This is a genomic window from Enterobacter sp. CFEC122 (assembly GCF_052983755.1).
In genome coordinates, this window is sequence record NZ_JBRIQR010000015.1 from 1 (window position 1) to 57127 (window position 57127).

Consider the following 57127-nt stretch of genomic DNA (forward strand, 5'->3'; position numbering starts at 1 on the left):
CTAGGTGTTGACTGAGACCGGGAATTATTCGGTGAAGGTAGATATGCTGGAAAGATATCCCTGAACTGACATGATACACGTTGACCTGCTCCCCGTTGATTAACACACTGATGCCCGTAATGTCTTCATCATCGGTATGAGACCCTCATTAAGATGCTTTTTTCCGGCAAATAAATCATCAGTATCCTCTTCGAGGCTGGAACAGGGATTCTAAGCCATGTGCTTTGGCGTAAGAAGATCATTTCCGACGTCACCTAATGTGGCTTGGTGAATGGATTTTGTCATGGCTGCACTCTTCATCGGTCGTCGGATTAAGTGCCGTACGATCCACGTCGCTTTTGGAATTTCAAGCGTTCAGATATAAGCATTCTGTACAGCATTGCGTTGTTTCGTGGCTATCTGGCGACGATAAGAACCACTCAGGAACCTGAATTTACCTGTCGAGTACTGGGCCTTTGAACATGGTTTGGATATTACTGAGTGCATCTTGGTTTTGAGAAGTTAAGGTTATCATTAATAAAAAGGCATAATATTGAGTGGTCAACCAACCTTAAAAAAGTGGCTAAATTATGAACGAAAATTTACGTAATGCTCTTCCTCACAAAAACACACCATTTCTACGTGTGCTGCATATCATCGTAGCTGTATTGATTTTATTGCAGATTATTAATTCAAACCTTACCGAAAGCGATGCGCTTAGTGACTATACTCTCACTGGGTTCGTAACATGGTTCCATGTTATCACTGGGTTATCACTGATTGTCCTTGGGTTTGTCATGCTTGCATGGATGCTGACACAACGAGGATTTCGTTACTATTTTGCCTGGGTGGTCCTTGATTTTCGAGGTGTGGTTGAAGATATCAAAATGCTGATATCATTCCGTCTTCCTGAAGCTCATGCTGGTGGGATTGCTGCTCTGGTTCAGGGGCTTGGTGTACTTGCACTATTGGGCGTTGCATTATGTGGTGGATTCTGGTTTGCTCTCAATACTGCTCTTGGCACGTCACCTGTGCTGACAGAAACCGTCCTGCATGTGCATAAGTTTCTGACTGTATTTATTGAAACCTATTTCTGGGCACATGGTGCGATGGGGTTGCTGCATATCTTCCTCACCGTTCGTAGCCAAAGGAAAAATCCCGTTACCGAATAGTGCTGTAGGTTTATGATGGATAAGATGCCCTGTAATGGTTGGCTAAAACAGACTATAACCGCGCATTTATCCGTCAATGCATTTTCTATTTATCCGTAATTCCGATGAGTATGCGTATTTGAAGGAAAAAATATATGCATCTTGAACGACATAGTATCGAAAAAGTGGGATGGCTGAGGGCAGCTGTACTGGGGGCAAATGACGGAATTGTTTCGACAGCGAGCCTTGTTCTTGGGGTTGCATCTGCAAATAGCAGTCCTTCCGGTGTTTTACTTGCAGGTGTTGCAGGACTGGTTGCCGGAGCTATGTCAATGGCTACAGGGGAATATGTTTCCGTCTCATCTCAGGCGGATACCGAAAACGCAGCACTTGCCCAGGAAAAAAGGGAGCTGGAAACTGATTATCAGGGAGAGGTGCGGGAACTGACTTCACTTTATATGCAACGTGGACTGGAGCCAGAGCTTGCCCGGCAGGTTGCGGAGCAACTTATGGTCAAAGATGCCCTGGATGCTCATGCCCGTGAAGAACTGGGGTTGACGGATATAAATTCTGCACAGCCCCTACAGGCAGCTGTCTTTTCTGCCCTGAGTTTTTCCGCTGGTGCGGTGTTACCCTTAATCGTGGCATGGCTCTCCCCTCTGAAACTGGCTTTTTTGTTGATAATCCTTTCCACCCTTTTTTCACTGGCGGTCCTTGGCTATATATCTTCGGTTTTGAGTAAAGCCTCTCCTGTCAGGGCGATCATAAGAATTACGTTCTGGAGTACCATGGCTATGCTTTTGTCTATGGGGATTGGTCATTTTGCAGGGCAGGCCCTGCTTTAATGTTATGAAGCACAATTCGTGTACCATCTTACTGGCGATGCTTCGCAAAACAATTTGCAATGCAGCTCCCTTCAAACTCGATTCCTGCTTGCGCCAATACCTGTTGAAGGGGTGATGGAGGGGATTCTCCCCCTCCATTTCAAGGGCAAGGACAACGCTACTTCTGGCAAATTTCCCGGTCGTAAACGCCACCATTGACAACCAAAATTTGTCGTTTCTTCTTTGAAATCATATCAGTCATTATCTTCGAGTCATCAAGAAAGATACCACCAAAGGTTCCAGGTCGTGCATTCTTCCCGGCGATTATAATCAGATCCCCAATATTCAATGCAGCAACTTTATCGTTATTGTAATTCGTATCTTCAAATATGAACTTCAGGCCTTCATCTGAACCGGGAATACCCAATGTTACTACAGGATTTTTTCTGAAAGTAACAGTACCGATACCAGTTATTTTTCCTGTTACCATTAACTGACATTTTTTGAAGTCATTTGTTGCCCTGAATTCATGTTGTTCAAACCGCGCATAAACTTCCCCTGTTGTATACATTCGCGGAAGTATATCGATTATCGATGGTTTGGATGGTTGCTCAGGTTGTTGCTGAGTTACGGTATCAGCATTTACCTTGGCCTTCACTTCGGGGGTTTTAGGCTGATATGGGGGGGGCGTCAGCCCGTAAAGGAGATTGATGCCGTAGGCTATTGCGACGGTTATGACTGCTATTTTAATATAACGTTCATAGGGTGATTTCATTTCGTTCTTCCATAACTTCTATCTTAACAATACGCTCTCCATTACGATATATTTTCAGCTTGTCAGGCGGGGACTTCACTGCATTACGGATTTCGTTCATTGTATCTTTCGATAACATATCACAGCCTTCCATATACATAACCCTACGGGTATCGGTATCTGGTATGTTAGTGAAACTGCTACTGACCCATAAATCGGGTATTTCAATTCCATGTATCAGCTTCATATACACAACGATGAACGCATCTGTCAGGTGAAACCGTCCAACTGTGTATTTTCCGGTATAGGTATTACCAGAAGACGATGCTACCCAATCGTTTTTTAAAACCAAAGTCAGTGCATTATTTTCCATATTCAGACTCCAGTTCACGAATGCGATTGTTCGTCATGTCGGTAAGACATTTCTGTTCATTATTGCAGCCGGATTTGTGCTTTATCCATTCTCTTTGAGAAGGAAGCAATCGTTTTCGGGTTTCAGGGCTAAGGCTTTTCCAGACCGAATTAAGTTTCTCATCGCTTGCTTTATAACTGTGTGTATCGACGTTTGAGGTTACTGCATTGTTTTTGGGAGCTTCGCTACCGCTGCTATAGAAAACGGGTGCACGTACTCCCTGAGCGTAGTCTTTAGCTGCTTTTTCCCCCACGGCTTGCCCATTCGCAGTCAATACCTTTCCGAACTCTGTAGTGTCGAAACTGTAATTGCGGATCTCGCCATTGAAGTCCAGCTTCACGTTAACGGTTGTTGACTTCGAAATGGCAGTCAAGAAATCACCAGCTTCGGACCCGAAGGAACAAGCGACTTCTTTAGAATCACTGACATTAGGGCGTAACCCGTGCATCGTGAATCTGCCGTTATCAGTTGTAGCAGTGATATCTACCAGCGGAACGATTGATGATGATTGCTTTGTCATCGCGAAGCATATTCCCTTCAGATTTACATCCCTGTCCATCCCGAGAAACATCAGTGCGTTTTTGTCGCTGCTGGCGACACCCATTGATTTTGCCTCTGGCAAGAAATACACGGTACTGGAGGCGGTGGTTATACCTGAAACGAAAACAACACCTGACGCCATGATTTTTAACGTTTTAATAAGAATTGTCATTCTGGATACCTTCTTTCTTTCGCACTCCATCGTGGACAGAGTATTCATTCCGTGAGTCTTGTTTACGAGAAACACTAACCGAAGAATCATGATCTTACATTGATCTATGAAATCTATCAATATCGTATAATTGATCTGTAAAAACGATCGATTAACATGGGGAGAAGAGGGGGAAGATGCGAAGGGTATTGTTTTTAAAGGGTTTTAAAATGGTTCATATGCTTGGTGTTAACGTCGGGCGGCGGGCAGCGGTTAGTCTTGAATACTGCGATTGAAAGACATAACAATCTACTTTGTGCGGGGTTTCCGGCAACCATAGAGGTGTTTCGATAAGGAGCGGTGCAATAAGTACAGTTCGTAGACAGAATGAATACGATGTAATTTTGAACCCTTGCTCTACAACGCTCTGTATCAAGTTTTACGGGGGTTTTATATTGAACGATGCCTGAAGTCTGCTTTAATCGCTCTGACAAGATACAGAGCGATTCATGGCTATATAGCGATGGATTACGCTAACATTTCTGTGGGGCAATTTTACAATGGCACTAACACTTACCTTTATTCCGTCAGTTCATCGATCAGTGTTCGGGGATGATCTAGTCGTTTTTTCGCTTCCGTCATGAACTTGTCTCGGTTGATCAATATGTCAATATGGTCATGCAGTATCAAACCTTCAGATTCAAGAATTTGAATATCGTTGATAGTCTGCGCTTCAACATAAATCTTACCCTTCTTCCAGCCTGAGTTGTTTTCGATAACGATACGCTGTTTATGCTGATCGCGGTATGTATGGTAAACAAGTTGTGTTTCTTATCTATTCTGGAGCAATCTACGCGCATAATAACGGTCTTAATGTTTGCTCTTATTTTTGTGCGTAAAGGGTTAAGTGCGTCATCAATGTCAAACTTCCTGAACTTGTCCCAACCTTCAGTGTTCATTTGCACGATTGATTCATCGTATAGTCTTTTTTCCACTATCAGACTTTGTTTTTCTTGTTCTAGTTGATCAATTTGCGAAGTGAGGCTATTAATGATCTCAGGGCTTTTAGCTGAACCTATAGCCAATACATAGTTCTCAATTTGCGATTGTATGTCCGCTATTTTCCCTTCTAAACCAGATGGTTGATATTTCGTCTGTAAGAATATTCTATCGGCTATTAGTTGTAAAATCGTCCTTTCAAGGGTGCTTGCCCTGAATCCCCACTTATTACAATCTTGATGTAAATCTCTGGATGCACATTGGTAACGGTAAGCATGTGGATGGTTTTTAAGGGTTGATTTAGCCTTAACCATGTAACATGAGCAGTGCGCACAGTGCAAAATACCAATACCGGAAAGTAATGGTATTTCTGGATTACTCTCGCGATTCGGGGCAAATCCTTTGTTTCCAACTTGGAGCTTTAACGCTTCATATTCATCTTTGCTGATGATCGCAGGGTAATAATCATCCAGAACGTATTCTGCATTGTTTACAGTGATTACTTTTCGTCCATAAATGGCAGGTTCAAGGATTCTGGAACAATGCTGCATATTCCATATACCTTTTGATTTTTTGTTGCCAATAACCGGTCCATCGTAGTTGTTTTTCAGATGTTGAAGGATCATCCGATTTGACCAACCGTCTTGTTTTAACTGGATAATTTTTTTTGCTATGGGGAACAGGACTGGATGCGGATTGACATATCCAGTACTTGAATCTGTCCACCATTTATCCGAGCCTAACTCTTTAATTGCGACTACAGGATCACCTGGTTTCCGTTCCTGGTGACGTCTGATCTTGGACAGAGCACTTGCAATGGTGCGGTGTGATTTGGTTGAACTTTCTTCGTTTGCACGGCTGAACAACATCACGCTAAACATCAGTTGCTGCAATGTCTCGGTGTTTACTTCAGTCTGTCTGTAAACCTGTTTATCAATCCCGGTAATTACCGTGATGCCATTAAGTAATAAGCTGGTGAAAAGGTTAACCGCTTGCATGGCGTTCTGGCGTGAGAAGCGATCAAGGGATTCAATCAAGAGGAAAGACCCCTTTGGGATCAAACCGGATTCAACTTGGTCTATGAAATCCGATAAAGCTCCTTCCTGAACGTTTTTACCCTTGTACGCGGATACCCCTAAATCTTGGTATTCCTCGAAAATCTCCAGATCGTACTCAGTAGCAATCTGTTTTGCCATTTCAGCAATGTAGCTCTTCTGACGCTCAATCGAACTACCTTTACCTTGTCGTTCGCTGGAGTAACGGATATATGAATATAAGCGTGGACGATTCATGGTATTGAATTTCACTGGAAGTACTGTATTTCTTAAGATTGTAACATGTGCAGACATTGGTCATCACCTCCTTGGTAATCCATTGGGGCGACAGGTATAGCTGTTTTTACGCCTCAATTCTTAATGAGGTGTATTTTACTTTAGTGTTGCCGATGGTGACGCCCAGCACCGCCATCACGGTGAAGCCCAGACCGGTCAGCACCGCGTGAATCAGATACAGCACCGGTGCGACGAACAGGAACAGGAACTCGATAGGCTCGGTGGTACCGCCCACGACGCAGGCGATCACGCCGGAAATCAGCAGACCTTTAATTTTATGGCGGTTTTCCGGGCGCGCGCAGTGGTACATTGCCAGCGCAGCACCCGGCAGGCCGCCGAGGAAGGCAGGCATTTTACCCTGAGACAGGAAGCGGGTTGCGCTTTCGGAGAAGCCGTGTGTCGTCGGGCAGCTCAGCTGCGCCTGGAAGATAGTCAGCGCGCCGCTCACGTCGTGACCGCACACCTCCATGGTGCCGCCCGCTTCGGTGAAGCGAATCAGGGCCACCAGGATATGCTGCAGGCCAAACGGCAGCAGCAGACGCTCGCCGGTGCCGAAGATCATCGGACCAAAATCTCCCGCGCCGTTAATGATGCGGCCAATGCCGTTGATGCCCATAGCGAAAACTGGCCAAATCAGCGGAATAATCAGACCAAACAGACCCATAACGACCAGGGTCACGATCGGGACAAAGCGGGTGCCGCCGAAGAAAGCCAGGGCATCCGGCAGGCGGATATTGTGGAAGCGCTCGTGCAGCATCCAGATAATGACCCCGGCGATCACCGCCCCGAGGATCCCGGTGTCGATGGACTGAATACCAATCACGCTCTGAATGTTGTTGGCCTTCAGAACGGCGGCGTCGGTGGTCGGCAGTATGCCTTTTGCGGTCAGCCAGAAGTTAACCGCCAGGTTCATCACCGCGTAGCCCACAAAACCGGCAAACGCCGCGACGCCTTTGTTCTCGCGGGCCAGGCCCAGCGGGATTGCAATACAGAACATCACGGGCAGGAAACTGAAGGCAAAGGAGCCGACTTTACTCATCCAGATAAAGATCGCCTGCAGCACGGGCGCGCCGAGGAAGGGAATCAGCGTGATGACGTCTTTACTGCTGAGCGAACTGCCGATCCCGAGCATGATCCCGCAGAACGAGAGAAGCGCCACGGGCAGCATAAAGGTTTTACCCAGTTGCTGGAAAAATTCCCACAGCGATATTTTTTGTGCTGCTTTCGCCGTCATAAAACGACTCCTTTATTGTTAAAATCAGTTTGTCTGCTTCAATGCTGCGAGAAGATAAAACGTTTTATCAAAGTTTAGTGCGCGCTAAATCACATTCTCAGGCTTTGACTGGTAGTATAAAGATAACGTATTGATAAAACGTTTTACCGATCTCATTTTTCAGGGAGTCACGCCAACACATGGCTGTAGCGAAAAAAGTCACCATCAACGACGTCGCGCTGGCGGCGGGGGTTTCCGTCAGCACCGTTTCTCTGGTACTGAGCGGAAAAGGACGCATCTCTCCCGCGACCGGTCAGCGGGTGAACGAGGCGGTTGAGCAGTTGGGCTTTGTGCGAAACCGTCAGGCGTCGGCGCTGCGCGGCGGGCAAAGCGGGGTGATTGGCCTGATTGTCCGTGACCTGACGTCACCGTTCTATGCGGAGCTGACCGCCGGCTTAACCGAAGCGCTTGAAGCGCAGGGGCGGATGGTCTTTCTGCTTCACGGCGGTCGCGAGGCCGATCAGCTGCTTTCCCGGCTCGATATGCTGCTGAATCAGGGGGTGGACGGGGTGATCGTCGCCGGGGCGTCGGGCGTGGGCAGCGAGCTGTGCGAGCGTGCCGCTGAAAAAGGCGTGCCGCTGGTGTTTGCTTCACGCGCCAGCTACCTCGATGAAGCCGATACGCTGCGCCCGGATAACATGCAGGCTGCGCAAATGCTGACCGAGCATCTTATTCGTCGGGGCCATCAGCGCATTGCCTGGCTGGGCGGCAAAAGCTCGTCCCTGACCCGCGCCGAACGGGTCGGCGGCTACTGCGCGACGCTGATTAAATACGGCCTGCCGTTCCACAGCGAGTGGGTTGTTGAGTGTGAGTCCAGCCAGAAGATGGCGGCAGAAGCGATAGGCGCGCTGCTGCGCAGCAGTCCGACCATCAGCGCCGTCATTTGCTATAACGATGTGATCGCCATGGGCGCCTGGTTTGGCCTGATCCGCGCCGGGCGTCAGAGCGGCGAGGGCGGGGTGGAAACCTTCTTCGGCCACCAGGTGGCGCTGGGGGCGTTCGCCGACGTCGGTGAAAACGCGCTCGACGATCTGCCGATCGTCTGGGCCACTACCCCAGCGCGGGAGATGGGCTACACCCTGGCGGACAGGATCATGCAGCGCATCGACAATACGGACGTTCAGGCCAGGCACCAGATTGTGGCGGCGCGACTGGTGACGGTGAAATAATATCGCCCGGCGGCACTGCGCTTGCGCGGGCCTACAACGGCCCGGAATCGTAGGCCGGGTAAGCGTCAGCGCCACCCGGCAATAAAAAACCCCTCATGCGAGGGGTTTTGACGTTTACTGCTGCGGTGCCGCCGGTTCGGCTGGCGCTGACGGTTCAGCCGGTTCCGGCATCCCCAGAGCAGGCATGCCAAACATGCCGACAAAATCCTCCAGCGGCATTTTGTCGCCGTTGAGCGTGACCTGGCCGTTGGCGTACTGCAGGCTGGTGGAAATCGTGTTGTTGTCCACCTTCGTGATGCGGAACATCTGGCCCATGGCCGCCAGACCTTTCACCTGCTGGTTCGCCAGCTTGCCGGCATCTTCATCGCCGTAGCCTTCCAGCTTCGCAATCTGGGTCATAAACTCGGTCGCCATATCCATCGGGATGGTCAGCTTGCTGTCGAGCGACTTCACGCTGCGATCCACTTCCTGCGCCAGCGTCTGCGGTTCACCCGTGGCGGTGGCCGGATCTTTCAGGAACAGCGACAGGTTAAAGCTGGTTTCGCCTTTGCTGTTTTTCCAGCTCAGCGGCGCAACGGTGACCACCGGCTCGCCTTTCAGCAGGATCGGCAGGTTGTTGAACAGCACTGCCATCGCTTGCTGCTGGTAGACTTCCGGGTTCTGTTGCAGCGCGGCATCGGTCAGCAGCGCCTGGCTCTCTTTGCTGTATTTCTGGCTAAATTCGTGCCACGCCTGGCCGTCGATATTGCCGATCTTCAGCGACAGTTTGCCGGTGCCCAGATCCTGATTCTGCACTTTCAGGCTCTTCAGCGTGTAATCCAGCTGGGTATTGATGCTCTTACCGTCTTTGGACACGTCGGATTTGCCGTTGACGTCCATGCCTTCCAGCACGGCCATCTCTTTGCCTTCAACCGCAATGGCGACTTTATCGAGAGACAGTTTCTGATCGCCGATACGCTCTTTAAAATCGGTCATGCGGCTGTTGCCGTCGGCCTTCAGGTTGTTGAAGGTGAGCTGAACTTTTTGATTGTATTCGTTCACGGCGTTGACCAGGCCACTTTCCGCTTCACCCGTCAGGGAGAACACGTTCCCGTCGCGGTCCGCGTCAAGTTTGAAGTGACCACCGCTAAAGGCGACTTTCTCATTCTCTTTCTCGTAGTTCAGCGCTTTCAGCGCGATATCGGAACTGGTGTCACCGGCATAGCTGATGCGGGTGTCGATTTCGAAAGGTGAGGTATTTTTTGCCAGGTCGAACAGCGGTTTGGTGACGTCGTTATTCACCAGGACCGTGTGAACGGACGCCATTGACGGGATCAGGTTAAACGACTTTAGCTGCGCCAGCGGGAATGGACCGTGGCTGACCACTTCATCCAGCACCACGCTCTGACCCGGTTTCAGCCAGCCGTTTTCCGTACCGGCAACCGGCTTCACCACTACCTGCATACGGCTGGTAAACACGCCGCGCTCATAATTTTGGTAGCTCAGCTCAAGGCCCGCTTCCGGCGCGCTGCGCTTAATCTCTCCGTTAGCCTGCGCCACCATTTCAGCCAGGCGTCCTTCCAGCTGTTTCCCGGTAAACCAGGAGGCACCCGTCCAGACTACGCCTAACGCTACAATCACTCCTACCGCTACGACCGATTTTTTCATTGCGACTATCCCTAAAATGAAACCAGGCGGTAAAAACCGCCTGGAGATATTAAGCCTGCAACTAGCTTAGCAAGAGTTGTTAAAAAATTCAGTAAGTGCTTAAAGCTTATTGAAAACGCGCGCCAGTCGACCGGTGCCGCTTACGCTAACCGGAGACTCATTGGCTGCAACGAATGCTGACTCACCGGGCTTAAGCACCAGATGCTGTTCGCCTTTGTGCAGCGTCGCTTCGCCTTCCACGCAGAACAGGATCGCCGCACTTTCCTGTGCGATGGTCGTTTCTGTCTGGCTCAGGTCGTGCAGGGAGAAAGCAAAATCCTCAACCGGAATCGGGAAGTCCAGCTCTGCGCCGTTTTTCACCGGCTGAGTCAGCAGCTCCGCGGCAGGTTTCGCCACGAACTTGACGTTGGCAACCAGCTCGGGGATGTCGATGTATTTCGGCGTCAGGCCCGCGCGCAGCACGTTGTCAGAGTTGGCCATCACCTCCAGCGCCACGCCCTGCAGGTAGGCGTGCGGGGTTTCCGCGAACAGGAACATTGCTTCACCCGGATTCAGCTTCACCACGTTCAGCAGCAGAGGGGAGAACAGGCCGCTGTCGTCCGGATAGAACTGCGCAATAAGACGGATGGTCTCCCACGGTTCACCTTGCTGGCTCTCCAGGGCGGCTTTCAGTACCGCCAGGGCGTGGGATTTCTCTTCACCCTGCATGTTCAGCAGGCTGGCAAACAGCTGGCTTAGCGCCTCAGCGTTCGGGTTTTCAAGGAAATGCGCGATAGCGTTATTGGCACCCGCGACCGGCTGCAGCAGGGAGATAATCTCTGAAAACTCGCGGAACGCGTTCATCGCCAGGAACGGCGTCAGCGCGAACACCAGCTCCGGCTTGTGGTTAGGATCTTTGTAGTTACGCTCGGCGGCGTCTAACGGAATACCCGCCGCGTTCTCTTTCGCAAAGCCGATTTCAGACGCTTGCTTGTTCGGATGGACCTGGATGGAGAGCGGCTGGTCAGCGCACAGCACTTTAAACAGGAACGGCAGTTCGCCAAAGCGCTGAGCCACCTTGTTGCCCAGCAGCGCGGCTTTATCGGCGTCAATTACGTCACGCAGGCTGCGTGCCTGGCCGCTGGCGTCTTCAATTTTTGAGCTGCTCTTCGGGTGCGCCCCCATCCACAGTTCTGCCATCGGCAGGTTGTTTGGGTTCGCGATACCGTAGAGATCCGTTAACGCAGTTTTACTTCCCCAGGCGTAGTTTTGCACTGAGTTGATGAGTTTTTGCATTATCAAGCCCTGATTCAAATGTGGAATAAACTCCGGGTATTAAAGCAATAAACCACATGGAAGTAACCTGTGGATGTAAAAAGTCGTACTAGTCTCAGTTTTTGTTAAAAAATTGTGTAGGATAAGCTGACTCGCTTTTAAGCCGGGCAGCGGAACATCTGCCCTGAATAAACAGACCGAAGCAGTAAGTGAGAGACCAATGTCGAATAAACCCTTCCATTATCAGGATCCTTTCCCCCTCAGTCAGGATCAGACCGAGTATTACCTGTTAACCCGCGATCACGTCTCCGTCTCTGAGTTTGAAGGACAAGAGATCCTCAAGGTGGATCCGCAGGCGTTGACGCTGCTGGCGCAGCACGCTTTCCACGACGCCTCGTTTATGCTCCGCCCAGCGCACCAGCAGCAGGTTGCAGATATCCTGAGCGACCCTGAGGCCAGCGAAAACGACAAGTACGTAGCCCTGCAGTTCCTGCGTAACTCCGATATCGCGGCGAAAGGCATTCTGCCTACCTGCCAGGATACCGGCACGGCGATCATCGTCGGTAAAAAAGGCCAGCGCGTCTGGACCGGCGGCGGCGATGAAGCGGCGCTGGCGCACGGCGTTTATAACACCTACACCGAAGACAACCTGCGCTATTCGCAAAACGCGGCGCTGGACATGTACAAAGAGGTCAACACCGGTACCAATCTGCCTGCACAGATTGACATCTACAGCGTCGACGGGGATGAGTACAAATTCCTCTGCATCGCCAAAGGCGGCGGTTCGGCCAACAAAACCTATCTCTATCAGGAGACCAAAGCGCTGCTCACCCCGGGCAAGCTGAAGAACTACCTGGTTGAGAAGATGCGCACCCTCGGCACCGCGGCGTGCCCGCCGTACCATATCGCGTTTGTGATTGGCGGTACCTCGGCGGAAAGCACGCTGAAGACCGTGAAGCTGGCCTCAACCAAATACTACGACGGCCTGCCAACCGAAGGTAACGAGCACGGCCAGGCGTTCCGCGACGTGCAGCTTGAGCAGGAGCTGCTGGAAGAAGCGCGCAATCTGGGCCTCGGCGCGCAGTTTGGCGGCAAATACTTTGCCCACGACGTGCGCGTGATCCGTCTGCCGCGTCACGGTGCATCCTGTCCGGTCGGGATGGGTGTGTCCTGCTCTGCGGATCGCAACATCAAGGCGAAGATCAACCGCGAAGGCGTGTGGATCGAAAAACTGGAAAACAACCCGGGTAAATACATTCCGGAAGCGCTGCGCAAAGCGGGCGAGGGGGAAGCGGTTCGCGTTGACCTGAACCGTCCGATGAAAGAGATCCTGGCGCAGCTGTCTCAGTATCCGGTTTCGACCCGTCTCTCCCTCAACGGCACGATTATCGTGGGCCGCGACATCGCGCACGCGAAGCTGAAAGAGCGCCTGGACAACGGCGAAGGGCTGCCGCAGTACATTAAAGATCACCCGATCTACTACGCGGGCCCGGCGAAAACGCCTGAAGGCTATGCCTCTGGTTCATTAGGCCCAACCACGGCGGGCCGTATGGACTCGTACGTCGACCAGCTGCAGGCTAACGGCGGCAGCATGATCATGCTGGCGAAAGGCAACCGCAGCCAGCAGGTAACGGACGCCTGCCACAAGCACGGTGGCTTCTACCTCGGCAGCATCGGCGGCCCGGCTGCGGTTCTGGCGCAGGGCAGCATCAAGAGCCTGGAGTGCGTGGAATACCCGGAACTGGGCATGGAAGCGATCTGGAAAATTGAGGTGGAAGACTTCCCGGCGTTTATCCTCGTGGATGACAAAGGCAACGACTTCTTCAAGCAGATCCAGTCTTCTCAGTGTTCGGCGTGTGTGAAGTAGTCTGAAGAAAATGCCGGGTGGCGCTGACGCTTACCCGGCCTACATTCTCGTAGGTCGGGTAAGGCGAAGCCGCCACCCGACACCAAAAAGAGCGCACAAAGCGCCATACCGTTTCTCAGAAGTCATCAATACTTATCCCTTAAGCATGTGAGCAATCCCGACAGTGTTATCAAGGAGAAAGTAATGACCACGGTACGCCATGAGAAAGACTCGATGGGCGCCATCGACGTCCCGGCCGACAAGCTATGGGGCGCGCAAACCCAGCGTTCGCTGGAGCATTTCCGTATCTCGACTGAAAAAATGCCCGTTTCGCTGATTCAGGCGCTGGCGCTCACCAAACGCGCAGCCGCGAAAGTGAACCAGGATTTAGGCCTGCTGGCGGCAGACAAGGCCACCGCCATCATAAATGCCGCCGACGAAGTGCTGGCGGGCAAGCATCCCGACGAATTTCCGCTCGCCATCTGGCAGACCGGTTCCGGCACCCAGAGCAACATGAACATGAACGAAGTGCTGGCGAACCGGGCCAGCGAACTGCTGGGCGGCGTGCGCGGCATGGAGCGCAAGGTTCACCCGAACGATGACGTCAACAAGAGCCAGAGTTCTAACGACGTCTTCCCCACGGCCATGCACGTGGCGGCGGTGATTGCTATCCGCGAACAGCTCATCCCCCAGCTCAACGTCCTCAAATCCACGCTCAACGAGAAAGCGCAGGCCTTCCGCGACATCGTCAAAATTGGCCGTACGCACCTGCAGGACGCCACGCCGCTGACGCTCGGCCAGGAGATTTCCGGCTGGGTGGCGATGCTGGAACACAACCTGAAGCATATTGAAAACAGCCTGCCGCACCTGGCGGAGCTGGCGCTCGGCGGCACGGCGGTCGGCACCGGGTTAAACACGCATCCGGAGTATGCGGCGCGCGTGGCGGAGGAACTTGCGGCCATAACCGGACAGCCGTTCGTCACGGCGCCCAACAAGTTCGAAGCGCTGGCGACCTGCGATGCGCTGGTCCACACCCACGGCGCGCTGAAAGGGCTGGCGGCGTCGCTAATGAAAATCGCCAACGACGTGCGCTGGCTGGCCTCGGGCCCGCGCTGCGGCATCGGTGAAATCAGCATTCCGGAAAACGAGCCGGGCAGCTCCATCATGCCGGGTAAAGTCAACCCGACCCAGTGCGAAGCCATGACCATGCTCTGCTGTCAGGTACTGGGCAACGACGTGGCCGTCAACCTGGGCGGTGCATCCGGCAACTTCGAACTCAACGTCTATCGCCCGATGGTGATCCACAACGTTCTGCAATCAATTCGTCTGCTGGCGGATGGGATGGAGAGCTTTAACGAGCACTGCGCGGTGGGGATCGAGCCAAACCGCGAGCGCATCAGCCAGCTGTTAAATGAGTCGCTGATGCTGGTCACCGCGCTCAATACCCATATCGGCTACGACAAAGCCGCCGAAATCGCCAAAAAAGCGCATAAGGAGGGGCTGACGCTGAAAGCCTCCGCCCTGGCGCTGGGCTATCTGACGGAGGCGGAGTTTGATGCCTGGGTGCGCCCTGAGGCGATGGTTGGCAGTCTGAAATAATCAACTCGCCACGTACAGGTGCAGCCGCGGAATAATGAGCTGAAGCGGCTGCGCCTGAGGTCGGTAACGGTGCTGGACATTTTCAGCATCGTAATTCAGTAACTCACCAATATCCGGCACGATAGCCCCCTGATCGGCATCATAAAGCGCAATCAGCGGCGTCGGACAGGCGTACTGCACCTGTTTTTGCTGACCGGAGTACCAGACGCGGGCAATAGGCTGAACCTTCACCGGGCGCTTAATTTTGAGGCGCGTATCCGCTGGCAGCGAGGCGATGCTGTGGTACTCCTGCTCCAGGCGCTCGATCCACTGCTCACGCGACCACGGCGCGACGGTGCGCGGCGTCTTCAGGCTCTTTTCCAGCTGCGCCAGAATTTCATCCCGGGTGAAGTTTTTAATGATGTGCTTATTCGCCCAGCCGAAGCGCAGCGTGGCGGGATGGCGCAGAACCGTCAGCGTGCGATAGGCATTCAGGGTAATTAACCCCGGAAGCTGACGGTGCACCCACTCAAACCGGGCGGCGGGGGCCAGGCCCGACTCTTCGGTAACGATCTTCTCAAATGCCGCTTTCAGACTGTTGATATGGGCAATCTGGCTTTCCAGCGCCTCGCGCGCTACTGCATCGGTTTGCAGACAGATCACGCCCGGCAGCCGTACGGCCGCCTTGCTGCTGCGCTGTTCAGACTGCTGCTGGATAAAAAGATGGCGATAGTGCTTCATCGCCAGTTCCAGTGCGGCCTTGCCGATGTGCTGCTTCACGTCGATGGTGTCCAGCGGATCGTGCTCGGCCCCTTTGACTACCTCTGGCAGGGTAAAGACGCGCGCGGCCAGCAGGCGGCAGGTCTGCAAACGTTCTGTCAGGGTCAGCAGCTCGTGTTCTATTTCCCGAAACGTGCTGTTCAGCCGTTCGATAAGATCGTAGGTCGCCATAAGCCCCTCATTAGTTACAACATACTTATCATATAGCACAGCACGCCGGGTCAGGCCAGCGTGCGGTTGAAGTCAGGCAGGGACGGGAAGGGCGATGTTATGGTACACCGGCCAGCTAAAGCAGAAGCGCGCGCCGCCGAGCTCGCTCTCTTCGCAATGCACCGTGCCGCCCATGGCCTGCGCGATTGAGTAGACAATCGCCAGCCCCAGACCGCATCCGCCTGTGGCGCGATCGCGGCTGGGATCGAGGCGGACAAACGGTTCAAACACGGTTTCGCGTGCTTCCGGGGCAATCCCCGGTCCGTCATCCTCTACCGTCAGGCGGGCCTGATTGCCCTGCAGATCCAGCCCAATCTGCAGCGTACTTTCGCTGTAGCGCATGGCGTTGTTCATCAGATTGTCCAGCACGCGCTCCATCAGGCGCATATCGAGCGCGCCGTAGTCACCCGGCGTGACGCGCGTTAACAGCGTGCGCTGCGGGTTCACGCTCTGAACGTCGTCAATGTGGGTTTGCAGCCAGGCGGGCAGATCCGGCGTGCTGAGGTTCAGCTCGTTTTGCGGGCGATCGAGGCGCGCGTAGGTCAGCAGCTCCTCAATCAGCGCCTCAAGCTGGCCAATGTCGCGGTTAAGCGCCTGAGACTCTGCTTCCGTCAGATTCTCGCTCATCTCCAGACGATAGCGCAGGCGTACCAGCGGCGTGCGCAGCTCGTGCGCAATTCCGTCGATCAGCTGCTTCTTGCTGGCGATAAGGGCATTGATGTTATCGGCCATCTGGTTAAAGGCCACGCCCAGACGTTCAAAGCTGGAACCGCTGTCGAAGTGAATACGCTCTGTAAAATGCCCCTCGCCAAAACGCTGCGCGGCGGATTCGAGTTTCAGCATGTCCTGCCAGTGCGGGCGCATCCAGATAAAAACCGGAAACGCGAGTGAAATGGCGATAAAGGCCATCAGCGCCATGTCCAGCAGGCGCATCTGATGCAGATAATAGAGATAGGGCACCGGCCCGACGGCCAGCACGTAATGGCTGCGCGGAATTCGCTGGATAAAGGTGTATTTCTCATCCAGCGCGACGATATCCCCGTCGCGCAGACGCTGCATGGCGGGCGGGTCCAGATCGAAATCTTTCAACGGCTCGATGCGTAAATCGAATGACAGATTGAGATCCAGCTCTTTCAGGGTTTTCGCCCAGTCGTGTGGCGGGATCTCTCTCAGCTCGCTGCGCATCAGATAGAGCGAGCTTTTCATCAGGTCATCCAGAGACTGCCTGCCCGCGCGTTCGGCGGTAAATTTATAGACCAGGCCGACCAGCATGGTCATCACCAGGAAGCAGACAAACAGTAAAAGATAAAACTGCACAAACAGCTTTTTCATTGGATCTCACCGCAAAAACGCTATGTGCAGAATATACATGAAAACCCTTCGAGTTTTTCACGTCTGTCGAGCGTGTTAGACGGCTTTCGCGCTGTTTTTTACCTTGGCGATGAATTTTTCCGTCACGGCCAGGCCTTCTGCAATGTGCGTATCAATCACATCCGTTCCGTATTCGCTGATGAGATCCAGCAGTATTTCGTAAGACTGGATGAGTTCCAGCAGGTCAAAGAGCGCTTTTTGATCGGTGCGTGAGGGGGAGGCGTGATTCAGGGTTGCCTGATTAACAATCCACTCAAGATTGGTTTTTATCGCTTCTACCTGACCGTAGCTATACATAATTCATGGGCTTAAATCCTCATTTCAAGATTTATTGGAGAGATGTCGTGAAAGCTTCACGGCGAAAATGAGTAAAACAATCGCAAGAGCGGGGCGAGCTGAAGAAAGGAGAGTCGAGAAGGTAATTATGGAATAGTTTGCGTGCTTAGCAAGTTAATTGTTGCGCAAACGTAAAAATAAACGCGCGAAAGAAGGGCATTCTCGCGTAATGCCTTTATTTCGCGCAGGTTATCCTGTCCGGCGATCAGGTTTCCCACGCATGTGGGGCAAACAGATAGCCCTTGTTACGCACGGTTTTAATGCGGTAGGGCTCGGTGGCGTTATCCTGCAGTTTTTTGCGCAGACGCGAAATCGCCACGTCCACGCTGCGGTCCATTCCGTCATAGCTTACGCCACGCAGGTTTTTCAGCAGCGCGTCACGATCCATGATCTGCCCGGCATGCGTTGCCAGCTCCCACAGCAGGTCAAAATCTGCGGTGGAAAGGGCGATAAGCTCGCCAGAGAGCAGCACCTGACGGTTAATCGGATCAATAGACAGCGTACCGAAGCGCATCGCTTTGTGCGGCGTCAGAGACGGCGCCGGTGCTTCGCGTTCGATGCTGGCGTGCTGGCGTAAATGGAGGCGCAGGCGAGCGAGCAGGACGGCAGGCGGTGTGGTTTTCAGAATGTAATCATTGGCACCCATCTCCAGCGACAAAATATGGTTCATATCGCTGTCCAGTGAGGTGAGCAGGACGATAGGGCCCTCCCACCGGGCGCGCAGGTCGCGGCAGAGCGTCATGCCGTCTTTGCCCGGCAACATGATATCCAGCAGCACCAGATCCGGGTTTTCACGGACGACCACCTCTTCGGCACGATCGCCACGAGGTTCAACAATGACGTCCATATCATGTTTACCCAGATAGGCGGCGATCAGCTGCCCGACTTCGGGTTCGTCTTCAACATAAACAATCTTATTCATACAGCGTCTGTTTTCGTGAAAAAAGCCAACATACACCGCGAAACCTTAACCTTCCATTAATCTTTCAAAATTAACGCCGGTTCCGTTATTCTGGCCCATAGGGTGAGTTGATTATTATAAGGAAAACGATGGCTCTGGTGATCAAAGCCGCGCTGGGTGCGCTGGTGGTGTTGCTGATTGGCATTCTGGCAAAAACGAAAAACTACTATATTGCCGGGCTGATCCCTCTCTTCCCGACTTTTGCACTCATTGCCCACTATATTGTGGCGTCTGAACGCGGCACGGAAGCGTTACGCACGACCATCGTGTTTGGCATGTGGTCAATCATCCCGTATTTTCTCTACCTGCTTTCGCTGTGGTATTTCACCGGTTTTCTGCGTCTTCCCCTGGCGCTGGGCGGGGCGGTGGTCTGCTGGGGGCTCAGCGCCTGGGTGTTAATTTTCTTCTGGAGCCGCTTTCACTAGCGCAGCGGTCGGCCGCCGTCCACGGCAAAGGTTCTGCCGGTGACGTAGCAACTGGTGAGCAGGTAATCCACGAGGTCGATGACCTCTTTCTCGCCCGGGGCAATTTTCATCAGCGATTTATTCAGCGCCTGCTGGCGATACTCCGCATCATCGTTTTCGTTGAATAAGATCATTGCCGGGGCGATGGCGTTCACCTTCACCTCGGGGGCGAGCTTGCGGGCAAACGAGCGGGTCATATTATCCAGCGCGGCTTTACTGGCCGCATAGGCAATGTGCTTGTCGCTGCCGCGCTCCACCACATAATCCGTGAAGTGAATGATGTCGCCCGCAGCATGCCCGTCGCCGCGGAGCAGATCCTGCAGAGCGTGGTTAAGCAGATAAGGGGCATTGACGTGGATCTGCAGCATGGCGGAGAGCGTTTCGCTGAGTGACGTACCCGGCTTTTCGGCCTGCCATGCGCTGGCGTTATGGAGCACGGCGCGCAGACCCGTTGTGGTGGATTTCACCTTTTCCGCAAAGGCCAGAATGCCTTCATCGGTTGAAAAATCAGCCTGAATGCAAACCGCCCCGGCTTTGCGCAGCCCTTCAATCGACGGGTATTCCGTGCGGTAGCTGACAATGACCGGATGGCGAAGGTTGAGAAAATGATGGGCGAGGGCGAGGCCGATACGGCGGCCTCCGCCGGTGATCAGTATGGGGCGAAGCGGTGCATTTCCCATCGTATTCTCCTTTACAGTTCAACAATGGGAAAGGCGATGCTATCCCACTAACATCCAGGTTGCCGGCACGGCAGCAACCAGTAACAGTCCAATTAAGGCCATCTCACGGCGTTTCAGCGCGTTCTCCAGCTGATGCGTGCGGCGGGCGTAGATGAACACCAGCAGACCCGGTGCGTACAGCACCACCGACAGCAGCAGATGCATAGGTCCGGAAGCATACAACAACCACAGGCCGTAAATACAGGCTCCGACACCCACGACATAATGCGCCGGGCGTGTGGCAATTTTTAACAGATACGCACCCACTAAGAAATAGGGTACCAGAATCATCTCCGAGGCGATGGTCAGCAGCGTGTTATAGTCTGAACCTGTGAGCCAGATCAGCACCAGACAGATCTGAACGCTGATGTTGGTCAGCCAGAGTGAGGCAGACGGCGCGCTGTTTTGGTTTTGACGCGCAAACAGGCGTGGAAACGCCTTGTGCGTCGCGGCCAGGAAAGGCACTTCAGCCGCCATGATGGTCCAGCTCAGGTAGGCTCCGCAGACGGAGATGATAAGGCCAGCGGCAATCACCACGTCGCCCCAGGAGCCGAGCATTTTCACCATCAGGCCCGCCATTGACGGATTACGCATTTCAGCCAGTTCAGGACGCGCCACCACGCCCAGCGACAGCAGCGTCACCAGCAGATAGACCCCGAGCGCGGCCAGTACCGCCAGCAGCGTGGCGCGGCCCACATCGCGTTTATTTCGGGCCCGGGCGGAAACCACAACCGCGCCTTCAACACCGATGAACACCCACAGGGTAATCAGCATCGTGTTTTTCACCTGCTCCCAGACGGGGACGCCCAGCGCAACGCCGCTGAAATCGAGCGTGAACACGTCCATGCGGAATGCAATGAAGGCCAGAACGATAAACAGGCCGAGCGGAACCAGTTTCGCGAGCGTCGCCACCAGGTTAATGCTGGCGGCCGTTTGTACGCCACGCAGCACCAGCCAGTGGACGAACCACAGTAACACCGAGGCGCCCACAATAGACTGCCAGGTATTCCCGTCGCCAAACAGGCGCAGCTCAGGCGTATCGGTAAAGAAACTGAGGGCCGAGAAAACGATCACCAGATAGGAGACGTTGGCGATCACCGCACACAGCCAGTATCCCCAGGCCGAACAGAAGCCAATCAGCTCGCCGAAACCTTCCCGGGCATAGGTGAAAATGCCGCCGTCCAGATCCGGGCGAATGCGCGTCAGCAGCAGCATGGCGAAGGCCAGCAGCAATATTCCGACACCCGTAATGCCCCAGCCAATGATGAGGGCAGACGGGCTGGCGACGGCCGCCATATTTTGCGGCAAACTGAATACGCCCGCACCCAGCATTGAGCTTAAAACGAGTGCAGTCAGAGCACTCAGGCCAAGTTTCTTTTCCATTGGCTTCCTGTTATGAAAGGTCAAAATCCAGAATAATTATTTCGCTCAGGCGCATAAAAATGGTGGATCACACTAAGGCGCGGGATTTTACGGAGTGTAACGAAAGCATGCAATGACGTGTGGCAGAAATTCAAAAAAAGTAACAAAAAAGGCGGCATTGCGCCGCCTTTTTTAAACGATTTTGTTACTTGTACAGATCGGCGCTGATGGTCACGTTGTTACCACGTTCCTGCCACTGGCGGGTGATGTGGTAGAACTTCGCCCCTTTCTTCGCCGCACGCTTCGCGACCTGGTAAGAGACTTCCGTCATGTTGCCGTAGTTGCCGGTAAATTTGATGCTGTCGAACGGCACCATCTGCGCGGCAGTGGCGTTGTTCAGCTCTTCAACTTTGGTACCGTCTGGCAGCGTAACCGAATAACGGCCACCTTTCGTGGACTGTGTTTCAAAGAAACGGCCCACTTCAGCGCTTGGCGTAGCCGTCGTTGCGACGCCTGGGATTTCCACTTTCTTCGCTTCTTCGCCGCCTTTCGCTATCGCCGCGCGACCGGCTTCTGAGTTTGCCGGAATCGCATCCGGGCTCTGCAGAACACGTTTCTTCGCATCTTCTTTATAGATGAACGCGGTAATACGCTGGTTGCCGCCCTGGTTAGCATCGACCTGACGCACGATGTAGAAAGCGTAGGCCCCTTTCTCTTTCGCGGCTTTGGTGATGGCATCGTTCACTTCAGGCTGGCTGCGGTAAAAGCCCTGAACGGTGACGGTGTCGTACGGTTCCAGCGCAATTGCCTGATCTTTCGGCAGTTCAACAACACCGTTAATCACGCGGTTTTTCGGTGCGTCAGCTTTTGGCGCGTTGTCCTTATACAGCGCAATGGTCACGCGCTGGTTACCGCTGTTGCCGTTATCAGACTGGTCAACAACATAAAACGAGGCTGCCCCGTTTTTATCAGCGGCCTTTGATGCAGCGGCGACGGCGTCGCCAATAGAATTATAACGACCCACAATGACCTTATGGTCAAAAGGTTTTAACGCTGCCGCTTGCTCCGGCGTTAACTCTGTTGCGGCATTCGCAGACAGGGCGGTCGCGGAGAGAAGTGCGGACGCCAGGAGTGTGTTCTTAAGCTTCATAAAAATGATCCTTCGCCTTGCGCAAACCATGTACTGGTATTGTTGTTAATTTGAGACGGTCCCGATTATGGCATTTAAAACCCGTCGCTGTCTGCGCCATTTTTCACTGCCTGTGCTCACTGAATCACCTTATTCGATAACATTTAGTGATATGTTGAAAAAACACGCGTTTGACAAGTAAAACTGATAAAGCTTATGACTTTTACAAGTTAATTTAATGTTAATAAGTTGTTCTCTTATGGCGCTATATCATGTTTTTACCGCTTCGCTTGCGCGAATTATCGGTTCTGGCGATGAATTTAAGGTAAATATCACTGTCAGTGACGCCGATCGCTTATTTTTCACAGATAAAGTAAGAAATAGTGTTTTCTGGCGGTAGATCACGGCCGCTATTTTCAGTAGGTTATAGACAGTTTGTTACTGTTTTATTTTCCGGGGTGAATTGTGTCTCATTGCTTGCGTGATGGCGAAAAATGATACAAACCGCGGGCACTTATCGTTAAACCATCATCAAAAACCGATGGAAGGGAAAACTATGCGTATTGGGGTACCAAAAGAACGGTTAGCCAATGAAACCCGCGTAGCGGCAACACCGAAAACGGTGGAGCAACTGCTTAAGCTGGGTTTTACCGTCGCAGTTGAAAGCGGCGCGGGCAAACTGGCGAGTTTCGATGACGAGGCCTTTATTCAGGCTGGCGCGGAAGTGGTGGACAGTGCCGACGTGTGGCAGTCGCCGGTTATTCTGAAGGTCAACGCACCGGAAGAGAGGGAGATTGCGCTGCTGAATCCGGGCACCACGCTGGTGAGCTTTATCTGGCCTGCGCAAAATCCTGAGCTGATGGAAAAACTGGCCGCGCGCGGCGTCACCGTGATGGCGATGGACTCCGTGCCGCGTATTTCGCGAGCCCAGTCGCTGGACGCCTTAAGTTCGATGGCAAACATTGCGGGCTACCGCGCCATCGTTGAAGCGGCCCACGAATTTGGTCGCTTCTTTACCGGTCAGATCACCGCGGCGGGTAAAGTCCCTCCGGCGAAGGTGATGGTGATTGGCGCGGGCGTGGCGGGACTTGCTGCCATCGGTGCGGCAAACAGCCTGGGCGCTATCGTTCGCGCGTTTGATACCCGTCCTGAAGTGAAGGAACAGGTCCAGAGTATGGGTGCCGAATTCCTTGAGCTGGACTTCAAGGAAGAAGCGGGTAGCGGTGATGGTTATGCGAAGGTGATGTCCGAAGCCTTTATCAAAGCCGAAATGGAACTCTTCGCCGCGCAGGCTAAAGATGTCGACATCATTGTGACCACCGCGCTTATCCCTGGTAAACCGGCGCCGAAGCTGATTACCCGTGAGATGGTGGACTCCATGAAGCCGGGCAGCGTGATTGTCGACCTGGCCGCGCAAAACGGCGGCAACTGCGAATATACCGTAGCGAATCAGGTGACCACGACCGCAAACGGCGTGAAGGTGATCGGCTATACCGATCTGCCGGGTCGCCTGCCGACGCAATCGTCTCAGCTGTACGGCACCAACCTCGTCAACCTGCTGAAGCTGCTTTGCAAAGAGAAAGACGGCAACATCACCGTCGATTTTGACGACGTGGTGGTGCGCGGTGTGACCGTGGTGCGTGAAGGTGAAATTACCTGGCCTGCGCCACCGATTCAGGTTTCGGCCCAGCCTCAGGCAGCGCCTAAAGCGGCGCCAGAACCAAAAGAACCTGCCAAACCGGCTTCCCCGTGGCGCAAATACGCGATCATGGCGCTGGTGATTATTCTGTTCGGCTGGCTGGCTGACGTCGCGCCGAAAGAGTTCCTCGGCCACTTTACCGTCTTCGCGCTCTCCTGCGTCGTGGGCTACTACGTGGTGTGGAACGTCTCCCATGCGCTGCATACGCCGCTGATGTCGGTGACCAACGCCATCTCCGGGATCATCGTGGTGGGGGCGTTACTGCAGATTGGCCACGGCGGCTGGATCAGCTTCCTGAGCTTTATCGCGGTGCTGATCGCCAGTATCAATATTTTCGGTGGTTTCACCGTGACTCAGCGCATGCTGAAAATGTTTCGTAAAGGCTAAGGGGTAGCATATGTCTGGAGGATTAGTGACAGCCGCATACATTGTTGCTGCAATCCTGTTTATTTTCAGTCTGGCGGGGCTTTCCAAACACGAAACGTCTCAGCAGGGGAATAACTTTGGTATCGCCGGGATGGCGATTGCGCTGATTGCCACCATCTTCGGGCCGGACACCGGCAACGTGGCGTGGATCCTGGTGGCGATGATCATCGGCGGTGCGATTGGTATTCGCCTGGCGAAACGCGTTGAAATGACCGAGATGCCGGAGCTGGTGGCGATTCTGCACAGCTTTGTGGGTCTGGCCGCAGTGCTGGTGGGCTTCAACAGCTACCTGTACCACACGCCAGGTCTGGAACCGATTCTGGTGAATATTCACCTGACGGAAGTGTTCCTCGGTATCTTCATCGGTGCGGTCACCTTCACCGGTTCCATTGTCGCGTTCGGCAAGCTGCGCGGGAAGATTTCCTCTAAGCCGCTGATGCTGCCAAACCGTCATAAGCTGAACCTGGCGGCGCTGGTGGTATCGTTTGTGCTGCTGGTGGTCTTCGTGCGTACCGAAAGCGTCGGTCTGCAGGTGCTGGCGTTGCTGGTGATGACTATCATCGCGCTGGCCTTCGGCTGGCATCTGGTGGCGTCCATCGGTGGTGCGGATATGCCAGTGGTGGTCTCCATGCTGAACTCCTACTCCGGTTGGGCGGCGGCGGCGGCGGGCTTTATGCTGAGCAACGACCTGCTGATCGTCACCGGTGCGCTGGTGGGTTCTTCGGGTGCGATCCTGTCTTACATCATGTGTAAGGCGATGAACCGCTCGTTCATCAGCGTCATCGCCGGTGGCTTTGGTTCTGACGGCTCGTCTACCGGCTCCGATGAGGAAGTGGGTGAGCACCGTGAGATCAGCGCGGAAGATACCGCCGAGATGCTCAAAAACTCGCACTCGGTTATTATCACCCCGGGCTACGGCATGGCGGTGGCACAGGCGCAGTATCCGGTCGCGGAAATCACCGAGAAGCTACGCGCGCGCGGCATCAAGGTGCGTTTTGGTATTCACCCGGTGGCGGGGCGTCTGCCAGGCCACATGAACGTGCTGCTGGCGGAAGCGAAAGTGCCTTACGACATCGTGCTGGAGATGGACGAGATCAACGATGATTTCGCCGACACCGACACCGTGCTGGTCATTGGGGCTAACGACACCGTTAACCCGGCGGCGCAGGACGATCCGCGTAGCCCAATCGCCGGGATGCCGGTTCTGGAAGTGTGGAAGGCGGAGAACGTGATCGTGTTTAAGCGCTCAATGAATACCGGCTATGCCGGGGTGCAGAACCCGCTGTTCTTCAAAGAGAACACCCACATGCTCTTTGGCGATGCCAAAGCCAGCGTGGATGCGATTCTGAAAGCGCTCTGACAGGGTAAAGCCCGGTGGCGCAAGCTTACCGGGCCTACCAAACCCGTAGGCCGGGTAAGGCGTAGCCGCCACCCGGCAAAAAAAACCGCCGGTTCGCCGACGGTTTTTTTTTATCTTGCGGGTCAATCGTCTTCCGGATCGTCAAGCTCAACCGGCGTCTGGTACTCATCCGGCTTGATAACCAGCAGGTCGCAGCGCAGATGGTCGATCACCTGCTCGGCGGTGTTGCCGAGGAAGGCGGCAGAAATACCGGTACGGCCAATGGTACCCAGCACGACAATCCCCGCCTGCAGGTGTTCAGCCAGGTCCGGGATTACCTCTTCAGGCAGCCCTTTTTCCACGTGGGTCATTTTCTCATCGATGCTGAATTTCTGGCGCAGCGCTTTCATGGCCAGCAGGTGCTGACCGCGGATGGCGTCGTTATACACGCTCGGGTCAAATTCCGGCAGCTCAATGGCGATGTTAATCGGGGTAACCGGATAGGCACCTACCAGATGCACTTCGGTGTGGTTGACCTGGTCGGCAAGCTGGAGGGTCTCCTTCACCAGCTTCTCGTTCAGCGAGTTATGGTAATCCTCTTCGCTGGCGAGGTTTACCGCCACAACGGCTTTCCCGCCTTCAGGCCACGGCTGGTCTTTCACCATCCAGACCGGGCAAGGGCATTTACGCAGCAGGTGCCAGTCGGTCGGGGTGAAGATCACGGATTCCAGCTTGTCGTGCTGGTGCGCCATCTTCAGCAGCAGATCGTGCCCACCGGCAACGACTTCCTGAATGATGGCTTCGAAAGGTCGGTTGTGCCAGACCACTTTGATATCAATGGGCACGCCCGCTTCCAGGTAATACTTCGCCTGTTCGCGGATCCACGCGGTACGCTGGCTGATGACGCCCTGACGCATAGCGGTGCGCTCGTCAGGCGACAGAAGGGTGGTCATCTCATACGAGAAGTCATAGATCGGCAAAAACGCTTTGATTTTGCCACCAATCCGTTGATGCAAATACACAGCACGTCGTAATGCCGGCTGATCGTCCTGATTCGGATCGATTGCTACCAGCATGTTTTGATACTTGGCCATACAGGTCTCCTTACTACTGTCACCACAGTCTGTAATTAAAAGAGTAACCTATATATCCTGAATGAAACAGAGGAGAGCTTTTGCCAGATCAATAATTCATGAAAATTTATCAGAGGAAAAGCACCGTGGTCGTTACCGCGATAAACGCAATAAACAGCAGCACCATCACCGCTATCGCAAAGGTCGTGGAGTCCTGAACGTAGGTTTTTTCCTCCCCCTTCATTGGGCCGACAAGCATGATCCAGATGAAGATAAAGGTCACTGAGGCAATCACGACTGAAACGAAAAACAAACTTTCTCTCAATTCATAACCTCAACGAGACCCTTTTGGGTGCTGTGTGGGGACGTGCTACGGTGAAAAGGGCAGATATAAGACGGGGTAACAGGCCAGACCCATAAATCAGGAGAATTTATCGGTCTGGCAGTATACGTATGGCGTTTACGCCACGTTGCGGGCGTGCCCGGCAAGAACGGCCAGCGCTTCACCGTTTTCGATAGTGATGTATTTACCCTTAACGGCCAGCATCCCGCTTTTCTGGAAACGACCCAGCAGACGGCTGATGGTTTCCACGGTCAGACCCAGGTAGTTACCGATATCGCCACGCGTCATCGTCAGACGGAATTCACGCGGCGAGAAGCCACGCTCGGCGAAGCGGCGGGAGAGGTTGTAGATAAACGCGGCCAGACGCTCTTCTGCATTCTTTTTGGAAAGCAGCAGAATCATGTCCTGATCGCCTTTGATCTCACCGCTCATCAGACGCATCATCTGCTGACGCAGGTTAGGCATCTTGCCGGACAGATCGTCCAGGGTTTCAAACGGAATTTCGCAAACCATCGAGGTTTCGAGTGCCTGAGCAAAGCTCGGGTGGTGGCCCGTACCGATGGCATCAAAGCCTACCAGGTCACCCGCCAGATGGAAGCCGGTGATCTGCTCATCGCCCTGTTCGGTGATGGTGTAGCTCTTGATGGTGCCAGAACGGATAGCATAGAGCGATTTCAGTTCGTCTCCCGCTTTAAACAGCGTCTGCCCTTTCTGAATAGGCTTTTTACGCTCGATAATATTATCAAGCTGATCGAGTTCATGCTCATTCAGGGTAAACGGGATACAGAGCTGGCTGATGCTGCAATCCTGGCAATGGATAGCACAACCGCCAGACTGAATGCGTCGTATAATTCGCTTTTCCGGGATCATAGGTTTGCTCAAGCCTTAATTGATATTGGTCAATTTTAACATCTTTTTGGTAAGTACGTAAGCCTGACAAACCCTCAATAAGGACAAGAGACGGCAATGTGTCGCCATCTTCTTGAAATTCCACAGCTTGATTATGGATTTTTAGCCTAACCGGAAGAAAATTAAGCACAAAAAGCCTGGGAACTAGAGTAAGAGATACCCTTCGTGACGCAGCAACCACTCTTTTCGCTGCACGCCACCGGCATAGCCGGTCAGGGTGCCGTTGCGGCCAATAACGCGATGGCAGGGCACCACGATGCTGACCGGATTAGAGCCGTTCGCGGCACCTACGGCGCGTGCGGCCCCAGCGCGACCTAACTGCGCCGCGAGCTGGCCGTAATGCATCACCTGCCCGCAGGGAATGGCCCGCAGCGCCTGCCACACTTCGCGCTGAAAAGGCGTGCCCGCCGTGGCGGTGGGCAGCGTGTCGATGATGCTGAGATCGCCTTCGAAGTACGCCGCAAGCTTGTCGCTCAGTCCACCCGGATTGGTGGCGCGGATACGTTCATACCCCTGGGCGCGGTAGTGAATCGCAAGCAGTTCTTCCATGCGGTCGCTGTGCTCTTCCCACTCAACGGCGCGCAGGCAAAACTGCTCGTCCGCGATCACCCACAGCGGCCCAAGCGGCGTCGCAATCTTGTCTTCGAGTAATCTCAGCATCCTCATTCCCTTAGTTCAGCCTCGGGTAGATCCCCGGCCCAATCGGCAGGCCGACAAGATACCACGCCACCAGCATCACCAGCCATACCCCTAAAAAGATAAGCGGGTAGGGTAAAACCAGCGAATAGTAGGTACCCAGTTTGGCCTCGGGTTTATAGCGCTGCAGGAAGCCTAAAAACAGCGGAACAAACGGCGAAACTGGCGCCAGCGGGATAACCGAAGAGTCCGCGATGCGGAACAGGATCTGCGCGAAAGCCGGGTGGAACCCCAGCATCATAAACATCGGCACGAAGATCGGGGCCAGAATCGACCAGATGGCGGAGCCGCTGGCGATAAACATGCACAGCAGGGATGACAGCAGCGCCAGACCGACAAACGCCGGTACGCCGCTTAGCCCGGCAGCCTCCAGCGCGTCGGTGAGGCCCACGGCCATAAACTTGCCCATGTTGCTCCAGTTAAACATCGCCACAAACTGGGCCAGCGGGAACACCATCACGATAAAGCCCGCCATCTCTTTCATCGGCTCGATCATCAGCTGCGGCAGGTCACCCTGGCGGCGGATTTTGCCGGTGGCGATACCGTAGGCGAGCGAAACAACAAAGAAGAAGAGGATAATCAGCGGCACGATGCCCTGAATAAACGGCGAGGGCAGGACCGTATGTTTAACCGGATCGCGCAATATGCCGTTTTCCGGCACCACCATCAGCGCCACCGCGGCGATAAACGCCAGCGAGACCAGGCCAGCTACGCGCAGGCCGAAGCGCTGCTCTTTGCTCAGGGTTTCCAGCTTTTCATCGCTACGGCCTTCCCATTTGCCCAGGCGCGGCTCGACGATCTTATCGGTAATCAGCCCGCCGACAATCGTCAGGACAATCACCGAGCTGGCCATAAAGTACCAGTTGTCGATCACGCTGACGTGCATGGCCGCATCAATGGTTTTCGCCGCCTCCGTACTGATGCCCGAGAGCAGCACGTCGGTGGTGACGATCAGCAGGTTAGCGGTAAAACCGCAGCCCACCCCCGCAATCGCGGACAGCAGACCCGCCACGGGATGGCGCCCGACGGCGAGGAAGATCAGCGCCCCCATCGGCGGCATGATCACCAGCGCGGCGTCGGAGGAGATATGGCTGAAGAAGGCGATAAACAGCACCATGTAGCTCGCGTAGCGCGCGCTGACGTGAGAAGCCATCTTCACCATCAATGCGGGCAACAGGCCCACGCGTTCGGCCAGCCCGGCGCCCAGCACCAGCGCCAGAATGGCGCCGAGCGGGGCGAAGCCGCTGAAGTTTTTAATCACGTTGGGTAAAAACCAGTGCAGCCCTTCAATGCTCAGCAGATTTTTCACCGCCACCAGGCTGCCGTCGGCCGGGCTGCGCACGCTGACGTCAAAGGCGGAGAGCACGGCGGTGGCGACCATCAAAATCACAATCAGATAGATAAAAAGCAGGAAAGGGTGCGGCACTTTATTGCCGATCCTTTCAACCCAGCCATAGAGCTTACCGGATGGGGAATGCGAAGGTATGGATGACATACTCATGGGCGTTCCTCGGGAGTGTTGTGTTGTTGTGTTGTGTTTTTTTATTTTAAAGGTGACGGTGTCACGCCCGGTGGGATCGGACACGCGTACGGTTTTTCTTCTAGTTGTTGTTCGAACTCTTCACGGCATTCTTTCAGCAGCGCCGCGTCCTGCAGCAGATTGAGCGCGGTCGCGCCCATCACTTTCCCGGCCAGCAGCATGCCCTTGTGGGCAATAGAGGTTCGCCCCTGAGATACCAGCTGCCAGGTGTGCAGCGGCGTGCCGACGGTAAAGCAGGGGCTGAAGCACTGGGCGACCGGCATTTTCCAGCTGACGTCACCCACGTCGGTTGAACCCGCCAGCACGTTGTCGGTGACGGCATAGGGCGCGACTTCATCCACCAGCAGCGTCGCCTGATGACGACGGGCAAAGGCTTTACCCGCTTCGCCACCCGTGGCGGCAATATTTTTCAGGCTATTTTGCAGATCGTTGGGCGTCAGCGTGGCGCGGATCTCGCGGGCAAACTCTCGCTCTTCGTCGGTCCACTCCGGCGTGCCGTAGTGCTGCAGGGCGCGATACATCGCCGCCTCAAGCGTGCGGTTCGGCAGGTAGCTGGAGCAGGCTTTATCAAAGCGGCACTCGACGGTCGTTTCGGTCATCATCGCCGCGCCCTGGGCGATTTTCTCGATGCGCTCGTAGATCTGCTGCGCATCCGCCATCTCCGGGGCGCGGATCAGGTACAGCACCTCGGCCTGCGCCTGCACCACGTTGGGCGAAATCCCGCCGGTGTCGATAATGGCGTAATGGACGCGCGCTTTCTCGATGATGTGTTCGTTAAGGAAGTTGGTGCCGGTGGTCATCAGCGTCACGGCGTCCAGGGCGCTGCGTCCCAGGTGAGGAGAGTTGGCCGCGTGCGCCGCCACGCCGTGAAAACGCCAGGCGGCCTGAATATTCGCCAGCGTGCTGACGTTAAACATCCCGGCAAAGGCTTCCGGGTGCCAGGTGACGGCGGCATCGACGTCATCAAACAGCCCTTCGCGCACCATAAAGGTTTTCCCGGAGCCGCCTTCTTCACCGGGACAGCCGTAAAAACGCACCGTTCCGCTGCCGCCGTTCTGCTCCAGCCAGCTTTTCACCGCCACCGCGCCCGCAAGCGCTGCGGTGCCTAAGAGGTTATGTCCGCAGCCGTGGCCGTTAGCCCCCGGCGTGGCGGTTTGCGCCGTCGCGCAGTGTGCCTGCTGGCTTAACCCGGCCAGCGCGTCGTACTCGCCCAGCAGGGCGATAACCGGTTTTCCGCTGCCGAAGCTGGCGATAAAGGCATTGGGAATACCGCCTGCCTCGCGGGTCAGCGTGAAGCCTTCTGCTTCCAGCTCGCTGGCCAGCCGTTCGGCGGACCAGAACTCTTCAAAGCGGGTTTCGGGACGATCCCAGATCGCGTCGGCAATATCGGTTAACGTCCGACATCGCGTGTCGATCGCATCGGCAATAAAAGCGTAGTTCTCCTGCATCACACACCTCGCGTCCACGGGAAATTGAGCGCTGTTCGCGCCAGCGTTTCGATGGCGATAGTCATGACCTGCTCATCGAAGTCGAATTTTTCGTTGTGATGTCCGGCGCTCAAATCCGTGCCAAACACCATATAGGACGCCATGCCGCCGTTCTGCTGCACGCGGGCCATCATCAGCGTGGCGTCTTCGGAACCCGCTGGCGCTTTCACCTTATCGATGGCATGAACAACCCCGGAAACCTGGCTCGCCTGTTCGCGCAGATAATCCACCCACGCCGGTGTCGGCGCGCTGGAGGTGGCAGCCCCCATCAGGCGCATCTCCGCGCTCACGCCATAGAGCGCCGCCGCGCCGGTAATGACGGCCTGCGCGCGTTCAAAGACATACTGATTAATCGCTTCGCTTTCGCCGCGGGTTTCAACTTTGATCAGGGCATTCGCGGGCACCACGTTGCGCCCGCTGCCCGCCTGCATCACGCCGACGTTCACCCGGGATGCGCCGTCGCTGTGCGGAGCGATGCTGTGCAGGGCGAGGGCGGCCTGCGCGGCGGCGAGCAGGGCGTTACGCCCGTCCTCCGGCTTACCGCCCGCGTGTGCGGCCACGCCGGTGAAGCTCACGTCGAACTTGGTGGTGGCCATAAAGTTATCGCTGCCGCAGATCACCGTACCGGCAGGGACGCCGGTACCAATATGAATGGCCGTGAAATAGTCCACGTCATCCAGCGCCCCGGCGGCAACCATGGCGCGCGCGCCGCGCGTGCCTTCTTCAGCAGGCTGGAAGATCAGCTTAATGGTGCCGTTGAGCCGGGCTGCATTCTGCTTAAGCACCTGTGCCAGTCCCAGACCAATGGTGGTGTGGCCGTCGTGCGCGCAGGCGTGCATCATACCCGGATTGCAGGAGGCAAACCCGTCGCGGAACGGGCGATGGCTGTCGTCGAGCGCTTCGCTTAAATCAAGGGCGTCCATGTCCACGCGAAACGCCAGGGTTGGGCCAGGGCGGCCGGTATTCAGGGTGGCGACAATGCCGGTAAAGCCGCCTTCAAACGGCGCCAGCCATTTCTCAGGCGCGCCTTGCGCCCGCGCGCGGGCAAACTCTCGCGCCAGGGTTGCCTCGTCGGGCAGCCCCATCCGGCTTTCGGCATCGACCACGTCGCGCCCCATCGCCAGCGCGTAACCCAGCGAATCCAGGGTCTCCGCGACTTTCGCGGCGGTACGAAACTCTACCCAGCCGGATTCCGCAAAATGGTGAAAATCGCGACGCCACGCGCTCAGCTGCGGGGTTAACGTCTGGATGTACTGCGCCAGTGTGTCCATATCTGTTCCTGTCATCATGAAAATATGTGAACTGCTTCACGCTGTGATAGTTTTTACTTATCACTAACCGATTTTTCACAGTTTTAACCGTTCAGGAATTACCCTCGCACATCCCTTTCCAGTAAAGTAGATGACAGTTTCTTTACTCTGATAAACAACGGTTATCGGTCGGGCTATGTCATTTCAGGTTAAATTCCATCATCTCCGGGCGTTTGTTGAAGTCGCTCGTCAGGGCAGCATTCGCGGTGCCAGCAGGACGCTGAATCTTTCGCAGCCGGCGCTGACCAAATCCATCAAAGAGCTGGAGGAGGGCATGGCGGCGCAGCTTTTCGTGCGCAGGAGTAAGGGCGTGGCGTTGACCGAATGCGGCGAGGGTTTTTACCAGCGCGCCCGGTTAATTCTGGAAGAGCTGCGCGCGGCGCAGGATGACATTCGTCAGCGGCAGGGGGAACAGGCCGGGCAGATCAACATCGGGATGGGGGCCAGCGTTTCGCGCAGCCTGATGCCCGCCGTTATTACCCGCTTTCATGCCCAACATCCGCAGGTCAAAGTGCGGATAATGGAAGGGCAGCTGGTGTCGATGATCAACGAATTACGGCAGGGAGAGCTGGATTTCACCATCAATACTTATTATCAGGGACCTTACGACCAGGAATTTACGTTTGAAAAACTCTTTGAGAAGCCATTTGCGGTATTTTGTCGCGAAGGGCATCCGGCAACGGGGGCAACGTCGATTAACGAACTCCTGCATTATAACTGGACAATGCCGACGCCGCGGGGAAGTTATTATAAGCAGTTAGAAGAGGTATTTAGCCATCGCTCGCAAATACCGCGAATTGGTGTGGTCTGCGAAACCTTTTCTTCCTGCATAAGCCTGGTTGCACAAAGTGATTTTCTAAGCATATTGCCGCAGGAGTTAGGCTGTGACCCGCTGCTGGCGCACCGTCTGGTCATGCTGCCGGTTGTCGAATCGCTTCCAAAAGCAGCATATTATTTAATTCAGCGCCGTGATTCACGTCAGACGCCCCTGGCTGAATCATTAATTACGCAGTTCAGACGGGAAGTGAGAAAAATAATCGTGGCGTGAAAATGAGATAATAAAAAACAGGATCTGCCCGACATCAGACAGATCCTCCAGTACACACAGCAGTGCGTCCTTTCGCCAATCCTGAATATTATATCCATGAAGCAGGTATATTTAGGTATAACACCTTTTCCGCAAAAAGAAAGGATGTCGAGTGTTTGATTTTGCGAAAATTTAACACAAATCACTTATTTCATCTTTGCTGAAGTTTTAGTTAACTCGTATTTAAATCCATTTTATAAATACTATATATATTCATCAGGTTAATATTTGTTGCGCACGACGGCCTGTAACGGTGATTGAGGCCTGTCTCGGGCACAGGTATAGTACCGTCCTCAGTTGTAGCCGGAGGATATCCATGAACCCTGACGACAAATCCTTTTTTCTTGACGCCATGGAAGATGTCCAGCCGCTGAAGCGTGGCCCGGATATTCACTGGCAGCCCAGCCGCAATACGCGGGCGCGCCAGGAGGTGGATAGTGAACAGCTGGATAACTTCCTGACGCTGGATTTTCTTGACCTTCTTCCCCTGGAAGAACCGCTGGCGTTCCAGCGCGAAGGGGTGCAGCAGGGCGTTATCGAGAAGCTGCGCTCGGGTAAATATGCCCGCCAGGCCAGCTTAAACCTCCTGCGTCAGCCCGCCGAACGCTGCCGTCAGATGCTCTATTCTTTTATTCGCCAGGCCGGGCGTGACGGGTTACGCAATCTGATTATCATTCACGGAAAAGGGCGCGAGCAGAACTCGCATCCTAATGTGGTGCGCAGCTATCTGGCGCGCTGGTTAACCGAGTTCGAGGAAGTGCAGGCCTTCTGCGTGGCGCTGCCGCATCACGGCGGCAGCGGGGCATGCTACGTTTCACTGCGTAAATCCGATGAAGCAAAACAGGAGAACTGGGAGCGGCACGCCAAGCGCAGCCGCTAGCGGGCGATTTCCTCGCCCGCCGGTGATTCAGAAGGTTTCCCAGTTACTGTCGGTGGCGGCGTTTGCGGTTGCCGGGCGCAACAGCTGAGGCGTTTTCACGCTGGCCGGACGTGGAGCTACCGCTTTTTCTTTGCCGTTCAGACGAAACGCGGCCACCGCCTGGCGCAGCTGTTCGGACTGATCTTCCAGCGCCGCTGCCGCCGTGGCGGACTCCTGCACCAGCGCGGCGTTTTGCTGCGTCACGCTGTCCATCTGCGAAACGGCCAGGCTCACCTGTTCAATGCCGCGGCTCTGCTCGTCAGAGGCAGAGGAAATCTCGCCCATGATATCGGTCACGCGGGTCACGGCGGCGACGATCTCCTTCATGGTGGTGCCTGCCTCGCTAACCTGCTCAGAACCGGTATTCACCCGGCTGACGGAGTTCTCGATAAGCCCTTTGATCTCTTTCGCCGCCTGCGCGCTGCGGCTCGCCAGGGTCCGGACCTCGCCTGCGACAACCGCAAAACCACGCCCCTGTTCCCCGGCGCGTGCCGCTTCCACCGCGGCGTTAAGCGCCAGAATGTTCGTCTGGAACGCGATGCTGTCAATTACGCCGGTAATATGCGCAATTTGCTGCGAACTGTCGGCGATCTCGTTCATGGTGCGAACCACGTTATCCACGACGTGACCGCCGCGCGCGGCCGTTTCAGAGGCGTTTTTCGCCAGCAGCGTGGCCTGACGGGCGTTATCGGAGTTCTGTTTAACCGTCGCGGTCAGCTCTTCCATGCTGGCGGCGGTCTCTTCGAGCGAGGCGGCCTGCTGCTCGGTGCGGGCGGAAAGATCGTTGCTTCCTGCGGCAATTTCGCCTGCGCCGGTGTAGATGGAATCGGTACTTCCGCGTACGGCGCTGACGGTGGTCACCAGCGACTGCTGCATCTCATGCAGGCCTGCGGCCAGCTGACCCATCTCATTGCGGCCCGAGATAGCGATCTCCTGCGTCAGGTCGCCCCCTGCAATGGCGCGAATATGGTCCATAATGGAGTGGAGTGGTTTTAACAGCAGGTGCTGTAAACCCTGCCAGATGACCACCAGAACCGCGATAACGGCCAGCAGAATTGCCGCCAGCGTCCACTGCATCTGCGTGAAGCTGCTCTGGTTCTCTTCGGTTGCGGCCTTCAGCAGGGTGTTGTTTTCGGCGCGCCAGCGGTTATAGACCGCTTCCATATCGTCCTGCGCCTGCTGGGCGTCCAGATCGCCATAGGCCTGATAGTTGTCGGCGCGCAGATACTCAATCGATAAACGCATGACTTCGTGCATCTGGTTCCAGGATTTCTGCATCTCGTCGGTCAATGCCGCCTCCTGGCCCTTAACCTGCGGCAGTTTCTGCCACTCTTTGTTATAGGCTTCGGCTTTTGCCAGCGAGTCGCCTGCGGTGCCCAGCAGTTTATTGATCGCCGCAAGGGAAGCCGGGTCACGCTGGTTTTTCAGGTAGCGGATCGCCACGCGGGTGACGGTGACGCGCGTTTTCACCAGCGTGTTCACGCTGTCGCTCAGGCTTTCCTGCTGGGCATTGAGCACGCCGGAGTTCTGGAAGTTATGGCGATCGTTACTGACGGCAGAGTAGAACAACCCTCCCGTGACAACTTGCAGCAGGCAGAATATGGTGAGGGCAAAGATAATACCGGTAATCACGTGCAGATTTTTCAGCATAGCGGTCGTCCGTTAGAGAAGATGCAGGGTTACTTCATTACTATCGTCGTAGAGAATGTAAACTTTAATTAACTCGCGCTTAACTAAGGGGCCCTTTTGGGAACCTGTTGTAAATCCGGATCATTTTTATGAGGAAGGTCAACATGAGCAGCATTGATAAAAGCGGGACATACGCGCTCGGGACGCGGACGGTGAAACGGCTGGGCTACGGCGCGATGCAGCTGGCCGGGCCGGGCGTCTTTGGGCCGCCGAAGGATAAGCAGGCCGCGCTGGACGTGTTACGCGAGGCCGTGGCGGCGGGAGTGAACCACATTGATACCAGTGATTTTTATGGTCCTCATATCACGAACCAGCTGATCCGCGAGGCGCTTCATCCTTACCAGGACGATCTGACGATCGTCACCAAGATTGGCGCCCGTCGCAACGATAAAGGCGCGTGGCTACCGGCCTTTTCCGCGCAGGAACTGACGCAGGCGGTGCATGACAACCTGCGTAATCTGCAGCTGGACGTGCTGGACGTGGTGAATCTGCGGATTATGTTTAGCGCGCACGGGCCAGCGGAAGGGTCGATTGCTGAACCGCTCTCCACCCTGGCAGAATTACAGCAGCAGGGGCTGGTGCGGCATATTGGTTTGAGCAACGTCACGGCCACCCAGGTCGCGGAAGCGCAGAAGATGGTGCAGGTGGTGTGCGTGCAGAACATGTACAACATTGTGAACCGGGGTGACGATGCGCTGGTGGATCTGCTTGCGCAGCAGGGGATTGCGTATGTGCCGTTCTTCCCACTGGGCGGCTTTACGCCGCTGCAATCGTCCGGGCTGAAGGCTGTCGCGGATTCACTGGGCGTCACGGCAATGCAGGTTGCGCTGGCATGGCTGCTGCAGCGTTCTCCGAATATCCTGCTGATCCCGGGCACCTCTTCCGTGGCGCATCTGCGGCAAAACCTCGCGGCGGGGGAACTGCAGCTGCCGCCTGACGCGCTGGAAACATTGAATACGCTGATGGACTGATCGTCACAGGCGCAAAGCCCGACATGTGCTTCCGGGCTTTGCGCGTTTTAAATCTTCTGACACTTCAACGCGTTTGGGTTCGCTTCCGGAAATGACCTTGATCCCTGACCATAATCCGTAATACTGTATTTATATACAGTATATGGCGAGAAAGGCATCATGGACACTCTCTTTTCTTATCAACCAAAACAAATCATTGAACTACCTTTGTTTTTAGAACGTGTTGCCTGTGGGTTTCCCAGCCCGGCGCAGGATTATGTGGAGGATCGTCTCGATCTTAACCGGCTGGCAGTGAGGCACCCCAGTGCGACCTATTTTATCAAGGTGAGTGGAGACTCCATGATTGGCGCGGGGATTGGCGACGGCGATCTGCTGGTGGTTGACCGCTCGTTAAATGCCGAACATGGGGATATCGTCGTGGCGTCGGTCGCCGGTGAGTTTACGGTGAAAGAGCTACAGACGCGCCCGGTTCTGAGGCTGTTGCCACATAACGCCCGCTATCAGCCGATTACCTTTCAGTCCGAAGAGGAGCTGCAGATCTTCGGCGTCGTCACCCACACGCTTAAAACGCATAAACATGTTCGCGCTGGTTGATGTGAACAGCTTCTATGCCTCCTGCGAGAAGGTATTCCGCCCCGATCTGGAGGGGAAGCCCATCGTGGTGGTGTCCAACAACGACGGCTGCATCATTTCACTCTCGCGGGAGGCAAAGCAGTTCGGCATAAAAATGGGTGAGCCCTATTTTAAATTCAAAGAGAAGCTTTTTCCGGCGAGGGTTTACGTCTTCAGTTCGAACTATGCGCTGTATGCCGACCTCAGCAGTCGGGTGATGCAGACGCTGACGGATCTGGCTCCGGCCATAGAAATTTACTCGATTGACGAGGCGTTCGTGAACGTTTCAGGGATCGGTAACTGCATGTCGCTGGACGCGTTCGGACACCAGATGCGCACGCAGGTCTTTAAAAACACGGGTTTAACCGTTGGCGTCGGCATTGCCCCGACAAAAACGCTGCCGAAGCTGGCCAACTATGCGGCGAAACGGTGGGCCAGTACCGGCGGCGTGGTCGATCTGTCAGGCCGCGAGCGGCAGCGTAAACTGCTGGCAAAGGTTCCGGTAGAGGAGGTATGGGGCGTAGGGCGGCGCATCACGAAAAAACTGAACGCGATGGGGATTACCACGGCGCTGGAGCTGGCGGAGGCCTCCTCGTGGGTCATTCGCAAACATTTTAACGTGGTGCTGGAGCGTACGGCGCGCGAGCTTCGCGGCGAGCCCTGTCTTGACCTTGAAGAGTACACCCCCACGAAGCAGCAAATCATCTGTAGCCGTTCGTTTGGTCATCGCATTACGCAATATGAAGAGATGCACCAGGCGATTTGCGCCTACGCGGAACGCGCCGCAGAGAAACTGCGCGGCGAGCATCAATACTGTCGTTTTATCAGCGTGTTTGTGCGCACCAGCCCGCATGCGGACAACGAAATTTATTACGGTAATCAGGCTTCGGTCACCCTGATGACGCCCACCAATGACTCGCGGGATATCATCCGTGCCGCCACGGAGGCGCTGGGTCGGATATGGCTCGACGGGTATCGCTATATGAAGGCCGGGGTCATGCTGGCGGACTTTTTCAGCAGCGGTGTCGCTCAGCTTAATCTGTTTGACGACAATCGCCTGCGCGCCAACAGCGCGGCGCTGATGGAGATGATCGACAGCGTCAATCACTCCGGCAAAGGGAAGATATGGTTCGCCGGGCAGGGGATTGAGAAACCGTGGGCCATGAAGCGAGAGATGTTGTCACCGGCCTATACGACGCGATACGCGGATTTACCGGTGGCGAGGTAAAAGGCGGTTATTTTGTGGCGTTGTGGGTCGCGATCTCAGGCAGTAATTGCTCAATCACGCTGACGACCTTTCTGACGCGCTGCGGAATAAAGCGGGCATCAGGATAAACGGCATAGAGGAAGCGATCGGGTAACCGCCAGTCGGGCAGCACCGGTACCAGCGTGCCCGCCTGCAGAGCCCTGGCCACGAGCGGTCGCTGCATGCCGCCGATACCCATGCCGGATTCCAGCGCCTGCAGCAGCGCCTCACTGGTGTTGGCACGGAAAACGGTATTCACGTTGACCTCGACCGTCTCCGCGTCAGACATCAGGCGCAGGGGAGCATCCAGCGGAATGCCGCTGAACCGCACGTGTGGCAGCGTCACCAGCTCGCTGACGGCGCGTACCGCCTGAAAGCCGGGGGCGGCAAACAGTGCAGCTTCAATACGCCCCAGTACGCGCGCCGCATGCGCCTGCGGGGGCTCACTGCTCAGCCGTATCGCGACATCCACGCCCTCCGTCACCAGATCGGCAAGGCGATCATCAAGGGAAAGCATCAGATGCAGTTCGGGATGCAGACGCTGTAGCGCCAGCAGGTGCGGTAAAAAGATCTGCCCCAGGCCGCTCGGCAACTGGACATGGACGCGTCCCTGAACGCTATGATCGACAGGATGTAAACGCCTCTCCGCTTCCCCCATGGCGTCCAGCACGAGCTGCATATCATGCCGGTAGCGCTCCCCTTGTTCGGTCAGCTTCATCGTACGCGTCGTACGGTGCAGCAGTACCACGCCAAGCTCTTCCTCAAGCGCCGCGATCTGTTGACTGACGGCGGACTGCTTAATACCGGTCTGACGGGCAGCCGCTGAAAACGAGCCCGCTTCAGCGACGCGCAGAAAGGTAGAAATGGCATTGAGCTTATTATTCATTTAATGATTTTGCTTATAAGTGCCATCGGTTTCATGGGATATCTCCAGAAAAAATAATATATCACACTGCGTCTGTCACCCTTTCCGGAGAAATACCATGAATAATAGGCAGCAACACAACGTCGCCCTGGTCGCGGGCGCCAGCGGCATTGTCGGCAGACAGATGGTCAACACGCTCCTGCACCATCAGTGGCAGGTGATCGGCCTTAGCCGCTATGCCGGGTCGCATCCTGACGGCATTCCGATGGTCAAGATCGATTTACTGGATGAAAAGGACAGCGCCCGGGCGCTGCGCTCCCTGGACGGTGCCACCCATCTCTTTTACAGCGCCTGGGCGAACGCGGCGAACTGGGAAGACATGGTTGAGCCGAACGTCACCATGCTGCGTAAACTGGTCAGCATCCTCGAAAAAACGGCACCTTTGCAGACGGTAAGCCTGATGCAGGGGTACAAGGTCTACGGCGCGCATCTGGGGCCGTTTAAAACCCCGGCGCGCGAAAGCGATCCCGTCGTACCGGGTGCCGAATTTAACGCCGCGCAGCTTGCGTGGCTCAGCCAGTTTCAGCGGGGAAAGCGCTGGCACTGGAATGCCATCAGGCCGGGCGTGGTAGGGAGTGCGGTACCGGGCAATGCCATGAACCTTGCGCTGAGCATTGCCCTGTACGCCTCCCTGTGCAAGGCGCTGGGTTTACCGTTGCGTTTTCCCGGTTCGGAACAGACCTGGCACAGTATCGTTGACCATACCGACGCCGGGCTGCTGGCCGAGGCAACGCTGTGGGCCGCCGCGTCACCTGCGGCACAGAATCAGGCGTTCAACGTGAATAATGGTGATATCTGGCGCTGGAGCGAGCTCTGGCCGCGCATCGCACGCTGGTTTGACCTGGACTCTGCACCGCCGGTGAGGCTTTCATTTCAACATCTGTTTACGGACTATCGCGGCGTATGGCGCGAGCTTGCCGGAGAGCGGCTGGTGGAAGCGGATATTCTGCAGCTGAGCGACGGGCGGTTTGCCGATTTTGTCTTTAGCTGGGACTACGACATGTTTGGTGACGGGAGCAAGCTGCGCAGGGAGGGCTTTACGCAAATGCAGGCGACGGATGAGATGTTTTTCCACCTGTTCGCGCAGTTGAGAGCCGCGCGGATTATTCCCTGACCGTAAGGGTTGTTGTCATCAACGATCGGCGCGTTATACTCACGCGTTAAAATGAATGTATTGTGGGGCAGGGATATGCACGAAAGTCTAAAAATGATATCAGTCGCTCTGCCCCTCATTGCGCTTCTCATTCTGTTAAGCTTTTTGGTCAGACGCATTCGCCAGGCAAAACGTATCATTTCAGACCGTAACGGGATGAAAAAGATATCTGCCAATCCCTCCATATTTGGCGGAAATGCAGGTAAAACCTGGTTTTATGATGACCAGTTTTTATATGAAGTTAAAAACAACGCCACCCGTAAAATTGCGCTGGCTAACATCATTAAAATCAGACCGGGGAATACAGAGATAAACAGCAGACGGGTCTGGATTGTTATTTACCGCGACGGTGTTAATGAAAAGCAGGTGCAGTTTTATAACAATCTTACCTTCTGGAATCATAACTTCACGGCTTTTCTGGTAGCGGTAAAACGTGCCAATCCTGACGCTGTGGTTAAAGAACGCGCAATCCTCAATGTGTGAAAAAGAACCGCAGACGGTTTGCGGACGCCGCTCCTGTGCAGCGTCCATAGCATCAGGGTTAAGGGCTTACTCAACCGTTAACGCATCGACAACCTCGGCCACGCTTCTCACGCTGCGGATATTCCCAATCCCCGTGCCGAGCGCGATATACCCTTCATCGGTGTTATTTTCCAGCATGCCCAGGCGCAGGCCCCGTAATCCGCCCATCGCCTTGCCCAGCGCTTCGTTGCTTGCGCCCGCTTTATCCATCGCCGCCAGTTTTTCCGCCAGCTTGCCGGGGAGAGAACGATAGTAGTGGGGGACGGTGCGGAAAAGCAGCAGGTCCAGACCGTTGGCGGCAACAATTTTCTCTTTGACCCCCTGCGGCACGCGGCTTTCTTCGGTACTGATAAAGACCGAACCGGCAAACACGCCTTCCGCCCCCAATGCATGCGCCGCTCTGGCGGTGCGATTATCGGTAATACCGCCCGCGGCCATCACCGGGACGTGCTTCACGGCGTCGGCAATCAGCGGCACGATGGAAAAGGTACCCAGCGCCGTCGCGGGTAACGTCCCACCCTCATCAAAACCGGTGGCGACGATGATGTCTGCCCCCATTTCTTCAGCCAGAAGGGTGTTTTCCGGCGTGGGATTGATGTCGCGGTAGATAATGGCGATACCTGCCTCTTTTAACTCATTGAACAGCGCGGGAATAATGCTGCCTTCCCCATAGCCCGTATACACCACGGCCCTGACGCCTTCCTCTTTTACCACCTTAAGAATTGGCCCGGTCCAGACGTCATTAACGGCGGTGGGGATCAGGTTCACGCCAAAGGGTTTCTCGGTCAGCCGTTTGGTTTTCCGAATTTCTTCCCGCATTTTTTCGGCGGTCTCTTCCGGCGTGGAGACCGCGGTATCGGCGGTTAAACCGGCGTTGGGGCCCAGCTCGCCGAGTCCTCCGGCATTGCTGACCGCGGCCACTAAACGGGCATCAGTAAGCCAGGATAACGGTCCCTGAATAACGGGCTTTTCGATACCCAGGATCTGACAGATACGGTTATTTTTCATAGCAGACTCTCCCTTACGTTTGAATGAGGGAGAGTGTAGAGAGGAAGATTGTTAGGAAAAATAGCCAAAAACATTCATCACTGTTATAAAATTAATAACAATCATTTTCTCCCGCTCGCGGCAAGACATCCCTTATGCAAATAAACCTCTTTGAATCTATTCGGATTTTTATTGAAATTGTCGACTCGGGGAGCCTTACCCAGGCGGCGGAAAATCTGCAGGTCCATCGCCCGGCAGTGACCAAAGCGCTGCAGCTTCTGGAACAACACAGCGGCACGCGGCTCCTGCAGCGCACCACGCGTCGGATTAGCCTGACGCCGGATGGGGAAGCCTTTTATCGCCGCAGTAAACCTCTGCTGGCGCAGGCGGACGAATTACTGGAGTCGTTTGGCGCCGATCGACCTATACACGGCCAGCTGCGTGTGGATATGCCCATCTCTTTTGCGGCGCTGCGGGTGATACCCAACCTGCCTGATTTTTATCGTCAGCATCCTGAGATCGACATCATCCTGAGTAGCTCTGACCGCCGTCGGGATATGCTGCGGGACGGCCTGGACTGCGTGCTGCGGGTGGGCGAGCTGGACGACGGCGACTATATCGCGCGTAAAATCGGGAACATTAAAATCACGACCTGCGCCAGCCCGGCCTGGCTGGCTGAACACGGTACGCCAGAAACGCTGGAGGATTTACGCAAGCATCAGGCGATTAACTGGATTAACAACAGCAGCAGGCACGTTCAGCCGTGGACGTTTACCACGCCAGAGGGCGTCGCGGAGATCGCGCTACCCGGTAAGCTCGTGGTGGATAACTCCGAGGCCTACATCGCGGCAGGCCTGGCCGGGCTGGGGGTAATGCAGGGAATGAATCTCTTTCTCCAGCCTTACATTGACCGCGGCATGCTGGTTGAGGTCCTGCCTGAATATCGTTCGCCGGACCGCAAACTGTCACTGCTCTACCCACATCGTCATCTCTCCCGCAAGGTACGGGTATTTACCGAATGGCTGGAGAGTCTGGTGTGAAAGCGGCCAGCTCATGGCATAGCGCACCAATCTGCTCCACGGCATTGAGCAGGCGGGGCGTCGGTTCGTTTGCACAGTTTAGCCGCAGAAAGTGCGTGAGTTCTGCGCCAGGGGAAAACAGGGGGCCGGGGCTGACGCCAATACCCCGCGCCAGCGCGCGGCGATGCACCTCCAGCGCGTTGACCTGCGGAGGAAGTTCGACCCACAGCAGAAAGCCAGCTGCGGGGACGTTTACGCGGGTACCGGGGGGAAAACTGGCCCCGACCTGCGCCACGACGGCGTCTATTCCCTCTGCGATCCGCCGCTTTAGCCGCCGCAGGTGACGGTCGTAGTCGCCGCTTGCCAGCATCTCGCTCGTCGCGGCTTCCAGCAGCGGCGCGCCGGCCCACTCTCCGGCCATGCGGGCCTGCAAGACCTGCGGGTAATAGCGTCCGGCGGCAATCCAGCCTATTCGCCACCCCGGTGCAAGCGTTTTAGACAGGGAGCTGCAGTAAATCACATTCCCGTTCTGGTCGAAGGCTTTGCAGGCCGGAGGACGTTGCCCGTCACCGACCAGGTCACCGTAAACGTCGTCCTCAATCAGAGGAATACCGGCTTCTTCAAGCAGAGCAACCAGTTCCTGCTTGCGCGCGACGGGCATGCTGGCACCCAATGGGTTTTGCACGGTGGGCGAGGCCAGGACGGCCGCGGGACGGTGGCAGCGGATGGCGTCAGCCAGCGGTTCCAGTAACAGACCTTCAGCAGGATCGGTGGGGATTTCTAACGCCTTCAGGCCTAAATCCTCCAGCAGCAGGAGCGTGCCAAAGTAGGCGGGCTGCTCCACCGCCACCACATCACCTGGCTGACACACGGCCCGCAGGGCCAGGCGCAGCGCCTGCGTCGCGCCTGCGGTAATAATCAGATCGTCCGCGCCGAAGCGGGCTCCCCACTGCGCAGCACGCGCCGCAATCTTGCTTCGTAAATCACGCCTTCCCGGCGGCAGGCTGTAGCTCTGCCCATGCGCGTCCAGACGACGGCCCACGGAGTGTAACGCCCGCTGTAGCGCCTCCCCGGGCAGCCACGCGGGATCGGGCAGGGCGGCGCCCAGCGGGATCAGCCGGGCTTCTGCACTGCTGAACAGCGACCGGGCCACGGCGGACATAGTCACGGGCACCGGGCCCGGCGTGGAACGCGCGGGCTCCGCGCGCGGAGGGAGGCTGATCTGGCGGATGTAATAACCTGAACGCGGTCGCGCAACGATCAGCCCTTCAGCCTCAAGGCAGCGAAGGGCCTCCAGCGCCGTCGGAAGGCTCACGTGCTCGCGTTCGGCCAGTTTACGCGCGGAGATCATCCGGTCACCGACTCGCAATGCGCCTGAAGAGAGCGTGAGGCGCAGACGCTCAGCAATCCGGCGATAGTGTGGGGAGGGGGCAGACATGGGTATCTGTTCAGGCTAATTTTCGATAAAACTGACTATACAGCCAATGATGTGCGCCATCTATAGTGTCCGGCATGTTCAGGACAAGGAGGCATTATGCACAGCGATAATTTCGACATTTCCTCGTATTTCAAACGCATAAACTACACCGGACCGGCGGCGGCCGATACGTCCACCCTGCATGCGCTGATGCGTCATCAGCTCTTTTCCGTTCCCTTTGAAAATCTGGACGTGCAGGCGGGGAAAATTGTCTCGCTGGCGCCAGACGACATTGCCGAGAAGGTGTTAAAGAAAGGGCGCGGTGGCTACTGCTATGAGGTGAACGGGCTTTTTGCCATGGCGCTGGAAGCACTCGGCATTCCTTACCGTTTCGTGGCGGCGCGCCCGATGTTCTACCCCGCGCGGCGTCCGAAAACCCATATGGCGCTCATCGCCGAGGTGGAGAGCCGTCAGTGGCTTTGCGATCTCGGCTTCGGCAGCTACGGCATCCGCGCGCCAATGGCGCTGGACACGCTTGACGTGGAAATCACCCAGGATTTCGACACGTTTCGCCTGAGCCGCAGCGCGGAGGGCGAGTATCTGCTCGAGGCGAAGGTGGAAGGCGAATGGGCCCGACAATACGGCTTCGATCTCACGCCCCAGGAGTGGATTGATTTCGTTCCGGCCAACTACCTTAACTCCACGCATCCTGAGGCTATTTTTGTGCAGAAGCGGGTGGTGGTGCAGCACAGCCCGGAAGGGCGCCAGATTTTGCTGGGCGATATGCTGAAAACCATCACGGCGAACGGCACTGAAACGCGGCAGCTGGTGGAGGAGGACATCCGCCATGTCCTGAAAGACCGTTTTGCGCTGACCGCCGCGTAATCGGAGAAAGATGGGGACTCAGCCCGGCCCGTCGGCTGCGGCTTTGCGCTGAGCCCCCCACTGTAACAGCAGGCTAAACGACGCGGGTAACACGGTCAGCGTCACCAGCGTCGCAGCCAGCAGCCCGCCAATAATGGCATAGGCCATTGGGCCCCAGAAGACCTGGTGAGAGATGGGGATCATCCCCAGAATGGCGGCACAGGCGGTCAGACAGATGGGTCTGGCCCGGTGCTCCGCCGCTGCCATAATCGCGGCATCGTTTGCCATCCCCTGAGCAAGATTGCTGTCAACCTCGCTAATCAATATCACCGCGTTACGCACGATCATCCCCGCCAGGGCGATGACGCCCAGCAGCGCAACAAACCCCATCGGCGTGCCGCCAGGCAGCATAGCCAGCACGATCCCCGGTAAACCAAACGGGGCCATCAGGAGCGCCAGCAGCATCCGGGAATATCGCCGCAGCTGAAGCATCAGCAGCATCAGCATGATGACCAGCGTCACCGGAAGAACGGTAAAGACGGAGCTGTTCCCCTTATCCGATTCGGCAACCGCGCCGCCTTCTTCAATGCTGTAACCTGCGGGCAGGCTCTCGCGCAGTTTATCGACCGCCGGACGCAGCGCGGCGGATACCGCTTCAGCCCTCAGCCCCGGGGCGAGGTCGGTTTGCACCGTGATAAAGGGCACGCGCTGGCGGCGCCAGATGACCGGATCGTCCACGCCCCAGACCGGCGTTGCGACGGCGCTGAGCGGAATTTTTTTACCGTCATTCCCCTGAATCGTGAGTGAGGAGAGGGTGGCGGTGCTCTGGCGCGCGCTGTCCTCGGCCCTGAGCACCACGTCGACAAGGCGGTCATTATCTCTGATGGACGTGACAACGCTGCCGGACCAGACGGTATTCAGCGTGCGGGCAAGGCTTTCTGACGATATTCCCGCCGCTCTGGCCGCCGTCTGATTCACCTTAAGGGTGATGACCCTCTCCGGCTCTCCGGCCGTCTGGTTAACGTCGCGTGAGAACGGGGAGCGGCCAATCGCGTCCGTGAGACGGTTCGCAAGCGCCCGGACCTGCAGATAATCCGGCCCGCTCACCCGGTATTTGATGGGCCAGCCGACGGGAGGCCCCAGCTCAAGGGGCGACACGCGGGTGATGATGTCGCTAAATTGCGTCGCCAGGATCGTGTTGAGCTGTGCGTGCAGACGATCCCGCGCCGCAAGATCCTTCGCGACCACAACCATCTGGGCGATAGTTTCATTTTCCAGCAGCACGTCCATCGGCAGGTAAAAACGGATGGCGCCTGAGCCAACGTACGTCGAAAAGCGATCGATATTGCTGTTGTCGGCCAGCGCTTTTTCCAGCTTTTCCACCTCTCTGAGCGTTTCCGGCTGCGACGCGTTGGCCGGAAGCGTCAGGCTGACCAGCAACTCGGGCCGGTCCGAGGCGGGGAAAAACTCGCCCTGCATAAACGTCGTGCCGTACGCTGACAGCCCCAGCGCGGCAAGCGCAATCAGTACGGTAGCGAGACGGTGGCGGAGCGCCAGGCGTAAAAGCCGTCCATACCCGCGCGCGATCCTTCCCGGTCCTGCCGCGTGATGTCTGACTTTTTCCGGCAGCAGCCACGTGCCCGTTAGCGGCGAAAACAGGATCGCGACGGCCCAGGAGCAGAGCAGGGCGATGAGCACCACCGCAAACAGAGAGAAGCAGTATTCGCCGGCGCTGGAGGCCGCAAAACCAACGGGAATAAAACCGGCAATCATGACCAGAGTACCGGTGAGCATCGGGAAGGCCGTCGTTTTGAATGCATAGGTGGCCGCGAGTCGACGGGAATCCCCCGCTTCCAGTCGGGAGACCATCGTTTCGACGGCGATCATGGCGTCATCCACCAGCAGGCCCAGGGCAATGATCAGCGCCCCGAGCGAGATACGCTGAAGGCCGATGCCGGCGAGCATCATGCCGACAAACGTCATGGCAAGCACCAGCGGAATGGCCGTCGCCACCACCAGTCCGGCCCGCAAACCCAGCGAGACAAATGAAACCGCCAGCACGATAACAACGGCTTCGATAAGTACCCGGATAAACCCGCTTACCGCTTCACTCACCACCGCTGACTGATCGGCGACTTTCACCATCTCAATACCGTGCGGCAGCCCGGCGCTGAGGGCCGCCATTTTTGCGTTCAGCGCAGCACCGAAACGCAGCATGTTGCCTGTCGGCGCCATCGACACCGCCAGTCCGATAGCCGGTTTGCCGTTCACCCGGTAGGCCGGGGCCGGTGGCTCGGCGATTTCCCGGGTGACGGTGGCAATGTCGGTCAGCGGAATATAGCGATTGTTAACGTGCAGCGTGACGGCGCGCAAACTCTCTTCGGTAGTGAGCGCCCCGCTGACCTTTATCGCCATGTTCTCCTGCCCGGTACGCATCGTTCCTGCCGGGACAACGGCGTTTTGCGCCCGGAGGGCGTCGGCAACGTCCTGAATATCCAGCCCCATACCGGCCAGGCGCGCCGGAGAAAAGGCGAGAACCCACTGCTCCTGCTGTTCGCCCAGCAGGGTGGTTTTGCCCATATCCGGCAGGGACATGAGCTCGCGCCGTATTGTCTCTGCGCTATCCCGCACCTCCCGCAACGTGAAGCCTTCGGGAATAAAGGCGTAAATTGTGCCGAACGTGTCGTCAAACTCGTCATCCACGGCAGGACCCTGCACCCCTTCGGGCAGGGACGGCGCGATGTCCTGCATTTTTTTGCGAACCTGATACCAGATATCGGGCACGCGTTGCGGGGGCGTATCGTCACGGAGGTTGACGTGGATAACGGTGCGTCCGGCACGGGTTTCACTTTCGAGATAGTCCAGCCAGGGCGTTTCCTGCAGCTTTTTTTCAAGCGTATCGGTCAGCAGGCGGGTGGTATCCGTCACGGAGGCTCCCGGCCACTGTGCGGAGACGACGGCCGTTTTAATGGTGAATGCCGGATCTTCGTTACGCGGCAGCTTCTCATAGCAGAACACGCCCATCGCAATCACCAGCAGCATGAAAAAGCTGACCATCTGCTGGTTCTTCAGCGCCCAGGCGGAGAGGTTAAATTTGGCTTCCGATCCTGTGTTCATGGCTGAACCTCTCCGTCCATCACCGGCTCGCCGGGTCGTAATGTGCTCACGCCCGCCGTAATCACCCTGTCGCCGGGCTCAAGGCCGGAGGCAATCATGACGGAGGTGGCTGTATAGCCGACGGGCACCACCACGCGCAGCTGCGCCCGCGACTGCGGGGTAATCACAAAAACCGCCGGTTTGTCGCCGGCTCGGGTCAGCGCCGACGCGGGAAGGGCGTACCCGTGCGGGGCGGCGGAGGGCAACGTCACGGTGACGCTGGCGCCCAGCGCCATGGCCTCCGGCGGGTTTTGCAGGGTGGCTCTGACGCGCCACGTGCGGGTCTGAGGATCGGCCTGCGGGGTGATATCCCGCAGTGCGGCAGACGCCTGCACCGACGGGTCGCCGAGCAGGGAAACCTGCAAAACCGCCTTATCCAGAGGCGGGATCGCATCGGGCGCGGCAATGTCAAACGCCACGTCGCGGGCTTCCCCGGTCGCCAGCGTCAGAACGGACTGGCCGTCGCTGACAACCTGTCCTGCAGAGGCGCTCACGGCCGTGATGACGCCCGCTTGTGGAGCGATCAGTCGCGTCCAGCCGAGACTTTCGCGGGCATTTCGCCATGCGGCCTCGCTGCTTTTTAAGCGCGCGCGGGCGACAAGCCAGTCAGCCCGGGCGCTGTCGAGCTGCGTGCGGGCTATCGCGCCCGTTGGCATAAGCTTTTGCATGCGACTGACGTTAAGCGCGGCGACCTGGGCAGAGGCTTTGGCGCCTTCATAGTCGGCCGCGGCGCTGTCGAGCTGGTTTTGCCCGGTCGTATTATCAAGCGTGGCCAGCAGCTGTCCGGCAGTGACCCGGTCGCCAATATCAACGCTACGCGTCAGTATCCGGCCTCCGGTGCGAAAGCTTAGGGTCGTTTCATCGTGGGCATGGATCTCACCGGTTCTTTCCAGCGCGGGAAGGGAGTGGGCAGAGCCAACGACGACGTAGCGTACCTTACGCACTGGGTCAGGTTTGTTTTCGTGTTTATCACCGCAGCCGGCCAGCGGAAAAATCGCCAGCGCAAGCAGGGCCAGGGGAAGAAAATGCAGCCAGGAAAAGGTGCGCGCCACGCCGTACAAATGATGCAGGCAGTGGCGGAGGGAGAGAAAAAATTCGTCTGACATAACGCCGCTCCATAAAGGGAATGGCGTTATTAAATGCGCGCTACGTCGAGAAAGATTCGATGTTCTGTCAAGGCTTTATCAAGAGGGGAGATTTTCATTATCAGACGGCTGCCAGGGCAACAAAATGCGCACCGCAATGCCGCCGGTTTCCGGTAATGACGCGCTAATCTCACCCCCATGCGCCTCGCAAATCGCCCGGGCGATGGACAAACCGAGGCCGCTGCCGCCGGAATGCCGCGCGCGGGACTGCTCCTCGCGGCTAAAGCGTTTAAACATTTCCGGTAAGAACTGGGGCGACACGCCCGGCCCGTCATCGGTGAATTCGAGGATGTAATGCCCGCTGGCGTAATGCAGCGCCACCTCAAGGTGGCCGCCCTCGCGCCCGTAGCGTAGTGCATTTTCCATAAGGATAGTAACGACCTGCCCCATACGGAACGCATCGCCCCGGAAGGGGCTGGTGTGCGGGTTACGCAGCGTTATCCTGAAATGATGCGCATCCGCCTGGGGCATGATCCAGGCAGCCCGCTCCTGAATCAGCTCATCCAGACAGAACGGCTGGTCCTCCAGCACAAGGTTACCCGCGTCGGCCAAAGAGAGAAGGTGGAGCTCGTCGGTGAGGCGGTTGAGGTGCTGGAGCTGTTTCATCACCATGCCCAGCTGCGCCGGGCTGGCATCAAACACGCCGTCTAACATGCCCTGCAGACGCCCGATGGCGGCCGTCAGGGGCGAGCGCAGCTCGTGCGCCATCGCGACGTGCGAGGCGCGGAGCTCTTTCTCATAGCGGACCAGTTGCCCCGTCATGGAGTTAAAGTCCGCCGCAAAGCTGACCATTTCTGCCGGTGCATCCTTGATCAGCTCTGCCTGACGGCCAAACTGCCCTTCGGCGACATCCTTTGCCGCATCGCGAAGGCGGCTGAACTGCAGCGCCAGCGGGCGGGCGTGTTTGAGCCCCATCACCACAATAAACGGGATCATCACCAGCACCAGCAGGGCCACCGTGACCCAGTCCGCTGAGGCGATGGACGGCGTGGAATAGCTCAGGCCCCACCAGGTATCCACAATCGTGTGGAAGCGGGCCGGATTGGCCTGCGGGTTCTGGCTGAGCGTAAGAAACTCCTGCCGGACCGCTGGCGGCATCCTGCCCATGATCCAGTAGTTCTGGACCGCATAGCGCAGCCACATGCAGGTGGCAATGACGATCACGCTGCCGATAGCCAGCGCCAGGATGCGCGCGCAAATCCAGCGCCACAGAGAGGCGTGCCGGTTTTTTATCATGGCTGTCTGAACCTGTAACCCACGCCGCGCACGTTGATCAGCACGCCGGAAATACCCACGGCCTCAAGTTTTTTACGCAGGTTATAAATATGGGTGTCGACAACGCGCTCCAGCGCCTCGCTTTCCGGCAAACAGTGTTCCAGTAAATACTGGCGGGAAAACGGGTGCGCAGGCGAGCGCAGCAGCGTTGCCAGAAGCGAGAATTCCGTTGGCGTAAGATCGAGCATCACAGGCGCGTCGTCGCCGTTGTCCACGCACGCCACAATGGCGGCGACATCCACCGCCAGCGTTCGCCAGCGAAGGATCTTTTCCTCTGTCTCTTTTTTACTGCTGCGCCGCAGCACCGCCTGCACCCGCGCCACCACTTCGCCCGGATGATAAGGCTTCACCACGTAATCATCGGCACCGTAGCGCAGGGCGCCAATGCGATCGGGAGTATCCCCCATGGCCGTGACCATGATCACCGGCACATCGCTTTTACGACGCAGGCCCGCCAGCACCTCGGTGCCGTTAAGTCCCGGCAGCATCACGTCCAGCAGGATGAGGTCGGGCTTCCACCGCTGCGCCATATCCAGCCCGGAAAGACCGTCTCCGGTAATGGTCACGTCGTAATTTTCACGCCGTAAATAGGCTTCGAGCACGCCAGCCGCGTCGGCGTCATCTTCAATAATCAGCACTCTTCTGGATAACATCCGTTCACCTTGACCATTTCTTAACACTATCCCGACGATTCATTGATTCAGCCAAATCATACTGCGCCAACATTGTGTGGCTGTTCCTGTCTCAGGAGACGCCAGCGTCTGTAAGGAGAGCAGTATGATAGCGATAAAAAAAGTCCTGTATATGTCCGTCCCGCTTCTGATGGTCGTGGCATCCGCCGCGCAGGCGGATGATGACACCGCGTCCGATTCCTTAACCGTCGGGCTGGGAGGGCAATATGCCCCGCGTTACTCAGGCTCAGACAAGCAGGTGTGGCAGGTGGTTCCTGTGCTGCAGGGACGCAAAGGCGCTTTCTTTGTTGATGCACAAAAAGGGGTGGGATATGACCTGCAAAACGACAGCGGTTGGTATTTCGAACACACGCTGGGCGACGACCCCGGAAGGGCTGATAAAAATTCTGGCTGGCGTGAGGGTGCAAACAACCTGAAAGGGATGGGGGACATTAATGCCACCCTGAATACCGGCCTTGCCGTCGGCTGGCAGGCCGCGCCATGGCTGAGCATGGAAGGCAAAGCGACGCTGCCGTTAACCGACAGTCAGGGGGCAAGCTATCAGGCCTCCATTACGCTGATCCCGGTACAAAATAACCAGGACACGATAGCCTTTCAGTCTGCGGCCCTGTTTGGTGACAGCCGTTATATGAATACCTGGTATGGCGTCAGTGAGCAGCAGAGCCGCCGCACCGGCTATCGCCGCTATTCAGCGCCGGGTGGATTTTATGGCGTCGACACCAGCCTGACCTGGAGCCATCAGTTCGATGCTCACTGGGGAACTGTCCTCAGCGCGGACTATACCTGGCTTGGCGACCATGCCAATCAAAGCCCGATCGTGATGCGGCGTAATGAGGGGTCTGCAACCGCCGCTATCACCTGGACATTCTAAATTCTCGGATCATGATGTGAGCGAGGGGGTGAGAGGATTACTTCTTCTTATCCATCATCGCCTTTAAATCGGCAAACGGGTTAAACGTGGCGACGCCCACGTCTTTTTGCGCGTCTTCCCCGGCCACCACGGTGGTGCCGTACCGATCTGCTTCGGTGTATTTCGAATGCTCATGATCGTGGCAAAACAGGCACAACAGCTCCCAGTTGCTGCCATCTTCCGGGTTGTTGGTATGGTCGTGATCGATATGGTGAACCGTGAGTTCACGCAGATTGGAATAGACAAACTCACGCGAGCAGCGTCCACACACCCATGGATAAATTTTTAATGCTTTTTCGCGATAGCCGCTTTCCAGCCGCGCGTAGTTTTTGGGGATCAAAGCCATTGCCGGTTTTACCTGCCATGAAAAGAGTGGGGAAGAGTATATCCCATAACGTTGCGTCGTGACGAACCCGTCAGTTATGTCAATTTATTTGAACCATTCCGTTAAATAAACGGCATTTATTCTTACCGGGTAATGCGTAAAGTGGACAGAACGCAACGCATTATCAGGACACAGGGTTATGAAAAAGATCGGATTTTTATCCTTTGGTCACTGGACGCCTTCACCGCAGTCCGGCACGCGCTCGGCGGCCGATACGCTGCTGCAGTCCATCGATTTAGCCGTGGCGGCTGAAGAGCTGGGGGCAGACGGCGCGTATTTCCGCGTGCACCACTTCGCCCGACAGCTTAGTTCGCCGTTCCCTCTGCTGGCCGCTATAGGGGCAAAAACAAAAACCATCGAAATTGGCACCGGCGTAATCGACATGCGCTATGAAAATCCGATGTACATGGCCGAAGATGCGGGCGCGGCGGATCTGATTTCCGGCGGTCGCCTGCAGCTGGGCATCAGCCGGGGCTCCCCGGAGCAGGTTATTGATGGCTGGCGGCATTTCGGCTATGTCCCGCAGGAAGGGGAAAACGAGTCGGATATGGCGCGTCGTCATACCGAGGTGCTGCTTGAGGTGCTGCGTGGGGAAGGGTTTGCCAAACCGAACCCACAGCCAATGTTCCCCAATCCACCGGGGCTGCTGCGTCTGGAGCCTTATTCAGAAGGGCTGCGCGAGCGTATCTGGTGGGGCGCGGGTTCTAATGCGACGGCGGTATGGGCGGCAAAACTGGGCATGAACTTGCAAAGCTCAACGCTGAAGGACGATGAAACCGGCGAGCCGTTCCATATTCAGCAGGCAAAACAGATCCGCGCGTACCGTCAGGCCTGGAAAGACGCAGGGCATACGCGCGAGCCGCGCGTGTCGGTTAGCCGCAGTATTTTTGCGCTGATGGACGACCGTGACCGGATGTATTTCGGTGCCAGCCGCAACGACAGCGATAGCGTGGGTTATCTTGATGAGAAAACGCGCGCCATCTTCGGGCGCAGCTATGCCGCGGAGCCGGACAAGCTGGTTGAACAGCTGAAAAAAGACGAGGCGATTGCCGAGGCGGATACGCTCTTACTGACCGTACCGAACCAGCTGGGGGTGGATTATAATGCGCACGTGATTGAGTCTATTCTCAAACATGTCGCACCGGCAATGGGCTGGCGCGAGTAGTTCCGCTATCAGCCTTGAGATCGTAATGGAAAACCTGGCCCTCTGGTATCGCCGGTTTGGCGAGCCAGATTCTGTTCTGCAACCTGAAAACGCGCCGCTGGGCGCGCTTGCGCCCGGACAGCTCCGCGTGCGGATGCTGTTTTCTCCGGTCAACGCGTCCGATCTTATCCCCATCACCGGTGCCTATCGACACAGAACCCCGTTACCCGCCGTCGCGGGGTATGAAGGTGTCGGGGTTGTCACCGGGGCGCCCGCCTCGTTTAAGCATCTGGTGGGTAAGCGCGTCCTGCCGCTGCGCGGTCAGGGCACCTGGCAGCGCTATGTGGACTGCCCGGCAGAGTATGCGATACCCGTCCCAGACGCTGTCGACTCGCGCCTGGCCGCGCGGGCCTACATCAACCCGCTGGCGGCGCAGATGATGCTGACCCGCTACCCGCCGCGCGGAAAGCGGGTCTTGCTCACGGCTGCGGGATCCGATTGCGCCATCCTGCTGGGGCAGTGGGCGCGTCAGGCGGGGGCGGAAGCGGTGTACGGCATTCACCGTTCCGCCGTGCATGCTGAACGGCTGGAGGCGATGGGGATCACGCCTGTCGCGCAGCATGACGCAAACAGAATCGGCACCGTCGCCGCACGCAGCGATATCGTCTACGATGCCACCGGCGGGCCGCTTGCGGAAGCGATCCTCAGCGTGATGCCCGAGCCGGGCATGTTTGTGTGCTACGGGCTGCTGTCCGGGCAAGCCTTCACACAGCGGCGGCCTGCGCCGCGCGTGGCGTGGTTCCATATCCGAAACGGTCTGGATGCGCTCAGCGTTGAGGCGTGGCGCGCGGAGTTCGATCGCATCTGGCTGAGGTTGCCCGACAGTCAGTACAGCGACGTTACGGTGTACCCGCTGGCGGAGTGGCGAAGGGCGCTCAGCGCTTATCGTGAAGGTGGAAGGACCCGCAAGCCCCTCCTGTCGATGGCAGAATGACGGCTATTTATGACTCATATCGCTCAGCAGCACGGCGATACTTTGCCCGCCCGCCGTCTGCTCCAGACCAATCTTGACGATGATGGTGAGCGGAACGGAGAGCAGCATCCCAACGGGCCCGAGCAGCCAGCCCCAGAATATCAGGGACAAAAAGACCACCAGCGTGGACAGCCCCAGGCCCCGGCCCATCATGCGCGGTTCCAGTATGTTACCGAACACCAGATTGATGACCAGGTATCCGGCCAGCAGGATCAGCGCGTCGTAAAGCCCGCTGAAAACCAGCACCTGAAGAATAGGGGGGATCGCCGCCAGCACGGAGCCAATGTTGGGAATGTAGTTAAGCGCAAACGCCAGTAACCCCCAGACGAACGCAAAGCGGACGTCCAGCGCCAGAAGCATCACCCAGACGACAACGCCCGTCACCAGGCTAATGGCCGTTTTCAGTACCAGATAGCGGGAAACGCTGTCCAGCGCGCGTTGAATCGCCCCCATTCCTTCAACCGGACGGACCATGATCTGCTGCAGCTTTGCCGGCAGCTGGGGCACCTCCAGCAGCATGAACACCACCGTTAAGAACAGCAGGAAAATGGAGGTCATGGCGTTGGAAAGCTGCGTCAGCAGGCTGGTGACGATCGTCATCGCCGCATTGGGGTCGATATATTTCAGGAGTTCCTCAACCGAGACTTCGATCCCCGCGCGCTGCAGCCAGGGCTCCAGCTGCAGGAGGGGGATCGCCAGCGAAGAGCGATATTTCGGCAGCGTTCGCGCCAGTTCATTGAGCGAGGTGCCCAGATAAGCGACCAGCAGCACCATCGCCACAATTATGATGCTGATAAGCAGCGTGATGGCCAGCACGCGTGGGATGCGCAGCCGCGTCATGCGCTGCACCAGCGGGTTGAGGATCACCGCAATAAACAGGGCCAGAATAAAGGGCACAATAATGTCGGCGGCAA

At 56.3% G+C, this 57127-nt stretch carries 50 protein-coding genes and 2 pseudogenes (1 of these 52 cut by a window edge); 21 read left to right on the plus strand and 31 right to left on the minus strand.

What is annotated here, in order from left to right:
* Positions 1 to 244: 244 nt before the first annotated feature.
* The 3 genes and pseudogenes from ACVCAM_RS12235 to ACVCAM_RS12245 form a co-directional block, all read left to right on the plus strand.
* A pseudogene (locus ACVCAM_RS12235) lies at positions 245 to 475 on the plus strand (IS3 family transposase); the annotation flags it as partial.
* Positions 476 to 569: 94 nt separating this feature from the next.
* Positions 570 to 1151 carry a cytochrome b/b6 domain-containing protein gene (locus tag ACVCAM_RS12240; protein WP_001004932.1) on the plus strand — a complete coding sequence of 194 codons (582 nt, stop codon included), beginning with the start codon at positions 570 to 572 and terminating at the stop codon, positions 1149 to 1151.
* A gap of 134 nt (positions 1152 to 1285) precedes the next feature.
* The gene (locus tag ACVCAM_RS12245) at positions 1286 to 1975 is read left to right on the plus strand and encodes a VIT1/CCC1 transporter family protein (RefSeq protein ID WP_000549951.1); all 690 of its coding nucleotides are present in this window, start codon (positions 1286 to 1288) and stop codon (positions 1973 to 1975) included.
* Between the two features lie 157 nt (positions 1976 to 2132).
* Here the strand turns inward: ACVCAM_RS12245 and ACVCAM_RS12250 are convergent, their stop codons facing one another.
* The 5 genes and pseudogenes from ACVCAM_RS12250 to malX all read right to left on the minus strand — a co-directional run.
* Positions 2133 to 2729, minus strand: a complete 597-nt coding sequence (locus tag ACVCAM_RS12250; protein ID WP_016537359.1) for a hypothetical protein — start codon at positions 2727 to 2729, stop codon at positions 2133 to 2135.
* The gene (locus ACVCAM_RS12255) at positions 2713 to 3081 is read right to left on the minus strand and encodes a hypothetical protein (RefSeq protein WP_023280004.1); all 369 of its coding nucleotides are present in this window, start codon (positions 3079 to 3081) and stop codon (positions 2713 to 2715) included. The genes ACVCAM_RS12250 and ACVCAM_RS12255 overlap by 17 nt, the downstream gene beginning before the upstream one ends.
* Positions 3071 to 3832, minus strand: coding sequence for a lysozyme inhibitor LprI family protein (locus ACVCAM_RS12260; protein WP_447093603.1), 762 nt, complete (start codon positions 3830 to 3832; stop codon positions 3071 to 3073). Before ACVCAM_RS12260 ends, ACVCAM_RS12255 begins: the two co-directional genes overlap by 11 nt.
* Before the next feature lie 665 nt (positions 3833 to 4497).
* Complete coding sequence (locus ACVCAM_RS12265) at positions 4498 to 6159, minus strand: recombinase family protein (RefSeq protein ID WP_447093604.1); 1662 nt, start codon at positions 6157 to 6159, stop codon at positions 4498 to 4500.
* A gap of 85 nt (positions 6160 to 6244) precedes the next feature.
* Positions 6245 to 7375: pseudogene (malX, locus tag ACVCAM_RS12270) on the minus strand (PTS maltose transporter subunit IICB); the annotation flags it as partial.
* 179 nt (positions 7376 to 7554) lie between these two features.
* Here malX and ACVCAM_RS12275 point away from each other — a divergent pair.
* Positions 7555 to 8583, plus strand: a complete 1029-nt coding sequence (locus tag ACVCAM_RS12275) for a Mal regulon transcriptional regulator MalI (RefSeq protein ID WP_407223282.1) — start codon at positions 7555 to 7557, stop codon at positions 8581 to 8583.
* A 114-nt stretch (positions 8584 to 8697) separates the two neighbouring features.
* Here the strand turns inward: ACVCAM_RS12275 and ACVCAM_RS12280 are convergent, their stop codons facing one another.
* Positions 8698 to 10230 (minus strand): YdgA family protein, encoded by a 1533-nt coding sequence (locus ACVCAM_RS12280; RefSeq protein WP_045406222.1) that lies wholly within the window; start codon positions 10228 to 10230, stop codon positions 8698 to 8700.
* Positions 10231 to 10329: 99 nt separating this feature from the next.
* Positions 10330 to 11505: a mannose-6-phosphate isomerase gene (manA, locus tag ACVCAM_RS12285; RefSeq protein WP_069598181.1), complete on the minus strand. Its 1176-nt coding sequence runs from the start codon at positions 11503 to 11505 to the stop codon at positions 10330 to 10332.
* 199 nt (positions 11506 to 11704) lie between these two features.
* Here manA and fumA point away from each other — a divergent pair, with 199 nt between their 5' ends.
* A complete protein-coding gene (gene fumA, locus ACVCAM_RS12290) occupies positions 11705 to 13351 on the plus strand; it encodes a class I fumarate hydratase FumA (RefSeq protein ID WP_262157041.1) in 1647 nt (548 codons plus the stop codon).
* Positions 13352 to 13534: 183 nt separating this feature from the next.
* Positions 13535 to 14929 carry a class II fumarate hydratase gene (fumC, locus tag ACVCAM_RS12295; RefSeq protein ID WP_335242549.1) on the plus strand — a complete coding sequence of 465 codons (1395 nt, stop codon included), beginning with the start codon at positions 13535 to 13537 and terminating at the stop codon, positions 14927 to 14929.
* Here fumC and tus read toward each other — a convergent pair whose 3' ends face one another.
* The 4 genes from tus to rstA all read right to left on the minus strand — a co-directional run bounded on the left by tus (position 14930) and on the right by rstA (position 18527).
* Complete coding sequence (gene tus, locus ACVCAM_RS12300; protein ID WP_232928791.1) at positions 14930 to 15859, minus strand: DNA replication terminus site-binding protein; 930 nt, start codon at positions 15857 to 15859, stop codon at positions 14930 to 14932.
* 72 nt (positions 15860 to 15931) lie between these two features.
* Positions 15932 to 17230, minus strand: a complete 1299-nt coding sequence (gene rstB, locus ACVCAM_RS12305) for a two-component system sensor histidine kinase RstB (RefSeq protein ID WP_047748289.1) — start codon at positions 17228 to 17230, stop codon at positions 15932 to 15934.
* A 75-nt stretch (positions 17231 to 17305) separates the two neighbouring features.
* A complete protein-coding gene (locus ACVCAM_RS12310) occupies positions 17306 to 17566 on the minus strand; it encodes a hypothetical protein (protein WP_008500551.1) in 261 nt (86 codons plus the stop codon).
* Positions 17567 to 17810: 244 nt separating this feature from the next.
* Entirely contained in the window at positions 17811 to 18527 is a 717-nt protein-coding gene (gene rstA, locus ACVCAM_RS12315) for a two-component system response regulator RstA (RefSeq protein WP_021241154.1), read from the minus strand.
* A 128-nt stretch (positions 18528 to 18655) separates the two neighbouring features.
* Between rstA and ACVCAM_RS12320 the strand changes: the two genes are divergently transcribed.
* Positions 18656 to 18991, plus strand: coding sequence for a GlpM family protein (locus ACVCAM_RS12320; protein WP_021241155.1), 336 nt, complete (start codon positions 18656 to 18658; stop codon positions 18989 to 18991).
* Here the strand turns inward: ACVCAM_RS12320 and folM are convergent.
* The 3 genes from folM to ydgH form a co-directional block, all read right to left on the minus strand.
* On the minus strand, positions 18988 to 19710 hold the full coding sequence (folM, locus tag ACVCAM_RS12325; RefSeq protein WP_407223283.1) for a dihydromonapterin reductase: 723 nt from the start codon (positions 19708 to 19710) through the stop codon (positions 18988 to 18990). The genes ACVCAM_RS12320 and folM overlap by 4 nt on opposite strands.
* Positions 19711 to 19749: 39 nt before the next feature.
* Positions 19750 to 21132 (minus strand): amino acid permease, encoded by a 1383-nt coding sequence (locus tag ACVCAM_RS12330; RefSeq protein WP_008500547.1) that lies wholly within the window; start codon positions 21130 to 21132, stop codon positions 19750 to 19752.
* 184 nt (positions 21133 to 21316) lie between these two features.
* A complete protein-coding gene (gene ydgH / locus ACVCAM_RS12335; protein WP_023327293.1) occupies positions 21317 to 22261 on the minus strand; it encodes a DUF1471 family protein YdgH in 945 nt (314 codons plus the stop codon).
* Between the two features lie 535 nt (positions 22262 to 22796).
* Here ydgH and pntA point away from each other — a divergent pair.
* Both pntA and pntB read left to right on the plus strand, forming a co-directional pair.
* Positions 22797 to 24326, plus strand: coding sequence for a Re/Si-specific NAD(P)(+) transhydrogenase subunit alpha (pntA, locus tag ACVCAM_RS12340; RefSeq protein WP_181239414.1), 1530 nt, complete (start codon positions 22797 to 22799; stop codon positions 24324 to 24326).
* Positions 24327 to 24336: 10 nt separating this feature from the next.
* Positions 24337 to 25725, plus strand: a complete 1389-nt coding sequence (gene pntB, locus ACVCAM_RS12345; RefSeq protein WP_025911532.1) for a Re/Si-specific NAD(P)(+) transhydrogenase subunit beta — start codon at positions 24337 to 24339, stop codon at positions 25723 to 25725.
* A gap of 122 nt (positions 25726 to 25847) precedes the next feature.
* On the opposite strand, the gene uspE is transcribed toward pntB, so the two are convergent.
* The 7 genes from uspE to ACVCAM_RS12380 all read right to left on the minus strand — a co-directional run bounded on the left by uspE (position 25848) and on the right by ACVCAM_RS12380 (position 33023).
* A complete protein-coding gene (uspE, locus tag ACVCAM_RS12350; protein WP_008500542.1) occupies positions 25848 to 26798 on the minus strand; it encodes a universal stress protein UspE in 951 nt (316 codons plus the stop codon).
* Between the two features lie 109 nt (positions 26799 to 26907).
* Positions 26908 to 27090: a hypothetical protein gene (locus ACVCAM_RS12355; RefSeq protein ID WP_014883604.1), complete on the minus strand. Its 183-nt coding sequence runs from the start codon at positions 27088 to 27090 to the stop codon at positions 26908 to 26910.
* A 147-nt stretch (positions 27091 to 27237) separates the two neighbouring features.
* On the minus strand, positions 27238 to 27990 hold the full coding sequence (gene fnr / locus ACVCAM_RS12360) for a fumarate/nitrate reduction transcriptional regulator Fnr (protein WP_006174991.1): 753 nt from the start codon (positions 27988 to 27990) through the stop codon (positions 27238 to 27240).
* Between the two features lie 183 nt (positions 27991 to 28173).
* On the minus strand, positions 28174 to 28689 hold the full coding sequence (gene ogt / locus ACVCAM_RS12365) for a methylated-DNA--[protein]-cysteine S-methyltransferase (RefSeq protein WP_025911525.1): 516 nt from the start codon (positions 28687 to 28689) through the stop codon (positions 28174 to 28176).
* 10 nt (positions 28690 to 28699) lie between these two features.
* A complete protein-coding gene (gene abgT / locus ACVCAM_RS12370) occupies positions 28700 to 30226 on the minus strand; it encodes a p-aminobenzoyl-glutamate transporter (RefSeq protein ID WP_106106048.1) in 1527 nt (508 codons plus the stop codon).
* Positions 30227 to 30267: 41 nt separating this feature from the next.
* The gene (locus tag ACVCAM_RS12375) at positions 30268 to 31713 is read right to left on the minus strand and encodes a M20 family metallopeptidase (RefSeq protein ID WP_407223284.1); all 1446 of its coding nucleotides are present in this window, start codon (positions 31711 to 31713) and stop codon (positions 30268 to 30270) included.
* Positions 31713 to 33023 (minus strand): M20 family metallo-hydrolase, encoded by a 1311-nt coding sequence (locus ACVCAM_RS12380; protein WP_023327296.1) that lies wholly within the window; start codon positions 33021 to 33023, stop codon positions 31713 to 31715. The genes ACVCAM_RS12375 and ACVCAM_RS12380 overlap by 1 nt, the downstream gene beginning before the upstream one ends.
* 175 nt (positions 33024 to 33198) lie before the next feature.
* Here ACVCAM_RS12380 and ACVCAM_RS12385 point away from each other — a divergent pair, with 175 nt between their 5' ends.
* The gene (locus tag ACVCAM_RS12385; RefSeq protein WP_023327297.1) at positions 33199 to 34110 is read left to right on the plus strand and encodes a LysR family transcriptional regulator; all 912 of its coding nucleotides are present in this window, start codon (positions 33199 to 33201) and stop codon (positions 34108 to 34110) included.
* A 355-nt stretch (positions 34111 to 34465) separates the two neighbouring features.
* On the plus strand, positions 34466 to 35029 hold the full coding sequence (smrA, locus tag ACVCAM_RS12390) for a DNA endonuclease SmrA (protein WP_021241163.1): 564 nt from the start codon (positions 34466 to 34468) through the stop codon (positions 35027 to 35029).
* A gap of 27 nt (positions 35030 to 35056) precedes the next feature.
* Here smrA and tcp read toward each other — a convergent pair whose 3' ends face one another.
* Positions 35057 to 36718, minus strand: coding sequence for a methyl-accepting chemotaxis citrate transducer (gene tcp, locus ACVCAM_RS12395; protein WP_008500534.1), 1662 nt, complete (start codon positions 36716 to 36718; stop codon positions 35057 to 35059).
* A gap of 143 nt (positions 36719 to 36861) precedes the next feature.
* Between tcp and ACVCAM_RS12400 the strand changes: the two genes are divergently transcribed.
* From ACVCAM_RS12400 to umuC, 3 genes are all read left to right on the plus strand, one after another.
* Complete coding sequence (locus ACVCAM_RS12400; RefSeq protein ID WP_248220075.1) at positions 36862 to 37728, plus strand: aldo/keto reductase family oxidoreductase; 867 nt, start codon at positions 36862 to 36864, stop codon at positions 37726 to 37728.
* A gap of 159 nt (positions 37729 to 37887) precedes the next feature.
* Complete coding sequence (gene umuD, locus ACVCAM_RS12405; RefSeq protein ID WP_008500532.1) at positions 37888 to 38322, plus strand: translesion error-prone DNA polymerase V autoproteolytic subunit; 435 nt, start codon at positions 37888 to 37890, stop codon at positions 38320 to 38322.
* On the plus strand, positions 38306 to 39568 hold the full coding sequence (gene umuC / locus ACVCAM_RS12410) for a translesion error-prone DNA polymerase V subunit UmuC (RefSeq protein ID WP_407223286.1): 1263 nt from the start codon (positions 38306 to 38308) through the stop codon (positions 39566 to 39568). The genes umuD and umuC overlap by 17 nt, the downstream gene beginning before the upstream one ends.
* Before the next feature lie 7 nt (positions 39569 to 39575).
* On the opposite strand, the gene ACVCAM_RS12415 is transcribed toward umuC, so the two are convergent.
* Positions 39576 to 40472 (minus strand): LysR family transcriptional regulator, encoded by an 897-nt coding sequence (locus tag ACVCAM_RS12415; RefSeq protein ID WP_023327299.1) that lies wholly within the window; start codon positions 40470 to 40472, stop codon positions 39576 to 39578.
* 97 nt (positions 40473 to 40569) lie between these two features.
* On the opposite strand from ACVCAM_RS12415, the gene ACVCAM_RS12420 reads away from it, so the two are divergent.
* Entirely contained in the window at positions 40570 to 41625 is a 1056-nt protein-coding gene (locus ACVCAM_RS12420; protein ID WP_407223287.1) for an SDR family oxidoreductase, read from the plus strand.
* A 75-nt stretch (positions 41626 to 41700) separates the two neighbouring features.
* Positions 41701 to 42147 (plus strand): hypothetical protein, encoded by a 447-nt coding sequence (locus ACVCAM_RS12425; RefSeq protein ID WP_407223288.1) that lies wholly within the window; start codon positions 41701 to 41703, stop codon positions 42145 to 42147.
* Positions 42148 to 42213: 66 nt separating this feature from the next.
* Here ACVCAM_RS12425 and ACVCAM_RS12430 read toward each other — a convergent pair whose 3' ends face one another.
* On the minus strand, positions 42214 to 43194 hold the full coding sequence (locus ACVCAM_RS12430; RefSeq protein ID WP_407223289.1) for an NAD(P)H-dependent flavin oxidoreductase: 981 nt from the start codon (positions 43192 to 43194) through the stop codon (positions 42214 to 42216).
* Positions 43195 to 43328: 134 nt separating this feature from the next.
* Here ACVCAM_RS12430 and ACVCAM_RS12435 point away from each other — a divergent pair, with 134 nt between their 5' ends.
* Positions 43329 to 44213 (plus strand): LysR family transcriptional regulator, encoded by an 885-nt coding sequence (locus ACVCAM_RS12435; RefSeq protein WP_407223290.1) that lies wholly within the window; start codon positions 43329 to 43331, stop codon positions 44211 to 44213.
* Here ACVCAM_RS12435 and ACVCAM_RS12440 read toward each other — a convergent pair.
* Positions 44185 to 45630 (minus strand): aminotransferase-like domain-containing protein, encoded by a 1446-nt coding sequence (locus ACVCAM_RS12440; protein WP_407212121.1) that lies wholly within the window; start codon positions 45628 to 45630, stop codon positions 44185 to 44187. The genes ACVCAM_RS12435 and ACVCAM_RS12440 overlap by 29 nt on opposite strands.
* A 96-nt stretch (positions 45631 to 45726) precedes the next feature.
* Between ACVCAM_RS12440 and ACVCAM_RS12445 the strand changes: the two genes are divergently transcribed.
* Positions 45727 to 46494 (plus strand): arylamine N-acetyltransferase family protein, encoded by a 768-nt coding sequence (locus ACVCAM_RS12445; protein WP_248243690.1) that lies wholly within the window; start codon positions 45727 to 45729, stop codon positions 46492 to 46494.
* A gap of 18 nt (positions 46495 to 46512) precedes the next feature.
* Here ACVCAM_RS12445 and ACVCAM_RS12450 read toward each other — a convergent pair whose 3' ends face one another.
* From ACVCAM_RS12450 to ACVCAM_RS12465, 4 genes are all read right to left on the minus strand, one after another.
* Positions 46513 to 49590, minus strand: a complete 3078-nt coding sequence (locus ACVCAM_RS12450) for an efflux RND transporter permease subunit (RefSeq protein WP_407223291.1) — start codon at positions 49588 to 49590, stop codon at positions 46513 to 46515.
* Entirely contained in the window at positions 49587 to 50735 is a 1149-nt protein-coding gene (locus ACVCAM_RS12455; RefSeq protein ID WP_248243688.1) for an efflux RND transporter periplasmic adaptor subunit, read from the minus strand. The genes ACVCAM_RS12450 and ACVCAM_RS12455 overlap by 4 nt, the downstream gene beginning before the upstream one ends.
* A gap of 78 nt (positions 50736 to 50813) precedes the next feature.
* Positions 50814 to 52010: a sensor histidine kinase gene (locus ACVCAM_RS12460; protein ID WP_407223292.1), complete on the minus strand. Its 1197-nt coding sequence runs from the start codon at positions 52008 to 52010 to the stop codon at positions 50814 to 50816.
* Positions 52007 to 52702, minus strand: coding sequence for a response regulator (locus ACVCAM_RS12465; RefSeq protein WP_126306813.1), 696 nt, complete (start codon positions 52700 to 52702; stop codon positions 52007 to 52009). The genes ACVCAM_RS12460 and ACVCAM_RS12465 overlap by 4 nt, the downstream gene beginning before the upstream one ends.
* Before the next feature lie 124 nt (positions 52703 to 52826).
* Between ACVCAM_RS12465 and ACVCAM_RS12470 the strand changes: the two genes are divergently transcribed.
* Positions 52827 to 53612: a MipA/OmpV family protein gene (locus ACVCAM_RS12470; protein ID WP_407223293.1), complete on the plus strand. Its 786-nt coding sequence runs from the start codon at positions 52827 to 52829 to the stop codon at positions 53610 to 53612.
* Positions 53613 to 53649: 37 nt separating this feature from the next.
* Here the strand turns inward: ACVCAM_RS12470 and yajD are convergent, their stop codons facing one another.
* Complete coding sequence (yajD, locus tag ACVCAM_RS12475; RefSeq protein ID WP_023617218.1) at positions 53650 to 53997, minus strand: HNH nuclease YajD; 348 nt, start codon at positions 53995 to 53997, stop codon at positions 53650 to 53652.
* A gap of 178 nt (positions 53998 to 54175) precedes the next feature.
* Here yajD and ACVCAM_RS12480 point away from each other — a divergent pair, with 178 nt between their 5' ends.
* Both ACVCAM_RS12480 and ACVCAM_RS12485 read left to right on the plus strand, forming a co-directional pair.
* A complete protein-coding gene (locus ACVCAM_RS12480) occupies positions 54176 to 55201 on the plus strand; it encodes an LLM class flavin-dependent oxidoreductase (protein WP_008500518.1) in 1026 nt (341 codons plus the stop codon).
* 25 nt (positions 55202 to 55226) lie between these two features.
* Positions 55227 to 56174, plus strand: coding sequence for a zinc-dependent alcohol dehydrogenase family protein (locus ACVCAM_RS12485; RefSeq protein WP_407223294.1), 948 nt, complete (start codon positions 55227 to 55229; stop codon positions 56172 to 56174).
* A gap of 3 nt (positions 56175 to 56177) precedes the next feature.
* Here the strand turns inward: ACVCAM_RS12485 and ACVCAM_RS12490 are convergent, their stop codons facing one another.
* Positions 56178 to 57127, minus strand: partial view of an AI-2E family transporter gene (locus ACVCAM_RS12490; RefSeq protein ID WP_023617736.1) — the 3' portion only. The gene runs 85 nt beyond the window's last position; only the last 950 of its 1035 coding nucleotides appear in the window; the start codon falls outside the window, past its right edge; it ends in the stop codon at positions 56178 to 56180.

What these genes read in the sequence shown, in the direction of transcription:
- ACVCAM_RS12255 (WP_023280004.1), bottom strand. Translation starts at nt 3,081, where the DNA reads ATGGAAAATAATGCACTGACTTTGGTTTTAAAAAACGATTGGGTAGCA.
- ACVCAM_RS12450 (WP_407223291.1), bottom strand. Translation starts at nt 49,590, where the DNA reads ATGAACACAGGATCGGAAGCCAAATTTAACCTCTCCGCCTGGGCGCTG.
- ACVCAM_RS12425 (WP_407223288.1), top strand. Translation starts at nt 41,701, where the DNA reads ATGCACGAAAGTCTAAAAATGATATCAGTCGCTCTGCCCCTCATTGCG.
- ACVCAM_RS12455 (WP_248243688.1), bottom strand. Translation starts at nt 50,735, where the DNA reads ATGTCAGACGAATTTTTTCTCTCCCTCCGCCACTGCCTGCATCATTTG.
- folM (WP_407223283.1), bottom strand. Translation starts at nt 19,710, where the DNA reads ATGGGAAATGCACCGCTTCGCCCCATACTGATCACCGGCGGAGGCCGC.
- ACVCAM_RS12430 (WP_407223289.1), bottom strand. Translation starts at nt 43,194, where the DNA reads ATGAAAAATAACCGTATCTGTCAGATCCTGGGTATCGAAAAGCCCGTT.
- pntA (WP_181239414.1), top strand. Translation starts at nt 22,797, where the DNA reads ATGCGTATTGGGGTACCAAAAGAACGGTTAGCCAATGAAACCCGCGTA.
- rstB (WP_047748289.1), bottom strand. Translation starts at nt 17,230, where the DNA reads ATGAAAAAGCTGTTTGTGCAGTTTTATCTTTTACTGTTTGTCTGCTTC.
- ydgH (WP_023327293.1), bottom strand. Translation starts at nt 22,261, where the DNA reads ATGAAGCTTAAGAACACACTCCTGGCGTCCGCACTTCTCTCCGCGACC.
- pntB (WP_025911532.1), top strand. Translation starts at nt 24,337, where the DNA reads ATGTCTGGAGGATTAGTGACAGCCGCATACATTGTTGCTGCAATCCTG.
- ACVCAM_RS12465 (WP_126306813.1), bottom strand. Translation starts at nt 52,702, where the DNA reads ATGTTATCCAGAAGAGTGCTGATTATTGAAGATGACGCCGACGCGGCT.
- uspE (WP_008500542.1), bottom strand. Translation starts at nt 26,798, where the DNA reads ATGGCCAAGTATCAAAACATGCTGGTAGCAATCGATCCGAATCAGGAC.
- ACVCAM_RS12400 (WP_248220075.1), top strand. Translation starts at nt 36,862, where the DNA reads ATGAGCAGCATTGATAAAAGCGGGACATACGCGCTCGGGACGCGGACG.
- ACVCAM_RS12375 (WP_407223284.1), bottom strand. Translation starts at nt 31,713, where the DNA reads ATGCAGGAGAACTACGCTTTTATTGCCGATGCGATCGACACGCGATGT.
- ACVCAM_RS12470 (WP_407223293.1), top strand. Translation starts at nt 52,827, where the DNA reads ATGATAGCGATAAAAAAAGTCCTGTATATGTCCGTCCCGCTTCTGATG.
- smrA (WP_021241163.1), top strand. Translation starts at nt 34,466, where the DNA reads ATGAACCCTGACGACAAATCCTTTTTTCTTGACGCCATGGAAGATGTC.
- ACVCAM_RS12440 (WP_407212121.1), bottom strand. Translation starts at nt 45,630, where the DNA reads ATGTCTGCCCCCTCCCCACACTATCGCCGGATTGCTGAGCGTCTGCGC.
- tcp (WP_008500534.1), bottom strand. Translation starts at nt 36,718, where the DNA reads ATGCTGAAAAATCTGCACGTGATTACCGGTATTATCTTTGCCCTCACC.
- ogt (WP_025911525.1), bottom strand. Translation starts at nt 28,689, where the DNA reads ATGCTGAGATTACTCGAAGACAAGATTGCGACGCCGCTTGGGCCGCTG.
- ACVCAM_RS12240 (WP_001004932.1), top strand. Translation starts at nt 570, where the DNA reads ATGAACGAAAATTTACGTAATGCTCTTCCTCACAAAAACACACCATTT.
- fumC (WP_335242549.1), top strand. Translation starts at nt 13,535, where the DNA reads ATGACCACGGTACGCCATGAGAAAGACTCGATGGGCGCCATCGACGTC.
- ACVCAM_RS12485 (WP_407223294.1), top strand. Translation starts at nt 55,227, where the DNA reads ATGGAAAACCTGGCCCTCTGGTATCGCCGGTTTGGCGAGCCAGATTCT.
- ACVCAM_RS12415 (WP_023327299.1), bottom strand. Translation starts at nt 40,472, where the DNA reads ATGAATAATAAGCTCAATGCCATTTCTACCTTTCTGCGCGTCGCTGAA.
- ACVCAM_RS12330 (WP_008500547.1), bottom strand. Translation starts at nt 21,132, where the DNA reads ATGGAAAAGAAACTTGGCCTGAGTGCTCTGACTGCACTCGTTTTAAGC.
- rstA (WP_021241154.1), bottom strand. Translation starts at nt 18,527, where the DNA reads ATGAATAAGATTGTTTATGTTGAAGACGAACCCGAAGTCGGGCAGCTG.
- umuD (WP_008500532.1), top strand. Translation starts at nt 37,888, where the DNA reads ATGGACACTCTCTTTTCTTATCAACCAAAACAAATCATTGAACTACCT.
- ACVCAM_RS12280 (WP_045406222.1), bottom strand. Translation starts at nt 10,230, where the DNA reads ATGAAAAAATCGGTCGTAGCGGTAGGAGTGATTGTAGCGTTAGGCGTA.
- fnr (WP_006174991.1), bottom strand. Translation starts at nt 27,990, where the DNA reads ATGATCCCGGAAAAGCGAATTATACGACGCATTCAGTCTGGCGGTTGT.
- ACVCAM_RS12275 (WP_407223282.1), top strand. Translation starts at nt 7,555, where the DNA reads ATGGCTGTAGCGAAAAAAGTCACCATCAACGACGTCGCGCTGGCGGCG.
- yajD (WP_023617218.1), bottom strand. Translation starts at nt 53,997, where the DNA reads ATGGCTTTGATCCCCAAAAACTACGCGCGGCTGGAAAGCGGCTATCGC.
- ACVCAM_RS12460 (WP_407223292.1), bottom strand. Translation starts at nt 52,010, where the DNA reads ATGATAAAAAACCGGCACGCCTCTCTGTGGCGCTGGATTTGCGCGCGC.
- ACVCAM_RS12445 (WP_248243690.1), top strand. Translation starts at nt 45,727, where the DNA reads ATGCACAGCGATAATTTCGACATTTCCTCGTATTTCAAACGCATAAAC.
- ACVCAM_RS12310 (WP_008500551.1), bottom strand. Translation starts at nt 17,566, where the DNA reads ATGTATAGCTACGGTCAGGTAGAAGCGATAAAAACCAATCTTGAGTGG.
- ACVCAM_RS12260 (WP_447093603.1), bottom strand. Translation starts at nt 3,832, where the DNA reads ATGACAATTCTTATTAAAACGTTAAAAATCATGGCGTCAGGTGTTGTT.
- fumA (WP_262157041.1), top strand. Translation starts at nt 11,705, where the DNA reads ATGTCGAATAAACCCTTCCATTATCAGGATCCTTTCCCCCTCAGTCAG.
- ACVCAM_RS12420 (WP_407223287.1), top strand. Translation starts at nt 40,570, where the DNA reads ATGAATAATAGGCAGCAACACAACGTCGCCCTGGTCGCGGGCGCCAGC.
- umuC (WP_407223286.1), top strand. Translation starts at nt 38,306, where the DNA reads ATGTTCGCGCTGGTTGATGTGAACAGCTTCTATGCCTCCTGCGAGAAG.
- ACVCAM_RS12250 (WP_016537359.1), bottom strand. Translation starts at nt 2,729, where the DNA reads ATGAAATCACCCTATGAACGTTATATTAAAATAGCAGTCATAACCGTC.
- ACVCAM_RS12480 (WP_008500518.1), top strand. Translation starts at nt 54,176, where the DNA reads ATGAAAAAGATCGGATTTTTATCCTTTGGTCACTGGACGCCTTCACCG.
- abgT (WP_106106048.1), bottom strand. Translation starts at nt 30,226, where the DNA reads ATGAGTATGTCATCCATACCTTCGCATTCCCCATCCGGTAAGCTCTAT.
- manA (WP_069598181.1), bottom strand. Translation starts at nt 11,505, where the DNA reads ATGCAAAAACTCATCAACTCAGTGCAAAACTACGCCTGGGGAAGTAAA.
- ACVCAM_RS12435 (WP_407223290.1), top strand. Translation starts at nt 43,329, where the DNA reads ATGCAAATAAACCTCTTTGAATCTATTCGGATTTTTATTGAAATTGTC.
- ACVCAM_RS12320 (WP_021241155.1), top strand. Translation starts at nt 18,656, where the DNA reads ATGGCTCTGGTGATCAAAGCCGCGCTGGGTGCGCTGGTGGTGTTGCTG.
- ACVCAM_RS12265 (WP_447093604.1), bottom strand. Translation starts at nt 6,159, where the DNA reads ATGTCTGCACATGTTACAATCTTAAGAAATACAGTACTTCCAGTGAAA.
- ACVCAM_RS12380 (WP_023327296.1), bottom strand. Translation starts at nt 33,023, where the DNA reads ATGGACACACTGGCGCAGTACATCCAGACGTTAACCCCGCAGCTGAGC.
- ACVCAM_RS12245 (WP_000549951.1), top strand. Translation starts at nt 1,286, where the DNA reads ATGCATCTTGAACGACATAGTATCGAAAAAGTGGGATGGCTGAGGGCA.
- ACVCAM_RS12385 (WP_023327297.1), top strand. Translation starts at nt 33,199, where the DNA reads ATGTCATTTCAGGTTAAATTCCATCATCTCCGGGCGTTTGTTGAAGTC.
- tus (WP_232928791.1), bottom strand. Translation starts at nt 15,859, where the DNA reads ATGGCGACCTACGATCTTATCGAACGGCTGAACAGCACGTTTCGGGAA.